Origin of the sequence: Catenuloplanes atrovinosus, from assembly GCF_031458235.1 — a bacterium.
GTDB classification, from domain to species: domain Bacteria; phylum Actinomycetota; class Actinomycetes; order Mycobacteriales; family Micromonosporaceae; genus Catenuloplanes; species Catenuloplanes atrovinosus.
Genome location: NZ_JAVDYB010000001.1, coordinates 6,593,800 through 6,651,470 on the forward strand (window position 1 = coordinate 6,593,800; position 57,671 = coordinate 6,651,470).

Here is a 57,671-nt window from a genome sequence, read left to right on the forward strand (position 1 = left end):
CCGTTGAGCGAGGTCGCCACCCGGCTCGGCCGGGTGGAGGAACAGCTGGCCGACTTCCACCGGCGCTCCGCGCACCGGGAGGGCGTCATCGACCGGCTGCACGAGGAGAACCAGCGGTTCCGCGAGGGCCTTCGGCGCGTGATCCTCGAACCGATCGTCACCGATCTGTTGCGGCTCTACGACTCCATGACCCGGGAGGCCGGGCGGCTCGCCGGCACGGACGCCGGCGTCGCCCGGATGCTGGAGGGCTACGCCGACGAGACCGAGATGACGATCGAACGCTGCGGATACCAGCTGTTCCGCGCCGTTCCGGGCGAGCCGTTCCAAGCCGGGCGCCACGGACCCGCCGGCACGGTGCCCACCACCGATCCGGTCTGCGACAACACGGTCGCGGAAGCGCTCGCGGCCGGCGTGCTGGAGACCGAGACCGGCCGGGTACGCCGTCCCGCTCGCGCCCGTTTCCACCGGTACGACGCCGGCCCCACCGGCCAGCAGCGCGCTGATCACCAGTCCCACGTCGGAAGCGAGTAGCGGACATGACCACGTTCGGCATCGACCTCGGCACCACCTACTCCTGCGTCGCCCGCATCGACGACACCGGACGACCGGAGATCATCAAGAACGCGGTCGGCGACGACACCACCCCGTCCGTCGTCTTCTTCGAGCAACCGGACCACGTGGTGGTCGGCAAGGACGCGAAGGACAACGCGAAGCTGCGTCCTGACCTGGTGGTGTCGCTGATCAAGCGTCAGATGGGCCGCCAGTTCGAGGTGACCGCGCACGGTACGGCGCACACGCCCGAGTCCGTCTCCGCACTGATTCTCCGCGAGTTGGCCCGCGCCGCGAGCGAGAGCTGCGGCGAGGAGGTCCGGGACGTGGTCATCACGGTGCCGGCCTACTTCGGCGTGGCCGAGCGTGACGCCACCCGCAAGGCCGGCGCGATCGCCGGCCTGAACGTGCTGAGCATCGTGGACGAGCCGGTCGCGGCCGCGCTCCACTACGACGCGGTCTCGTCCGGCGGCACTCGCACGCTCTTCGTCTACGACCTCGGCGGCGGCACGTTCGACACCACCGTCATCCGGGTCTCGCCGGAGGAGATCGTGGTCGTCTGCACCGACGGCGACCACCACCTCGGCGGCGCGGACTGGGACGACCGGCTCCGCGAATACCTGCTGGAGCAGTTCCTCGCCGAGCACCCCGGCTCCGCCGCGGGCGAGGACGAGGAGTTCCTCCAGGAACTCGCGAATCGGGCCGAGGACATCAAGCGCCAGCTGAGCAGCATGCAGTCGCGTCGGTGCAATCCCGTCTTCGGCGGCGAGACCGCCAAGATCGAGGTGACCCGGGAGAAGTTGGAGGAGATCACCTCCGAGCTGCTGGAGCGCACGTTCGAGATCACCCGGCGGACGATCGAGACGGCCCGCGCGAAGGGCGTCACCGAGTTCGACGACGTGCTCCTGGTCGGCGGCTCCAGCCGGATGCCGGCGGTCGCGGCGGGGCTGCGCAAGCTCGGGCTGGAGCCGCGGATGCACGACCCCGACCTCGCCGTCGCCAAGGGCGCCGCGCAGTACGCACTGATCGAATCGATCAAGGTGCAGCTGCCGGAGGAGGGCGAGGAGGCACCGGCCGCCGCGGTCGAATCGGTCGCCGACCGGCTCAACATCTCCGTGGAGAAGGTCCGCGCGCTGGCCGGCAAGCGGGTCGCCACGGTGGTGCCGCGCGCCTTCGGCGTCAAGGTGGTCAACATCGACGGCGACACCGAGACGCACAGCATCGTGCACGTGCTCCGCGCCAACACGCCGCTGCCGGCGCGGACCGAGCCCAGCCGGTTCATGACCGCTTACCAGAACCAGGTCGAGATCCTGGTGGAGATCTGGGAGCAGTCCGGCTCCGTCGAGTCCGACGAGGTCGAGGACAACGAGCACATCGCCGAGGGCCTGATCACCGGCCTGCCGCAGTTGCCGAAGGGTTCACCGATCGACATCACCTTCGGCATGGAGACCGACGGGCTGCTCAAGGTGCACGCCGTCGAACTCCAGACCGGCAAGGACCTGCACATCGAGGTGCAGATCAAGGGTGGGCTGTCGGACGAGCAGGTGGCCGAGGCCCGGACCTCCGTAGCCCGCTACAGCGTCTCCGCGTGAGAAACGGCGAACCATGTTCGACCAGGACGAATACCGCCGGACGGTGCTCGATCCGGCGCGCGCCGACCGGAACACGCCGCCGGCGGACCTCTTCCTCCGGTACGCGATGGCGGCCGACCGCCCGCCTCGTACCGAGCAGTTCACCGCACACGTCGAGGCGGTCGCGAAGTACTGGCAGTCGCTGACACAGCGGATCGCGTACCGCCGGCTGGCCGAGACGCTGCTGGTCGCGCACCGAACCCTGCGGCAGGCCGGCAAGCTCACGCTGGAGCACTTCGCGGCCGAACGCGACCGCTGGACCGCCGAGATCGGCCGCAAGCTGGAGGAGGCGGTCGACGACCTCGCCGCGGCCGGGCCGGTGGTCTTCGCCGAGCACGTCGCCGCGGTCGCCGCGAGGCTCGGCGGCGCAACCGCGGAGGCGGGCCTGCGGGACCACCTACGCCGCCGCCGGGTGCGCGTCGTCGACGAGTTGTGGCCGCTCCCGGCCGGGCCACACCCGAAGAGCCGCGACCTTCAGGCCGCCACGACGATGCTCGGGCTGAGGCTGTCGATCGACGCGGTCGCCGGTGAGGAGCGGGTACGGCAGGGCTTCACGCTCCGCCGGGGCCTGTGCGTCGGCGGAGCGCCGTTGACCGGCGCGCAGATCCGCGAGGCGAAGAGCAGAGCGGAACGCCGCGCGCAGGACGAGCGCAAGACCGCCACGGACAACGTGCTCACCATCCTCCAGAACGCGGAACAGGACGGGACGCTCGGCGCGCTCGTGCTGTGGGAGTTGCTGGAGGCGGTCCGGCCCGCGGCCGAGTTGCCCGGGGCGACGGTACGGCGGGTGGCCCGCGAGGCGGCCCAACTCGGCCTGGACCGCGACGAGGCGGACGAACTCGCGCTGGCCGTGCTGGCAGCGGGCCGGGACAGCGGCTCCCGGCGTGGCCCGGCCGCCGAGGTCGAGGCGCTGCTCGGCTCCGGAGCGCTGCGCGCCGCTCAGCGGCTGCTCACCTCGCTTCCCGCGGAGGCGGCCGGCGACCTGCCGGACCGGATACGGGAGGTGGCCGCCCGGGTCTCCGATCTGGCGGCCCGCGCCCATACCGAGGCCGCGGCCGGTCGCACCGAGCACGCCGCCGAGCTGCTCGTCGCCGCGACGCGCGAGGCGAGCGACGACACCGACCTGGCCGGCCGGCTGAGGGCGCTCGCTCCACCACCGCCGCCCTCGGTCCGGGCCGGTGCCGTCATGGATCGGGTCAGCGTCGGATGGGACCCGAGCCCGGCTCGTACCGGTGGCATCTCGTATCAGGTGGTCCGCACGCGCGGCCGGGCGGCGGGTGCCGCGGCCGACGGGGACGTGGTCGGGGGTACGGAGAGCAACGAGATCGTCGACCGGGCCCCGCCCGCCGGAGACGACCTCTGGTACACGGTCTTCGCCCGGCGCGCGGACGGCGCCTGGTCCGCCGGTGCCTCCACCGGGCCCGTCACGCTGCTGCCGGACGTCACCGCGCTCACCGCCACCGCCGGGGAGACCGACGTTCGGGTGACGTGGACGGTGCGGTCCGACGCCACCGGCGTCGCCGTGACGCGCCTGCCCGGCGGTGCGCGCGTCCCCGAGGTGGCCCGGACCGGGTTCGCCGAGAAGGGGCTGCCCTCCGGGCGGGAGTGCCGGTACCTGGTGCGCGTGGTCTACGCCGGGGCCGGCGGCACCCCGGTGACCTCGCCGGGCGTCACGGTCACCGTCACGCCGCAACCGCCTCCGGCCGAGGTGCGTGACCTGGCGGTCGTGCCGCTGCCCGGCCAGAGCGCCGATCGGCTGCGGCTGGCCTGGACGCGCCCGCCCGGGGGCGAGGTCGTGCTGAGGTCCGCGCCGCACCGGCCGCGCTGGCAGCCCGGAGCCGAGCTCGCCGCGACGGAGCTGAGCACGTACGGCGACGAGTTGACCGGGCACGTCGAGCTCGGGCCGGACGGGCGGGACGGGCTCACGGTACGCGCGCCGAGCGGGCGCGTCTTCGTGACCGCGTTCAGCACCGGCGCCGGGCGTGCGATCTGCGGGCCCACCATCGCGGTCACGAACACCGCGCCGGTCACGAACCTGCGCGCCCGCCGGGTCGGTCCCCGGGCGCGGCTGAGCTGGGAGTGGCCCGATGGCGTCGGGCTGGCCCGGGTGCGCTGGTGGCCGTCGGACGCGCCGGACCGGGTCAGAGAGTCGGACTGCTGGGCTCGCGCCTACCGCGACGACGGCGGATTCGAGATCGCCGTGGGCGTCGGCGCCGCGTTCGTCTCCGTCGCCACGGTCGGTCACGGGCCGGACGAGGAGAGCGTGGGCACGCCGGTCACCATCCGCGTGGCCGGCGTGGGAGTGCGCGTCACCTACCGGTTCGAGCAGCGCCGGCTGCCGCGCCGCACCCGCATCGTGCTCACCAGCGAACAGACCTGCGAACTGCCGGAGCTGATCGTGGTGCGCACCGAGGGCCGGGTGGCGCCGCTGCGCGCGGACCAGGGCACGACCGTCGCCCGGGTGCCGTCCCAGCGCCTCGAGCCGGGCCGCCCGCTCGCCATGGACGTGGCCGCGGGCGGCGGGCGGGGGCCGTACCGGCTGGGTTGTTTCATCGACGACCGCGGCGGCCCCGGGTCGGACGTGGTCCTGACCGGCACCCCGGGAGGGTACTGACCGATGGCGAAGGTGACCTGTCCTTACTGCTACGCCACCTATCCGGAGAAGGAGATCACGTTTCGCTGCGGCGGCCTCGCCGCGCCGGACGGCCGCCAGTGCCAGCCGCGTCGCGACCCGGTCCGGGAACGCCTCGGCGACGGCGCCTCGCTGCCGCCCGCGGTCGGCGGCAACGGCCGCAAGCTCACGGCGACCTGCCAGGAGTGCCGCAACGTCACCACGATCCAGATATGCCCCCGATGCCACGCCCAGCTGCCGGTGCACTACAGCAAGATCAATAACCGGATGGTGGCGATGATCGGCGCGAAGTTCAGCGGCAAGTCGGTCTACACCACCGTGCTGCTGCACGAGTTGCGGCACCGGGTCGGCCGGCGGTTCAACGCCGCGGTGATCGGTGCGGACGAGCGCACCCGCCGCGACTTCGGTGCCGAGGAGCGGACGCTCTACGCCGAGGGCGTGCTGCCGGCGACCACCGTGACCGGCGCCACCGGCGTCGGCCGGGAGCCGTTCGTGTTCAAGTTCTCGCTCGGCGAGCGCCGGCGCTTCCGCAACACGCTGCGGCACACGGTGCTCTCGTTCTTCGACACCGCCGGCGAGGACCTCGAGTCGGAGCAGGGCATCGCGCAGAACGTGCGATACCTCAGCAGCGCGGACGGCATCATCGTGCTGCTCGACCCGCTGACCATCCCCGGCGTGGTGGACAGCCTCGGCCTCCACCCGTCGGTACGCCCGCAGGGCACCCAGGCGGACAGCCCGATCAACATCCTGAGCCGGGTCACCGAGGTGTTGCAGAAGGTGCCGGGCGTCGGGCCGCATCGCATGATCAGCATCCCGGTCGCGATCGCGTTCTCCAAGGTGGACGCGCTCTGGGACGCGCTGCCCGCGGACAGCCCGCTGCGCCAGCCGTCGCCGGACACCCCGTACTTCGACGAGCGCGACAGCGCCGCCACGCACGCGTACGTCCAGGCCCTGCTCCACGAGTGGGAGGGCGGCCAGATCGACCAGCTCCTGGCCAAGCACTACCGCCGGTACCGGTACTTCGGCCTCTCCGCGCTCGGTGCCGTACCGCCCGCCAGGGCTCCGGGTGAGGCCCGGCAGAAGGTGGCGACCTCGGGCATCCAACCGCACCGCGTGGAGGACCCGTTCCTGTGGCTGCTGAGCCGGCTCAACGTCATCGAGACAGGAAAGGACTGAGATGGGCGTGCCGCAGATGTACTACACCTCCTGCGAGAACGGCCTGGCCGGCTACCCCGGCTTCCAGTTCAACGCCGCCACACCCGGCATCGGCGACGCGGTGCTGCGCCGCGTCGAACAGGACACCTCGTACGAGCCGCCACGCTCGCTCGGATACCAGCCCACCGAGGCCCAGATCGACGACTGCCCGGTGAACCTCTGCTATCTGCCCGGCGGCGGCGGTGAACCGGCGATCCTGGCCCGCACGGTATTCGTCGGCACGGACTACTCGCAGCGGTACGGCAACTACTTCACCCACGCGCTCGCCGTCCGGTCCACGGAACGAGACCTCGGGGGCGCACTGCCGATCGAGTTCTGGCGCGCCGCGTTCTGGGCCCGCGACGAGGCCGCCGGCACCGGCCTGCCCGAGCTGGACCCGGTGCCGACGGGCAGCTTCGGGCGCGCCGCCGCGGACGCGTTTCTGCACTCCAGCGGGCGGATGGGCTGGCTGCCCCGGTTGTTGACGGCGGTGGAGCGGGCGATCGTCGCCGGCGAGCGGTCCGTCGTGCTGGTGGCGCCGGACAGCGAGCAGGTGGCCCGATGGATCGCCACGGTCTGCCACCTGCTGCCGCCCTCGATGAGCCGGGAGCTGTCCTTCGCCACGTACAGCTACCGACCCGGCCGCAGCCGCCAGCACCTGGTGGGCACCGTGCCGGAGACCGAGTTCACCGTGGACGACAACACGCTGCGCGGCCACTTCCTGTTCGACGTCGTCGGCGGGCACGCCAGCGAGTTGCCCACGCACCCGCTGGCGGAGCTGCTGGCCGCCGCCGGGGCGGAGGGGGCACGTACCGTGTGGTCCCTGGCCGAGCCCTTCACCACCGGCGCCGAGCGGACCTTCGACGACTGGTACGCGCCCGCGGTCGCCGGCACGATCCGCGGCGGCCTGCCGGTCAGCGACGAGGATCTCCAGGCCGCCATCCGCCTGATCGAGAACGGCGGCGCCCGGCTCCGCCCCGACCTGGTCGCCGACCTCGCCGACCACTGCCTGGACCACGACGCGATCACGGTCGCCCACTGCCACGCGCTGGCCGAGGCGGCCTCGGCCGCGGGTGACGACGGCCTGCGCGCGGCGGCGGAGACCCGAGCGTTCGATGTGCTGGTCGCCGCGCCCGCCGGCGCCGGACCGGTACCGCGCCCGAGGACACCCGCCGGGCAGCGGCACGCGGCCCGCGTGCTGACCGCCGGGCTCGCCCGGGCCACCGACGGCCGCGCCGCCCTGCCGCTGCTCGCGGTGGCCGTCGACGCCCGGATCGACATCTCCGCCGGCGACCTGGAGCGGTATGCCCGCGAGCTGCTCGCCCCGATGGTTCTGTCGGACCCCGGCACCGACCCCGACGGCCGGCTCACCCGCCTGCTCCGCGATCTGCCGGACCTGCGCCGCGGTCTGTTCGGTGCGCTCGCCGACGCGCTTCCCGGCCGGGAGCCGGCGGTCGTGGCGGCCGCGGCCCGGTTGGTCTCCACCGCGCCCGACGAGGAGTTGCGCACCTATCCGAGGCTGCGCCGCGTGCTGCTGCTCGCCCGCTCCGCGGACGCACCGGAGACCCGCGTACCTACGCTGCTGCGGCTCTGCGAGACGGAGGTACCGGACGACGTGCTGCTGACCGCGCTGTGGCCGGACGGGTGGGGGCTGGGCGACGCGGCCGGCATCATCGCGGAGGCGCCGTCGGACGCGTGGGAGTCGGACGCGATGGTGGAACGCGTCGACCAGCTACTGCGCCGATCCGAGATGCCCGGGCCCGAGGAGTGGGCGGCGTACACCGCGGTCTGCCGGTTCGCCACCGGCGAGACCCTCTCCGGACGGCTGTCCATGGCCGCGGATCGGCTGGCCGTCTCGTACACCCGGGCCCGCCACCTGGCCAGGCGCGGCAGCCGGGAGCACGGCACGGAACTGGCGGGCGTGGTGCGGGCCGCGCTCCGCCTCCACGACGACGCCGATCCGATCACTCGCCGCTATCTGACGAACAACGTGTACACGATGCTTCTCCGGCTGGAGCCGAAGGCGCTGGCCGAGTTGCTGCCGCGGACCCCGGAGCCGATCCGTGACCGGTTCACCGACCGCGCCGCCACCATGCTGCGGGATCGGGCTCCGGACCAGTCCCTGGCCGCGGCGCTGTTCGAGGCGCGAATGCTGCTGGCCAAGCGGGAGCCGCGGATCACGGCCGAGATCGACCGGCTGCTGGCGGACACCGTGGCCCGCTGGCGCTCGCGAGACCTCGAAGGCCTGGAGAAATGGCTGGCCGGCGGGCCCAAGGGCGCCGTCGCCTACTACGCGGGCTGGCGGGAGGCGAACGTACGGCGCGGTATCGGGCGCCTCTTCCCCCGCTGGCGGCCCTGAAGCGATCCCCGCCCCGTCCCGAGGAGGCGCGCGTGTTCTACCTGGCATTCCTACTCATGTGGTACCTGTTCGTCGGGACCGTGTTCCTGTTCCTGAGCGTCCCCATCATTCTCGGCTCCAGCGCCGTCTTCCTGGTGCTCTACATGCGCGCCTACCTGCTGGCCAGCGGGCGCGCGCTCGGCGTGCTCGCCCCCGGCGGCGCGGTCCCGATCCCGCCGCCCAGCGTCAGCGGTCCCGGCGAGCCCGCCTACGTGCACTACCTGTCCGGGCCGGTAGGCCGCGACCTGATGCAGGTCGCGCGACTGTCCTGGCCGGAGATGCAGGCACAGGCGAAACGCGCGCGGAGCTGGCTGAAGGTCCGGTTCTTCGACTACGGCATGTCGAACTACCGCCGGGCGGTGGGTCTGGTGCTCGGCGCGGGCCTGGTCGCCGGTTCGCTGCTCACCGCCACCACCATGAGCCTGGTCGTGTTCGGCGAGCTGGTCGTCTGGGCGCTGCTCTTCGTCCTGGCCAAGGGCGTGCTCTACACGTTGCGCTGGACGGACACCGGCATGTCCCTGATTCGCGGCGTGCGGCTCTCCTGCCCGTCGTGCCATCACCGGGTGGTCTACCCGGCGTACGAGTGCCCCGGCTGCGGCGTCCGGCACCGCGACGTCCGCCCCGGCCGCTACGGCCTGTTGCGCCGCGTCTGCGCCTGCGGTCACCGCATGCCGACGCTGATCCTGCTGGGCAGCCACCGGATGACCGCGTACTGTCCGCACGCCGCCTGCGGCGCGCCGATGGCCGAGGGCGCCGGTACCGCGCGGGAGATCGTGCTGCCACTGCTCGGCGCCACCACCGCCGGTAAGACCCGGATGATGCTGGCGCTGGCGACCGCGCTCGTCGACACCCGGCCGCTGCCGGGCCTGACCGCGACCCCCGCCGACGAGCACACCCGCGGCCGCCTGACCCAGTTGCAGGAGTCGCTGCGCACCAAGGGCGATACGGACAAGACGCTCGCCAGCGACGCGATGCGGGCGATCTCGTTCAACCTCGACGGCGGCCGGGTACGGCGCCTGGTGCACGTCTACGACCCGCCGGGGGAGCGGCTCAACGACTCTGCCCGCCTGCACGAGTTGCGGTTCATGCGGATGGCGGACACGCTCATCCTCGTCGTGGACCCGCTCGCGATCCCGCTCGTGTGGGAGTCCCTCGACGCGGCCGCGCAAGCGCGCTACCGGCAATACCGGTCGTCCCGGCCGCCGGACTTCATCTTCTCCCAGGTGCTGCAGAACATCGAGCAGATGGGCGTGCAGCCGAGGAAGAAGGCCCTCGCGGTGGCGGTCACCAAGAGTGACCTCACCCACGGTCTCCCGGTCTGCGCCGGACTCGGCGAGAGCAGCGACGACGTCCGGGCGTGGCTGAACGACCGCGCCGGCATGGACAACATGGTGCGCGCGATCGACCAAGCCTTCGGCGAGGTGCGCTACTTCCACACCACGTCCCGGTTCACCGCGGCCGGCGCCGCCGACCGCAACGTACGCGACCTCCTGCTGTGGACCCTCGGCCGATATGGAGTCAACCGATGAACCAGCCCCCTTACCGGCGCTGGCGGCACGTGGTCTACGCCGCCGGTGTGACCGCCACCGGCCTGCTCACCGTCTCGATCCTGCTGACGCTGGCCGTCTGCGTGCTCGCCTGGTTCGGCGGCGTGGGCACGTCCGGCACTCCGTCGTCCGGGTACTGACGCCGTGCCCGGCAACCGCCGCAACGGGCTGGTCGCCGTGCCGGTGCGACCGCTCTCCGGCGACACGATCGACATCCGGATTCCCGGGCCGTCCCCGCACGAGCGGCCGTTCGCGGTCCTGCTGAATGATCTCGGCCGCGTCACGTCCGAGCTCGACCTGGTATTCCCGGGGATGCCCACGCACCCCTCCGGTGCGGTCCGCTCCGGCCCGGACTGGCTGCGGGTGACACCGCAGGCGGCCGGGCCCACCGTCCGCCGGATCGCGGTCGGCGTGCTGCGCGGCCCGGACGCCCCGGACCGCGCGCGGTGCGACGTGGACGGCGTCCCCACCACCGTGGCCGTGGCACCGAAGGCGCCCATCGTGGTGGTCTCGGAGCTGGTCCGCCGGGACGGCGGCTGGGTGCACCGGAGGGCCGGTTTCCCGATCGCGTCCGCGGCGCACTTCGCCGGCCGGTTCCGGGCCGAGCCGGGCGGCGCACTCCAGCGGCGGCTCGGCACCCATCTATCCGGCCTGGCACCGGCGGCGGCCACCGCGGCCGATCGCCGGCCGGCCCATGACCGCACCGAACCGGCCGTGCCCGCCGGGCTGATCGTCGGCAGCGTCTCGCTGGACCGCGGTGAGCAGGCATCCGTGGTCCGCCACGGCGAGCGGTTCCACGCCGCGCTGAAGTGGAGCCGCCGCAGCAAGGACCTCGATCTGTACGCGCTGTACGTGGACGCGGCCGGCCGCACCGGCGCCACCTACTACCGCCACCAGGGATCGCTCACCCGGCCGCCGTTCGTCTGCCTGACCTCGGGCGACCGGCGCGGCAAGGAGACGATCGAGGTGAGCCGCACCAGCGGACTCCGCTATCTGCTGATCTGCGCCTACTCGGCCGTGGAGAACGGCTACGGCTCGTTCGCCGGCTTCCACGCCTTCGCGGAGGTGGACAACGGCGACGGGTCGGTCATCCAGGTGCCGCTGCACCACCGCAACCGCTACTCGTACTGGGTGGCGATCGCGCTGGTCGACCTGGGCGCCGCGGACCGGATCTCGGTGCGGCACGTGGAGACGTACTCCGCCCCGGGCAGTGAGGCGCGGCCGGTCCTGCACCCGAACGGCACATTCCGGATGGACGCCGGACCGGTCGAGTTCAAGACCAGGCGGGCGTGGTGAGTACCGCCGTGGAGGAGACGCTACGGCGGTGCGGCGAGATCGCGCTCGCGGTCAGCGGCCACGGTGACCTGGACGCCGCCCTGGCGTGCTATCTCGGTCTGCCGCCGGATCTGCCCGGCCGGCCGCGGTTCGCGGCCGCCCTGGTCGCGGCGCTGGTGCGGGAGCCGACCGTCGCACCGGCCCGGATGCGGCAGCTCGAGGCGTTGCTGGCCGCCGCCGACGCGGACCCTCCGGCGGCCCCGTCCTGGCCGGCGGTGCGCGCCGTCGCCGGTGCCGTGTCACTGACGTACGCCGCCGCCGAGGGCCGCGTCGATCCGCGCGCCGCGCTGGCGGACGTCGAACGGCTGGCGGAGCAGGCGGGCGGGTCACCGCTCTTCGAGACGAGCCGGATGGGTTTGCGTTATGTGGCCGCGGCCGCGGACGGCGACGCCTCCGCGCACCGTCGCATGACGGACGAGCTCACCGCGCTCTGGAAGGCGTCCGGGGCGGCGGCCAAGGACGACGGCGGTGTCCTCGAGGTGCTCGACTCCGTCGCCGCCCTGCTGGAGACCCAGCGGCGCGGCGAGGTACCCGACGCACCGCTGAGCCGGCTACGCACCGCGGTGCAGCGGCTGCCGGAGGGCCATCCGATGCGGCAGGCCGCCACCGAGGCGTACGAGATGGCGTCCGCGCTGAGCGGCGGCGGCCCGATGCCGTCGATGGCCACTCACGAGGAGGACCTGCCGGACGCCGAGCGCGCGCTGCGCCACGGCTACGAGGCGATGAGACTGCTCGGCCGGGGCGACGAGACCGACCTCGGCAAGGTCGAGGCCGGCATAGAACACCTGCGGATGGCCGTCCGGTTGACTCCGGCCGGCCATTCCCGGCGCCCGTTCCACCTGGCCTCGATCGCGCTGGGCCTCTACCGCGGCTGCGAACTGCGCAACGATCCCACCGGGCTGGAAGAGGCGCGAGGGCTGCTGGAGGAGGCGCGAGACCTGGCCGGCGGTCCCGCGCACCCGCAGTGGTCCTGGATCAACGACATGCTGTCCGGCATCGAGCAGCGGCTCGGTGGCGCACAGCGCTCGCGGCGCACCGCGCTGGAAGGGCTGCGCGGGCATGCGTACCAGGTGCTGCTGCAAACGGATCTCACCTCCGCCACGTCCGCCGCGGCCGACGCCGCCCGGGACGCGGCGGACACCGCCCGCTGGTGCCTGCGCGACAACGCGCCGGCCGATGCGATCACCGCACTGGACGCCGGGCGCGGTCTGGCGCTGTTCGCCGCCACCGAACTCGGCACGATCCCGGACCGCATGCGCGCCGCCGGCCGGGACGACCTCGCCGACCGGTGGGATGCCGGCCTCGCCGCCGGCGAACCGGACCGGCTGCCGACCTCGCTCCGCCGAGAGGCCCTGGACGTGCTGGCCGCTCAGGACGTACCGGCGCTGCTCGACCCGCCGGACCTGGACGAGATCCGTGCCGCGCTGCGGACGCAGGACGCCGACGCGCTGGTCTACCTCATGCCCGGCGGCCAGGGCCTCCCCGGTCATGCGGTGATCGCGCCGGTCGACGGCCCGCCGGCCTTCCTGACCCTGCCCAACCTGCTACCGGCCGACGTGGACGTCGAGTCCTACCTGGCGCTGTCCGCCCGGGGCCCGCGCGACATGGACGCGGCCGACGACGAACGGTTCGCCGGCAGCCTGGACGCGCTCTGCCGGTGGGCGTGGCGGGCGGCGATGGGGCCGCTGGTCAACCGCTATCTACTGCCTCGCTTCTCCGGCCGGTCGCGCGGGCGCCCGCCGCGCGTGGTGCTGGTGCCGATCGGGGACCTCGCCCGCATCCCGTGGCAGGCGGCCCGGCGCCCGGACGGCACGTACGTCGTGCAGCTGATCGGGGTCTCCCAGGCGGTCTCCGCGCGGATGATGTGCCACACCGCCGCGCTTGCCCCGGTGACCCCCACGCCGACCGGCCTGTTCGTCGGCGACCCGGCCACCGGGGACCCGAGGGACGACCTTCCCGCGGCCCGCGCGGAGGCCTATGCGGTCCGGCGCGTGTTCTATTCCGGTGCCCGATACGTCGGCCGCCGCCCCGACGGCACGGTCAGCCCTTCCGGACCCGGCACCGCCGACCAGGTGCGCGGCTGGCTGCGCACCGGCGGTCCGGCGGCCGGCAGCACGCTCCATCTGGCCTGTCACGGCTTCACCTCGGCGACGCCCGGTGCTGAGCTGTCGTACCTGATGCTGGCCGGGGGCGACCGGCTGACCGCGCAGTCGCTGGGCGCGGTCATGTCCCGGGCACCCGACCGGGCCGTCGGGCTCGTGGTGCTGGCGGCGTGCCGCAGCGGCGTCGCCATCAGCGGGTACGACGAGGCGTACAGCCTCGGTACCGCGTTCCTGGCCGCGGGGGCCCGCTCGGTGCTCTCCACGCAGTGGAACATCCCGGACGGCGCCACGTCCGTGCTGATGTTCATGTTCCACCACTACCTGATGGCCGAGCGCCTGCCGGTCTGGGACGCGCTGCGCCGGGCCCAGCTGTGGATGCTCGACCCGGGCCGGATCGCGCCGGCCCGCATGCCCGACAGCCTGCGCGCCGAACTCGCCGGCGCCGACCCGGCCGACGTGGTGGCCTGGGCCGGCTTCCTCCACTGGGGACGGTGACGGTGAGCGACCACGACCTCGCACGTCTGCGCGCCGAACTCGACCGGCTGACCGGCCCGGCCCGCGCGCAGACGCTGCACGACCTGACCCGCGCGCACACCAACCGATTCTGGCGGGCCGGCCCCGGACGCGCGGACGCCCGCCCCGACCTGGACGCGGCGATCGCCGCGGCCACCGAGACGTACGGCTGGTTCCGTCCCGGCGACGCGCTGCGACCGCAGATCGCGTCCCAGCTCGGCTGGCTGCTGGCGACCCGCCACCTGGCCTACGGCACCCCCGCGGAGGATCGGGAGACCGGCATCGCGCGCCTCGTCGAGGCGCTCGAGTCACCGACGCTGCCGCCCATGATGCGCCAGCAGGCGCGCCTCTGGCTCGGCCAGCTCTACCTTCGGCGCACGCTCGGCGGCCTCGGCGACATCGGCGGCGCGATGATCGGTCTCGTCGGCCGTCCCGGCTCGGACCGCGCCGGCAACGCGCGGGCCGCCGCCGGCTGCTTCCGGCAGGTGCTCGCGGAGCCGGAGATGAGCGGAGAGATCACCGCCGCGGCGGAGTCGCTGCTCGGGATCGCGGAGTCCCTGCTGGCGCTGGGCGAGGGCCGGTTGCGTGGCCTCGGCGGCATCCGGAAGGCGGCCGCGGGCCTGCGGAGGCTGCACGAACAGAGCCAGGTCGCCACCCGGGGGCCGATCCTGTTCCAGGGTTCCCGGCTGGCGGCGATGGACCCGCTGGACCGGCCGGTGATGCTGGTCGGCTCCACCGAGCCGGATACGGCGGCGCCGCGCCGCCCCGCGGCACGCCCCGCCGCCGCGCCGGCCGACCCGCGCGCTGCGGTCCGGCAGCGCCTGTCCGCCGGCGACGACCCGTTCCCGGTGCTCGCCCCGATGCTGGACCGCGACGCGCCCCGGCCGGACGTGGGCCTCGCCGACGATCTGACGGCACTCGCCACGACAGCCCTGCACTCGGGAACGGCCGGCCCCGACGACCACCTGCTGCTGGCCGCGGCGCTGTGGCTGCGGGCCCGTGCCGACGAGGGCACCGCGGCGGACGAGGACACGGAGGCCGCGCTCGACAGCCTCAGCGCCGCCGCGGCCGGCATCGCCGGCCTGCCCGTACCGGCCGTCCCGGTGCTGTTCCGGATGCTGGTGCTGCTCGGTGACCGGGATCCGGCCGGGCACCTGCCCCGGGCACTCGCCCCGATCGTCTCGGCGCTGCGAGCGGTCGGGGCCGACGCGCTGGCCGTTCCGGAGGCGGGCGGGGTGCTGCTGCACGCGGCGGACGGGCGGGCGATGACGGCCGGGGTGCGCGCGCTTCCCCGACGGGTCCTGATGATCGGCGACACGCCACCCACCGGCGCGCTGAGCATGGTGTCCACGGTGGCAGGTCCGGCACAGGTGATCATGCTCGCCGGGCGGCCCCGGCGACGCCTCGACGAGCGCCCGGTGATCCTCGCCGGTCCCGCCGGCGATCCCGCGCTGCTGCGCGCGTTCTACCCGCACGCGACCGTGCTCGACGCGGGCGGTGACCGGCGTTCCTCGGCGGAGGCGTCGATGCTGCACGTCGGCGACGCGGCCGTGACCGTGCCGGACCGCACCGGCGCCGGTGGTGGGCTGGTCGTGCTGCCGCCCTCCGCCCGTTTCCCGGCGCTCGCGGACGCGTTCCTGGCCGCGGGCTTCTCCGGCGCGGTCGGCTGGCTGCGGCCGGTGCCGGACCGGGCCGCCGTCGCCGTGACCGCGGCACTGCACGCACACCTCACGCTGTGGGGGCGGGAACCGGCCGCGGCGGTGTTCGCGGTGCGCCGCTGGCTGCGAAGCCCGGAGCGGGCGGCCGTACCGCACCTTCCGGTCACGCTCGCCGCCGCGCTCGACGCCGCGGGACCGCGTGATCTCGCCGACTCGCTGGTCCACCGGGGCGTGTGAGGGCCGGTCAGCCCGGGATCACGGTCTCGATCGGCAGCACCAGCGCGGCCCAGTCGTACGCACGCCCCGGTTCCGCCTCGTCCATCTCGCGGTGCACCGCCCGCCGGCCGAGGCGGTCCAGCAGACCGTCCAGTCCGTTCACGTCCCGTGCCGCGGTCACATCCTCCCCGAGCGGCGGCATCGCGAACGCCGACGCACCGAACTGCTCCTCCGCCACGAGCAGCTTCAGCCAGTCCCGGCTGCGGCCGCCCGGAACCAGCGGTGCGGACCTCGGCAGCCCCACCCGGATCGGCCCGCCCCGAACCGCCCACGCGATCTCGCCCGGGTCGACGAAGTCGCCGGGAAACAGTCGCGCGTGGATCCGGTAGTTGCCGGAGAGGTTCAGCAGCACACAGTAGAGCCGTTTCCCGCGCCGGTTCCGCAACCGCACGTGGATCTGCGGTGCCACCCATGCCCCGTCACGCCGGGCGTACTCCAGCCGATAGCACCCTTCCCGTGCCAGGAGCGCCGGCGCGTCCGGATCAGGCCGGCGCCCCGGAACGGCCGCGACCAGCGACACCGAGACCGCACCGGCGAGCGTGCTGCCCGGATTGTCCAACGCCAGCACCTGACGCCACCCGGCCACGTGCTCCAGCCGCCGGACCATCCGGGTCGCGCCGTCGCCGTCGATGTCCCGGATCTCGTCGCCGATCGGCGCACCGTCCGGGCCGAGGAGCCGGGCGCGGCCCCGCCGGGTGGCCACCCGCAACTCGGGCACGGTGCCCGGGCCGGCCGGCCGCACGTGCGGGGACGGCCCGCCGCCCGGCCCGGCGGTGCCGATCGCGGCCGTCAGCCGCGCGCGGTACCGGCGTGGTCCTCCCCGCGCCCGCCGATCGCGACCACGGTGGCGGGCAGTTCCACCCGGGAGAGCACCACGTCGTACTGCCGCTCCCGGTCGGGCTCCCAGCCGAGCGGAACGACCAGGCTGCGTTCGGCGAGCACGCGCGCCACGCGCGCCTCCCGCGACGGGTCGCCGTGCACGGCGACGCGCAGCACGTCCGCGCCGTCCGGCACCGGCCGAAGACCGTGGCAGGCGCCCGCATCCAGCTCCCAGCCCTCGGCCGCGTATCGGATGATCATGCCGGTCCCCACGGAGGTGACCGCGCCGCCGAGGAACGGCGCGTCGGCGAGCCCGGGAAGATCGGGATAGAGCTGGGGGACCTGCCGGTACGCGTACAGTTCCACCTCGGCCCGCGCCGCGACCAGCAGTTGCCGGTACGTCGCGGTGCCGCCCAGCCGGTTCAGCGCGCGCAGCAGCGCCCAGCTGAACAGCCCGCGAGGCGCGCCGTCCAGCCACCGCTCCTCGGCCAGTTCGAAGCGGCGAGCGGCGGCCAGCGCCACGTGCTCCGCCGCGGACCGGCCCACCGCCGAGAACGGCCGCCCGCCCAACTCGGGCAGGAGGGTGCCGGGCAGGTCCCGGACGCTTCCGGCGGGAAGCGCGCGGACGCGTACCCCCGGTTCGGCCTTCTCCCGCGCACTCCGGGTGGCGCCGCCGCTGTGGCAACCGTCCAACACGACCGCCACGTGCGCGCCGCGCTCCGCCAGGTCGTCGAGCAGCAACGACAGTTCCTTGTCCAGCAGGTCCGGGACTCCGCCGGTACGGCTGTCCGCGCACACCAGCGTCTGCATGGTGGGCCCGGCCTCGACATGTCTCAGCTCGGGCGGCGCCTCGGCCTCCGAGCCGTGCCCGGAGAACCAGAACAGTGCGGTGTCGCCGGGCCCGGCACGGCCGAGGTGGTGCCGGAGCCCGTCGATGACTGCGGCCCGGGTGGCGTCGTCGTCGTACAGTTCGCGGATCTCCGGCCGGCGCCCGCCCGCGCGGCCGCGCAGCACCGCCGCCGCGGCCACCACGTCGTTGCGAGCGCCGGCGAGCCGCGCCCACCGGCCCATCCGGTAGGTATCGATGCCCACGAGCAACGCGTACAGCACGCTCATCGCGGCGCGCCGACGTGGACCCAGCAGTGTTCGAGGAAGTCCTTGTCCGGCAGGTCCACGACGGCGGGGCTGAAGTCGCCGGCTCCCGGCGGTTCCGCCGAGTGCGCTATCACGTCGCGGTAGAGCACGTCCGGCACACCGAGCACGAAATCCGCGGCCGGATGGTCACGGATCGCGTCGTGCAGCGGCCGGCTGTCCAGAATCCGGTGCACCGCGATCGGGGCCACGCCGACCCAGCCGTTCGCACCCGGCTCGACCAGCCCCCGGTGCAGCGCGACCCGGACCCTGATCCGCTCGGACGGCACCGTGCGCAGCCCACGCGCGAGCCCGCCGACGAGGCGGGGGATGACCACGGCCTCGTCGATGCCGAGCGGCAGGACGGTGAACTGCCCGTCGCCCTGCGGCTGCGGCTCGACCTCCGACTCCGCGATCCCGGCCGTCTCCCGCGCGCCGCGCAACACGTCGACCAGTTCCCGCTGAACACGCCGCGTCTGGTCGGTGCGCCGGGCGCTGTACCCGACGACGTCCGCCGCCATGCACAGCCGCACCGTACGCCGCCCGTTCATCGGCGGCGCACCGGTCCGCTCCGCGAACGGCACCGCGTCGCCGAGCACCCCGTCGAACCCGGCGTCCGTACGGATCTGCACGTCCAGCGTGCCGGAGACCTCGGCCAGGTCAGGCGGGATCTCCAGCAACGCATGCATCCCGTACGAGCGCGACGCCAGCCGCTCACCCCGGCCCGCGTGGTACGTCCAGCCGAAGTGCGGGGCGAGCAGCCCGGAGGCGAAGACCCGCGGTGCGCCGCGCCGTCTCATCAGCCGGTCCAGCCAGCCGCGCCGGTCCCGCGCCGCCTCCACCGTCCGGGACGCGAAGTCGGAGCTGGGCGCCACCTGCCGGCGGTCCTCCCAGAAAAGCCCGAGCGCGTCACCGTCCGCGTGCACGTCGACCGCGACGACCCGGGAATCCGACATGGCGACCGAGAAGCGCGCCATGGTGATCCGCGACCGTCCGGGCGGCTCCTCCAGGTCGAACGCCAGTAACATCCCCGCGTACCGGGTGCCGGTCGCCGCCGCCCGCCGCCGCAGATGAGCCGGCAGATCGCCCACCGGCACCGGATAGATCAGCGGACGTCCACATCGCACCCGGGACAGCCGCGCCCCCGCCCCGTTCCCCGGATCCCGCCCGGACGGCTCCCTGATCACCCGCTCCGCGATCACCCACTCCGCGCCGAGTGCCACCGGCTCCACGCCGTCACCTCCCCCTCCCCCGCCTCCGCGCCAGTCTGCTCCCCACCCCGCCATCACCAGCATCGGAACAACAGCCGACGCCGCCGCCCGTCCGGCCCACCCACTCCGGGCACGACTCACCCGCGGTGGTGAACAATCCCCTCATGACGACCGCGGAGTGGGCCACGCGCCCCGAGACCCCGGCCGACCGCGACGCCGTGCGCGCCGTGACGGTGGCGGCCTTCGACACGCCCGCCGAGGCGGACCTGGTCGACGCGCTGCGCGCCGATCCGGCGTGGATCGACGGCCTGTCCATCGTGGCGGTCACCCCGTCGGGCCTGGTCGCGGGCCACGCGCTGCTGACCCGCTGCCACATCGGCGACATCCCGGCGCTCTGCCTGGCTCCCTGCTCGGTGCTCCCGGCCCACCAGCGCACCGGCGCCGGGTCCGCCGCGATCCGCGCCGTGCTCGCCGCCGCGGCCGCGCGGGGCGAGGCCTTCGTCGTCGTGCTCGGCCACCCGGACTACTACCCCCGGTTCGGCTTCCGCCGCGCCTCCGAGGCCGGCATCCGCCTCCCCATCGAGGTACCCGACGAGGCCGCCATGGCGCTCACGCTGGACCCGGCGCGCCCGCTGCCGCCCGGCACCGTGCGCTACCCGGCCCCGTTCGGCATCTGACCGGGTCCGGCGGTCACGCCGGCTGGAGGACCGGGGTGCACGCGCAACTGACCAGCCGCGCGGGCAGTGCCCCGGCCGACGCCGCGGCCTCGACGTCGCTGAGCATGCGCTCCCGCCGCTCCGCACTGATCAGCTCGCCCCGCACGACCACCGCGTGTACGCGCCGCGTGTTGCGGATGTCCGCGAGCGGGTCGGCGTCGAGCACCGCGAGGTCCGCGACCGCGTTGCGCCGTACCGTGCCCACGTCCCGCAGCCCGAGGAAGCGGGCGGGCGCGCTGGTCGCCGCCTGCAGCGCCCGCATCGGGCTGAAGCCGGCCTGGACCAGGTTCTCCAGTTCGTCGTGCAGGCTGAATCCGGGGTAGACGTACGCCGTGCCGGTGTCCGTTCCGGCGAGCACCGGCACGCCCGCCCGGGCCGCCGCGGCGATCCAGCGCACCCGGGCCTGGAAGAGTTCCCGGTGCTCGGCCACGGCCTGCGGGGTACGCCCGGCCAGGTAGACCTGCTCCAACTGCCCCTGCCAGCCCGTGCGGGTGGCGGCGGGCAGGTAGCGCAGCCGGTCGTCGTGCAGCGCGACCGACTCGGGCAGGTCGAACACGCGGTGCTGGGTCAGCGTGGGCACCTGGTGCGACCCGTCCGCGGCGAGCCGGCCGAACACCTTTCGCGCCCGGGCCGGGTCGAACGTGCGGGCGGCCAGCACCTCCAGCGGGTGCGTCTGGTTGAACCAACTGTTGAACTCGCCGGCCCCGACCGTGATCCGCGCGAGCCGGCGGCGGATCTCCTCCTCCTGCGCGGAGGTGTCGAACCAACTCGTGTAGATGTGCTCGAAGCTGCGCTGACCCGCCGCGCTCGCCTCCGCCAGCGAAATCGCGTCCGGCGTGTGCCCCACGAACGTGACGCCCAGCCGGCGGCACTCGTCCGCGATCGCGTGATAGGCGGCCGGGGTCAGCCGCACGTAGACCTTGATGAAGTCGGCCCCGCCGGCGACCGCCGTGCGCACCGCCTCCCGGGCCTGCCGGGCGTCCGACACCTCGACGTACGGCGCCCCAAGGCCCGCGAGCAGCGAAGGGTTGCCGTCGATGATGCTGCTGGCGACCACGAACCGCGGCCCCTTCAGCGTTCCGGCGGCGATCCGGTCCCGCCAGTCGTACAGCGTCGCCTGACCGTTCATGTCGCGCACCGTGGTCACGCCGTTGGCGAGGAACAGCGGCAGGTCGATCTGCTCCTGACCGCTACCGTGCACATGGGAGTCGATGAACCCCGGCACGACGAACCTGCCGCGCCCGTCCACCACCTCCGCGTCCGCCGGCACCCGCACCCGCCGCGCGTCATCCACGACAGCGATCCGCCCGCCGCGCACCACCACCGTGACATCTCGCACCGGCCGTCCCCCGGCCCCGTCGATCACCGTGGTTCCGACGATCGCGACCGCCCCACCCGACGTCGCCCCCTGAGCCGAGGCCACCCCCGCACTCCCGAGCGCGATCCCGGCCCCGATTCCCACCCCGGCACCGAGAACCCGACGCCGCGACACCTGTGCTGCCATCACCAGTCTCCATCCGTGGACCCAACGAACACGGACGACCCTAAAACCTGACACTGACGTCAGAGGCAACCCCCGAGGCCACCGAGGCGGCGTCGCTGCCAGCCTGCCGAGCGCGGATGAACCGACGTCGCCCAACGGCAGCGGCACAGCGATCTACGCAGACTATGAGGGGCACCGCGTGCGGGCTCGATTCATCGAGCCGGCCCGGGTCGAGATCGTCGATGGCCCTCTCGCGGGCCAGTTCTTCAGGACACCGATCGGCGCCGCACGAGCCGTGATCCGGCATTACAACCCAGGTGTCAACGACAACCGCAACGGCTGGGGATTCTGGCAACTCGACGACGAGTCTGACCGGCGCCGATCGCTGCAGGCGATCCGGCCGGGCATCACCCGCACAGGCCGAGGTTCCCTGCGGGGCCAGCTCATCACCGCGGACGACTGGGCCGCCACCACCACACCGCGAACCGCGCCCACCGGAACGCGGGGGCATCCGGGGGCTCGGCCCCCGGAGCGGAATGCCGAAACGGCCCCCGGTTCGCGCTTTCCGCGAACAGGGGGCCGCAGCCGTGGAGGTGCTGTCCACTTACTCCAACGACACCGCGAACCGCAACCACCACACCGCGGGGCGTCCGGGGGCTCGGCCCCCGGAGCAGAATCCGAAACGGCCCCCGGTTCGCGCTTTCCGCGAACAGGGGGCCGCAGCCGTGGAGGTGCTGTCCACTTACTCCAACGACACCGCGAACCGCAACCACCACACCGCGGGGCGTCCGGGGGCTCGGCCCCCGGAGCAGAATCCGAAACGGCCCCCGGTTCGCGCTTTCCGCGAACAGGGGGCCGCAGCCGTGGAGGTGCTGTCTGCCTACTCCAACCTCGGCGGACAGGTGGCCAACGTGTAGCCCATCACCACCAGAATCGTCACTGCACTAAAGCAGGCATATCACTGCATAGAATATTAATCCCGTTCACCTACGCTCACGCGAATTTACAGCCCCTCGACCGCTATCTTTCAGCTCCAGCCCAGTTCCCACTAGAGACAACGAAATACCGGGACGAGAACTAGTCCTGAGACGTCCCTGAAGAATGAGTAGTCCTTCTCGGGGTGATTAGCCGATGCTACTTACGGAACACGGCCACATATCGCCCCGTCCGAAAGTATCGGAGGCCGTGTCCCAAGAGGCCCCGGCCGCACGCGACACCCACCCGTGCGGCCGGGCTGCCCAAACTCTGGTGGAGAGGCAGCGTCTGATGATGAAACACCCGGCTTGGTGCGCGCGAACCGAGGGTCCTGATGAAGTGCATGAGTCGGCCCCGCTGTTCGCGAGTGAGGAGGAGGACTTCATCGCGGTCAAGGTACAGAGAGTCCAGGCAGAGGAGGGTGACGATTTTCCACTGTTGGTGTTGACGATGCGGCAGGATGGGGAGGAGGCGCAGTACGCCCTGTCGCCTGAACAGGTTCGGAGAATGGCAGAGGTCTTCGACGAACTGCTAGGCCTGCAAAGCCGGCACTCATATCAATTGACCGGCAGCGGCGGATTCGAGCAGCACAGGGAAGGACGGATCGCGCGAAATCGGTGGAGGTCGGCTAGGTGAGAGGCCGGGCCTCGCGCCAGATCCGCTCGAAGGAGTCAAGGTAGGTCTGCGCCATACCTTCCCCGCCGGGGCGCCGTCGGAGGTGAAGGACCGCGGCATGGGAGGCCGGCTTTCCATAGATGTGCGGGTTAACCATTAGCTCGTCATCAGCGCGGAATACCGAGGCGTAGAGCGTTGTGTCATGCAGTCGTAGATCGAGAGGACGGGCCGTCGCCAGGTGGCGAAAGAGGAGGAGGGCGTTGTGGATGCGGGCCGCCATGAGGCCTCCGACGCCCTCCTCCGCGCCTCGCGCAGCAACCAAGGCGCCGTCCGGGTCGCCCAGCAGGAGACGTACACGGGTGCCGGCTTCGATCTTCTGCCGCAAGAGGGAAAGCACGCCGGCATCCTCGGCCAGGAAGAGAGCACTGTAAGCGAGCACACCGATCTCCGCGTGCGCGCGTCCGAAAAGTCGACGCCAGACGTCGGCGGGCACGGACGAGCGGTGAGGGTAGGTAACCAGCACCTCGGAAATGGCGTCCGTTGACTCTGGCGATGCGGCAGCAGGCCACAGGTCTCGTTCGGTCCAGCCGGTCAGTTGTACGAGGGCCGCGCGGTGACGGGGATACGGCACGCGGCCGTCGATCCAGCGGGCGACGGTCTTCGGATCGACCTCAAGGCGCGCGGCCACATCGGTCGTGTCCATGCCGATCCCGTGGAGTGCGCGTGCGAGCGGATGCCTCATTCCAGGCCCTCCTACGTCGGCTGCGATGAATTTTAGGCCAAGAAGTCCCAAGACGTCCCTCACGCTGGGGTACGGCTTTCGGGTATTCGACGAAAAACTCTGATCAATACGATCGATCGCAGAGAAGAGCGAAGATGAGTGATCAGCACGCGTTCCGTGGGGACGGGCCGGACGAGGTGGCGCAACGGGCAACGGACCGCCTTGCCACCTCACTGGAAGCGGTCGGCTTCGACGTCGGCGAGGACTTCCCGCAGCTCAGTTCCGTTTCAACGTTTGGCTACGGACCCCCGGTGCGCGTGGGCCGGATCTCGACCGAGACCGCATCCCGCCTGTGCGACGTGCTTGCGCGGGTGCCGCCGGCAGAGGAAGCCGCTACCGAGTAAGACCGGCACACCGCCTCTCGCATACCCTCGGCGCAGACAGTTTGCCGAGGGGGAGGCCGTGGCGCAGAGGTCGACCGCCTGGGGTGCGTACCGGCAGATCGCGGATGCGTTGAGAACGCGGATCGCGGCCGGCGAGTTCTCGCCGGGGCAGCCGTTTCCTGCCGAAAGTGTGCTGTCCATCGAGTACGGCGTAGCCCGCAACACGGTCCGGCGGGCGCTGTCCCTGCTCACCGAGGAAGGGCTTCTCACCCTCGCGTCCGGCAGGCGGCAGCTCGCGCGCGGCGGAGAAAATGGGATGCCGGAGCACCGGCGGATCGCAGATGACCTCAGTGCTCGGATCGCCGACGGGCGAATGCGCCCGGGTCAGGCCCTTCCCAGTGAGTCGGCGCTCAGCACAAGCTACGGTGTCGCCCGCGGCACCGTCCGGCACGCGCTGGCCTCGCTGGAAGGCGCCGGCCTCGTCGAGGCGAGGCGGGGTAAGGGATGGTTCGTCCGCGCGTCTCGGCCTGGCGGAGATTCACCATTAGCCTGAGGCGATGGACGCGGCATCGTGGGCACGTGAACTTGCGGAACAGTTGCTGGCTGACGTCCTTCCCCGCCGCTGGAACCACAGCCAGGGCGTCGGCCTCAAAGCTGAGTCGATCGCGCATGTCCTGGGCGACGACGCCGATACCCTGATCTGTGCTGCCTGGTTGCACGACATCGGTTACGCGCCCTCGCTGGTCGACAGCGGCTCACACGCACTGGACGGTGCCCGCTACCTCCGCGATGCGGCCGGTGCCGATGGGCGGATCTGCCGACTCGTCGCGCACCACTCCTGCGCGGCGATCGAGGCGCGCAACCGTGGCTTGCACGAGCAGCTTGAGGCGGAGTTCCCCTACCTGGACGCGCCGGTCACGGACGCCCTCACCTACTGCGACATGACCACCAGCCCGGACGGTGAGCCCACCGAGGTCCACAAGCGCTTGGACGAGATTCTCGTTCGCTACGAGCCGGGCAGCACGGTGCATGACTCCATCGCGGAGGCTACGCCGCGCATCGTCCAGGCCGTCGAGAAGACGCTACGGCTGCTCGATCGCTAGCTCTTCTGCGCGAGTGTTCCCTGTTCGTCCCGGGTCCAGCGACGCCCGGAGCTGTCCAGGAACTCGATCTGCACCGGCTCCGGGTCGACGTAGCCGCGCAACCAGTCCGCCGGGGCCGGCCGCCGGATGGTCTGGCCCGGCGGCACCAGGCCGACGAACTCCGCGTCGTTGCCCTCGGGAAGCGGCAGCTCCACGTCGTAGATGGGCATGTCGCTGGCGTTGTGGATGTGGAACGCGAGTTCCCGGGCGCCGTCCGCCTTCACGATCAGCTCGACCCACGCGCTGATCTTCGCCGCCTGTGCCCTGCGGTCGTCCTCGGCCCGACCGGCCTCCCGCCGATGCTCACGCCGGAACAGCACAAACCCGACGATGAACGCGCCGACCGTACCGACGGCCGAGAACGCATCGGCTCCGACGCCTATCCACTCGCTATCCAAGGTGCGGCACCCCGTTCCCGGACAGGAAGTGCATGATCCGGGTACGCATCGAGCGGTCCATGGTCAACGCCGGGATGTCCTCCGGCGCCATCCAGCGGACCTCGCGTGACTCGTCGCTGGTCTTCGGTTCGCCGCCGACCGGACGCGCGGTGAAGACGACGGAGAACTCCTGCCGCGCCTCGCCGTTGCTGGTGTAGAGGATGACGTGCCGCGGGTCGGTGTAGATGCCGACGAGACCGGTCACCTCGACCTGAATGCCGGTCTCCTCGAACGTCTCCCGCACCGCCGTCTCCGGCAGCGACTCCCCCAGATCCATTGCGCCGCCGGGCACCGCCCAGTTGTCGTTGTCCGTACGGTGGATGAGCAGGATTCGTCCGTGGTCGTCGGTCACGACGACGTTGGCGGATGGGACGAGGCTGTTGGCTTTCGGGGCCGAAGGGTCGTCGTAGTAGTCGATGCGGCGTCCCACGTCGTTCCTCAATCCATCGGCCTGGCGGTGTCCCAGACCTGCTCGAAGCTCTCCAGGTACGTGCTCACCATGCCGCCGCCGGCCACACGGCGCAGGTGCAAGACGGGTGCGTGGTAGGCGCCGAAGCCGTAGATGTGCGTGTTGACCATGAGTTGGTCGTCCGCGACGTAGATCGAGTTGTAGAGGACCGTTTCGTGCAGCCGAAACTCGATGCCGTCGATGTCGCGCAACGGCCGGTAGAGCACGATGGCGTTGCGGATCTTCGCGGCCATGCTGTCGTCCACGCCCTCGTCCGTGCCGCGCTGGGCCACGACTTCGCTACGGGGATCGCCGAGCAGGATGCGGACCCGCCCGCCGTTGTCGGCCTTCTTCCGGAAGACGCGCTGGATGCCGGTGTCCTCGGCGACGAACAGCCCGCTGAAGACCAGCACGCCGATCTCGCGTTCCGCGGAGTCGAAGAAGTTTCGCCACAGGTCGGACGGCACCGCCCAGCGGTGCGGATAGACGTTGATGATCTCGCTCTCCGACGCGTTGGCGACCTGGTCGCGCGTCAGTGCGTCCGGCCAGAGATAGGCCTCGTCGACACCCAGGTGGGCGGCCACCGCGTAGCGATGACGTCGATACGGCGTCCGGCCGGTGATCCACCGTTCCACGCTCTTCGGGTCCACGTCGAGCGCCTGCGCAAGATCCACGGGAGTGATTCCGCGTTCGAGCAGAGCGCTGCGTAACCGATCGTTCGGCATCGTTTCCCCGCAGTAGGACGTCCCGGCCGGAGCCAACCCTATGGGAGACATCTTCGACACGTCCAGCCATGACCTCATTACGTCCCGCTCCCTTCACGCATTCTCATCTCGTCGATGCAGCCGCACCGGCAAAGCACCGGCCCGCCACTTCCACCACCTCGCTTGACATCGGAGGCGGTGACTGAGCACCGTGAATATGAACATGTTGTACATGCTCATGTGTGACGGGTCGGGATACGAGAAGGGAGCACCACGATCCACATCCGCCGGAACCCTCACGACGGCCCGACCTGCATCTGCGGCGCCCGTCTCGCCCCGGAGAACTCGACCTTCTGCCGCAAGTGTTCCGCCCGATCCCGCTGGCGGCGGCGCCGCCTCACGGCACGACGTCACCGCCGTCCCGGCGGGACGCTCGGCCACCCCGACATCTGACGACTCGGCGAAAGGAGACTCTCTTGGTCATTTCCATATCCGCGACGCTCCTGCTCGGTACGGTCGTTTACCTGCTCTGGCGGTACGCCCGACTTCCCCTCTGGCAAGCCGCGACGTGCACCGCGCTTGGCTACTTCCTCGCGTCGTCGTCGCTCGGCCCGCAGATCGGCGACGCGTTCCTCACCGCCGCCCGTTTCATCGCCGGTCTGGACGTTTAGCCATGGCCGCTGACCTGGACGCCACTACGGAGGCCGTCAACATCCGCCTGCGAGCGGCGCTCGCCTCCAGCCCACCGCCGGCCTCGCTCGCAGCTCTGGCGGACATCCCGCTACTTCTCGCCGACGCGCACCGACTTTCGACGACGGCCCGGCTCGCGAGGCTGGAACTCGCCAACCTCCGCGCCGCCGCCCGTGCCACGCTCGCCGCCCACCACGACGGCGAGGCTGACCCGCTCGCCTACCTCCGCGACGAGTTGGACGCCACGGAGACCGGCCGATGAGGCGGGCGCACTCCCGGCGTTGGCGCCGCAGCCATTCGGACCCGATCGTCGTCTTCCCCGACCGCTCACCATTCATCGCGCTCGCACTGGCGGCGCTGGGCAAGGCGCTCTTCCGATACCGCTCAGAACTGGCACCTCTGGCGGTCATGGTGGGCCTTTACGTCACGGCGCTCGTTGCCCACCACCGCGATCCGGGCGTCTGGCCGTGGCTCCCCGCCATCACAGTCGTGACGGCGACTCTGTCGCTGTGGCATCCCCGCCGCCGATCCGAGGAGAAGGCTTACGCGTTCGCCGCCGTCATGGCGGCGGGCGCGTGGCTCACCACCGCCACCGCTTACGGACCCAACACCACTCCCCTACCGACACTCCTTCTTGTCGCCACGGCGGTCGGCGCCATCCCGTGGTGGACGCACCGACGGCGCCGCGCGCGAGTTCGCGTCGACCGCACGATCCGCGCCTGGCCCGGCATGTCGGAACGGGTAGGCCTGGCCGGCTCAAAGATTCAGTCCGCCGTGGTGGACGCGTGGGGTTGGCGCGCCAGCATGGTCCTCCGGCCCGGCCAGACCGTCGCGGACGCCGTCGCTCAGGTTCCCGCGATCGAGTCAGGGCTCGGCACCCGCCCCGGTGCCGTCCGCGTCGAGGCGGACCCGGCGCACGCCGGCCGGTTCGTCATGCGCGTCCTCGCCGCCGACCCGCACGCCACGGCGATTCTCTGGCCCGGCCCGCAGAGCACATCCGTAGCCGACCCGATCGACATCGGCGTCTTCGAGGACGCCGAACACGTCCGCATCTCCGTCCTGCGCCGCCACGTGCTGATCGGAGGTACCACCGACTCAGGCAAGAGCGGGGTCCTCAACGGTCTCCTCGGCAACCTCGCGGCCTGCCGGGACGTCGTCCTTTGGGGCATCGACCTCAAGGGCGGCATGGAACTCCGCCCGTGGGCTTCGTGCCTTGACCGGCTCGCCACCACCCCGGCGGAGGCGGCGGCGCTGCTGGAGGATGCCAACCGCATACTCGACGCCCGCGCGCACGCCCTCGGACGCGACGCCTCCCGCGTCTGGGAACCGACCGCGCAACGCCCGGCGCTGATCGTTGTCATCGACGAGTACGCCGAACTCACCGACACCGCACCGGCCGCCGTCGACCCGGCCGAATCGATCGCCCGACGGGGCCGTGCCCTCGCCGTCACCCTCCTGGTGGCGACCCAGCGACCGACGCAGAAGGCGATGGGCGGCGGCGCGCTGAGGTCGCAGATGGGCACGCGCATCTGCCTCCGCGTCCGCGAGCGCCGCGACGTCGATCTCATCCTCGACCGGGGCATGCTCGCGGCCGGCTGGCACGCCCACACGCTCGACGCACCCGGCAAGTTCTACGTCCTCGCGGACGGCCACACCCGTCCCCGGCGCGCCCGCGCCTACCTCGTCACCGACAACGACGTCCGGCGCACCGCAGCACAGCACGCGAACAGCCGGCCGTCCCTCGACGCGCTGTCGACGAACAGCGCGGACGAAGTCCTGGAAGGCACCGTGATCACGCCGGAGGAGACGCTGTGGCGGGCGCTCACCACCGCACCCGCCGCCGGCTGTTCGGTGCCCGACCTCATCCAACTCACCGGCATGAAGCGCACCTGGATCTACGACCGGCTCCACGCCTGGGCACGCACCGGCCGCGCAGTTCAGGTTTCTCGCGGACGGTGGCGTGCCAACAGGGATTGACCACGGACGTCCGTTCGCGCGCACGCGCGTCTGCGCAGATCAGCACGCGGACGGACATCCGGACGGACGAACACACGGACGACGAAGGGAGACGCCAACGAGCCTCGACAACGGCACCGCACGACGATGACGTCCCGTGCGAGACGCGTCGTCACCCGCCGCACCAGACGGACGAAGACCGTCGATGAAGAACTGCTGATCCGGGCGCTCGTCCTCATCGCCGAGGAGAGCGGCCGGCAGGACCGAGACCGGAAGCAGCAATGACGAAGGGATCAGACCATGGCGCGCAGCCATGACGACCGGCCGACGAGCAAGCGAGCATTCGCCTACCTGCGGGTCTCGTCGGCCGGCCAGGTCAACACCGACTACGACCCGGAGGGCATCTCCCTCCCTGCCCAGCGTGCCGCGATTCAGCGCCGCGCCGCCGAGTTGGACGCGGAGATCGTCGAGGAGTTCGTTGAGCCGGGCCGCTCCGCGACCACGACTGATGGGCGGCCGGTCTTCCGCGAGATGATGGCCCGGCTCAAAGCTGAGGCAGGCATCGACTACGTGATCGTCTACGCCCGCTCACGGCTCCACCGGAACAGCATCGACGCCGCGATCACCAAGCGCGATCTCCGTACCGCCGGGGCCGTTCTGGTCTCGGTCATGGACTACACCGAGGACACGGCGATCGGTGACCTGGTCGCCACCGTCCTCGACGCGGTCAACGAGTATCAGTCGCGGGCGTCCGGGGCAGATATCGCGTACAAGATGGGTCAGAAGATCGTCAAAGGCGGCTCGGTCGGGCGGGCACCAATCGGCTACCTCAACGTCCGCGAGATGTTCGAGGGTCGCGAGGTGCGCACGATCGCCGTTGACCCGGAGCGCGGCCCGCTGATCCGGATGGCATTCGAGCTGTACGCGACCGGCACCTACGGATTCCACGCGCTCATCGAGGCCCTCACCGACGCGGGTCTCCGGACGAAGCCGACCCGCCGCTACCCCACCGGCACGCCCATCTCGATCAACTCGATCGGCAACCTGCTCCGCGATCGCTACTACCTCGGCTACGTCACCTACCGAGGGCAGGAGTACCGCGGGCGCCACGAACCGCTCATCGATCCCGAGACGTTCGAGCGGGTCCAGCAGATGCTCGAAGCGCGGCGCGCGGGCGGTGTCCGGGAGCGGACGCACAACCACTACCTCAAGGGCACCGTCTGGTGTCACCGTTGCGAGAGCCGCCTCATGATCATGCGGGGTAAGAGCCACACCGGCGCGCACTACTTCTACTACTTTTGCCGGGGCCGTCAGCGCCATGTCTGCGATCTGCCGTACCTGCCGGTCGCCCGCGTCGAGGACGCTGTCCGGGACAACTACGCCGCGATCACACTGCCCACCGACCTGCGGCGGCGGATCGCCGAAAAGCTGGATCAGGTGGTCAATGACTCCGGCCGTGCGAAAGCGGAGCTACAGGCGCGGATCAAGGCCAGGCGGGACGAACTGAGCGCTCAGGAAGACCGGTTCCTCGATCTCGTGGGCGACCCCGACTGGCCGCAGGACAAGATCGGCGCCCGGCTCCGGAAGATCCGCGATGAACGCGACCGCCTCAACCGCCAGATCGAGGACGTACGAGACCCGAGCGCCGGGCACGAGACGCTACGCCACCTGATCGACCTGCTGTCCAACCCGATCGAGCTGTACCGCCTGGCCGACAAGCGCGCCCGCCGCACCCTCAACCAGGCGTTCTTCGCCAAGATCTTCCTCGACGCGGACGACGACGGTCCCTACGTCGCGGCAGACGCCCCGGACGACCTGATTGCGCCGCTCGTCGTCGTGGCCAGGAACGACAGCGGCGGCACCACCCGTGTGGGTGATGCCGCCGCTACTACGGCTCTGAACCTCCGTGCCGCCCTGGCGGGCGGTGGTTCAAGTAACGCCGCTCTCGTGGAGGTGCCGGGAATCGAACCCGGGTCCTTCGGTGAATCTACAGGGCTTCTCCGAGCGCAGCTTGCTGTGTCTCTACTCGGCCCCTCCGATCACGCAAGCGAGTCGGTGTGACGGGCCCAGTCGTGATTGGTCTCGCCGCACAAGCCTCACGACGGGGCTTGATTGGCCAGCCTTCTAGATGATGCCGGTGACTAGGCCGAAGGCGTGCCTAGACCGACAGAGCTGCTACTCGCCTCAGGCGGCGAGAGCGAGCTCAGAGCGCTTAGTGTCGGCGCTTATTGCTTCCAACGATCGATTTGTGAGACGACGTTGGCTTCCTCAGCTCGCTTCCCCTGCGTCAGCATCCGAAGTCGAAACCAGTCACCCCCTCGTAGGACGCCGCCCGGGTGGACGGCGCAACCCCACAAGATTAACGCGTCCCCACGCGAACGTCACACGAGATACCCCGTGGTGGGTCAGAAGCCAGCGCAGGGGGTGCCGTTGATCGTGCAGGAGGTGGGGTCGACCTGGGCGGCGGTGTTCTTCGTGGCCTGGAAGCCGGCCTGGACCTGGCCGTTGGGGGCGAGCGGGCCGCCGTCGAGGACGAGGGTGGTGCCGGAGACGGAGGCGGTCGCGTTCCAGAAGCCGGTGACGGCGATCTCGACGTCGGCGGGGTAGGTGAGGCGGACCTGCCACGGCGTGCCGGTGCCGGTGCGGTTGGCGACGAACAGGTTGGACACGAAGCCCTCGTTCCAGCTGCTGCCGAGCACGTACTGCGCGGCGAGGCCGGTGCTGGCGGGCGCGCGGGTGGCCGGCGGCGTGGTGGGGGCGGGCTGCGTGGTGGGGGGCGGCGGGTCGGAGCGCGGGCTGCCGGGGGCGGCGGGGGTCGGGGACTCCTCCTCGAACGGGTCCGCCGTGATGACGCCCTCGGGCGGGGCGGAGAGCGCCGCGGTGGGGATCACGATGAGCGACGGCCGGATGTCGTCGTCGGAGTCGCTGGTGAGAATCCACACGACGCTGCCGATGACGAGCGCGGCGATCACGCCGCCGGCGATGGCGAGCCGGGCCCGGGTGGGTGAGATGCCGAAGAAACCGCTGGTGGCGACACCCTCGGAGTGCTTGCCGGACACGGCTGGTCTTCCTCCCGCGGGCTCCGCGAAGACGCGAAGACTCGGCGCATCGGACGAAGAAGGCTACCCCGTCCGTACCGCGTCAGTCCATGCCCTTGCTGCGCCGCCCGAGCGCCTTGCTGATCTCCTTGGCCGCGTCCCGCTTGGCCAGGTCGTGCCGTTTGTCGTAGTCGCGCTTACCGCGCGCGAGCCCGATCTCGACCTTGGCCCAGCCGTCCGCGAAGTACACCTGGAGCGGCACCATGGTCAGGCCGTCCTCGCGGACCTTGCCGGACAGCTTGAGGATCTCGCCGCGCTTGAGCAGCAGCTTCCGCGTGCGCCGGGGCTCGTGGTTGGTCCAGGTGCCCTGCGTGTACTCCGGGATGTGCATCGCGTACAGCCAGATCTCGCCGTCCTTGACCTGTGCGAACGCGTCGACGAGTGACGCGCGCCCGGCCCGCAGCGACTTGACCTCGGTGCCGGTCAGCGCCATCCCGGCCTCGTAGGTGTCCAGAATCGTGTAGTCGTGGCGCGCCTTGCGGTTGGAGGCCACCACCTTGCGCCCCTTTTCGCGCGGCATCGTGCACAACTCCCTCATGGTCCGAACAACCTCGCAATGCTACAGCGCGCCCGGGCCGATCCCCCACCGACTAAAACCCAGAACGTTCCTTTCCCGCTTCCGGCGGGGTCGTTTTCCGCATGCTCCCGCGGGCACCGGTCGGCCGTGGCCGGCCTCCCTGCACGATCCGTCGTGGTCACCACGAACGCCGGGGCGGGCCGCCGGGACCGGGCTGGGAGTGGCAGCGAGGCCGGCCACGGCCGAGCGGTCTCCGGCGGGAGCGGCGGAACGGGACCACGGCGTGACCGGGACCGCGGTCTTCCGGTCGTTCAGCAGAGGCAGCTGGGCAGCCAGCTCAGCGGCTGTCGCGGGGCGCCGTCCACGCGGACCTCGAAGTGCAGGTGGTAGCCGGTGCTGGCGCCGGTGGTGCCGACGCGGCCGATGGTCTGGCCGCGGCGGACGTGCTGGCCGCGGTGGACGAGGATGCGCGACTGGTGGGCGTAGCAGGTGGTGACGCCGCGGCCGGCGACCTCGCCGTGCGCGACGCAGGTGAAGTTGCCGTAGCCGTTGGCCCAGCCGGCGCGGATGACGACGCCGTCGTCGGCGGCCCAGATGGGCTGGCCGCCGCCGGCCGCGATGTCGACGCCGGAGTGGAGTTGCCAGACCCGGTAGTACGGGTCGAAGCGCCAGCCGAAGTTGCTGGACTTCCAGCCGCGGACCGGCATGAGCAGGCGGGCGCCGGGTCGCATGCGGGTGACGGTCTGCCGGGCGCCGCGGCGGCGGGCCTCCCAGGCGCGGACCTCGGCCGCGATGCGCGACTCGGCCGTGCGGGCCTCGCGGTAGCGGGCGAGGCTGGCGGAGCGCTCCTGCTGGGCGACGCCGAGCGCGGCGCGGCGCTGGTCGGTGAGCGCCTGGACCGCGGCGACCGCGGCCTCGGCGACGCGCTCGGCCTCGCGGGCCTCGGCGAGCTTGGCCTGCGCGTCGGCGTGCGCGGCGTCGGCGGCCTCGCGGGCGGCGGTGGCCGCGTTCTGGGCGTCGCGGGCCGCGCCGCGGGCGTCGACGACGCGGCCGAGCGCGCCGTGCTGCGTGTCGAGCACGCGGTCGACGTAGCCGAGCCGGTCGGCGAACGTGGTGGGGTTGGCGTCGATGAGCACGTTCAGCGTGCCGATGTTGCCGCCCTTGAAGGACGCGGCCGCGAGGTCGCCGAGCCGGTCCCGGGCCTCGGCGACGCGGCGCTCCGCCTGCTCGTAGCGGCCGGTGGCGGCGGCCTGGGCGGCGCGCGCGGTGGCGGCCTTGCGCGCGGCGGTGTCCGCGGCGGCCTGGGCGGCGGCGACGTGGCCGCGGGCCTGTTCGGCGCGGGTCTGCGCGGGCGGGAGGCCGGCGGTGGCGGCGGCTAGGCTGCGGGCGGCGGCCCGGGCACGGTCGGTGGCGCCCTCCAGGATCGAGGCGGCCTTCGCGACCTCCTGCTCGATCCGGCGCTGGTCGTCGCGTGGGTCGGCGGCCGTGCGCGCGGACGCGGGTGCCGCTCCGGGCGCGAGGAACGCCAGGGTGAGCAGGACCGCGAGGGCGCTGCGATAGGACTTCACGGACATATCCCCCGATTCTCCGTGGTCCTCACCCTACATGTGGGAGAACCGGCAGATCGGCAGAAACGCGAATCGCCGCCCGCACCCGGGACGACCCGGGTACGGACGGCGATGCGGCGAGAATGGCCCGAGGGCGACTAGACCCGCAGGTAGAACCGGAGCGTGCTCCACGCGGTGACGGCGCTGACCAGCGCGCCCGCGCCGGCCATGAACGGCAGCATGAGCAGCACGTTGTCCCAGTTGAGCGGCGTGAGCAGCTCGGTCAGGTCGCGCAGCGCGCCGTCGATCAGGAAGATCTTGCCGAGCACCAGCGCGCCGAAGCCGAGCAGCGAGCCGAGCACGCCGGCCGCGACCGCCTCGAGCACGAACGGCGCCTGGATGAACCAGTTCGACGCGCCGACCAGCTTCATGACCGCGACCTCGCGCCGCTTGCTGTACGCCGCGACCTGGATGGTGTTACCCACGAGCAACAGCGCGGCGATGGCCATGATCGACGAGGCGATCAGGGACATGGTCTGCACCGAGTTGAGGATGCCGAAGACCTTCTCCAGCAGCGCGCGCTGGTCGAGGATCTCGTCGACGCCCTCGGCGGTGGCGTACTTCGCGGCGAAGTCCTCGTACTGCTCGGGGTTGTTGAGCTTGACCCGGAACGACTCGGGCAGCTGGTCGGCGCTGACGGAGTTCACGAGGTCGGGCGTGTCGCGCCACAGGGTCCGGAACTTCTCGAGCGCCTTGTCCTTGGTCTCCAACTGGTACGACTGGACCAGTTCGTCGGAGTTCAGCGCCGCGTCCAGACTCTGCCTCTGCTCATCGTTGACGTCGGACTTCAGGAACATCGCGACCTCGATGTTCGCGTAGTAGAAGTCCTTCATCTCGTTGGCCTGCAGGTAGAGCAGCGCGCTGGCGCCGAGCATGGTCAGCGAGACGGACATCGTGATGATCATGGCGATGGTCATCGTGACGTTGCGCCACAGTCCGACCAGCACTTCGGACAGGACATACTTGAGACGCATCGGTGAGGCTTCCTTCGTGAATCGTCTGCGGCCGGGTCAGGGTTCGGGGGATGGAGCCAGTCGATTACCGACTGCTATCAGCCGTACACACCGCGCGGCTGGTCACGGACGATCCGGCCGCTCTCGATCTCGATGACCCGTCGGCGCATCTGGTTCACGATGTTGGAGTCGTGAGTCACCATGACGACCGTGGTGCCGGTCCGGTTGATCCGGTCCAGCAGGCGCATGATCTCGATCGAGGTGTCCGGGTCCAGGTTTCCGGTGGGCTCGTCCGCCAGCAGGATCAGGGGGCGGTTGACGAAGGCGCGGGCCACGGCGACACGCTGCTGCTCACCGCCGGAGAGCTCGTGCGGGTAACGGTGCTCCTTGCCACCGAGACCGACGAGTTCCAGCACCTCGGGCACGACGCGGCGGGCGACCGCCTTGGTCTTGCCGATCACCTCGAGCGCGAAGGCGACGTTCTCGTAGGCCGTCCGGTTGGGCAGGAGCCGGAAGTCCTGGAACACGCAGCCGATCGAGCGCCGGAAGTGCGGGATCTTCCACGAGCGCATGGAGGTGACGTCCTTGGAGTTGACGATCACCTTGCCCTTGTTCGGGGCGACCTCGTGCAGCAGCAGCTTGATGATCGTGGACTTGCCGGAGCCGGACGGGCCGATGAAGAAGACGAACTCGCCCTTTTCGATCCCGACCGACACATCGTCCAGCGACGGCCGGGACGCCTTCGGATACGTCTTGGTCACGTTCTCAAGCTGAATCACGGGAGCAGAGTCTACGCGGTGTAACGAAAACTCCAAGTCCAGAGCCCGCCCGATCTGCCCTCGATGACCCGATAAAGGATCGTCCGATCGGGTGACTTTCGCGGGTCGATCCGCGACACGCCGGGACGGTTACGCCGCGTCGCCGCTCAACTGCTGCTGCTTACGCCACTTGATCCCGGCCTCGATGAACGCGTCCAGGTCGCCGTCGAAGACCGAGGTCGGATTGCCCGTCTCCTGCTCAGTTCGCAGATCCTTCACCATCTGATACGGGTGCAGCACGTACGACCGCATCTGGTCACCCCAGGAGCCGGCCGCGTCGGTCTTCAGGCCCTGCATCTTGGCCTGCTCCTCCTGGCGCTTGCGCTCCAGCAGGCGGGCCTGGAGCACGCGCAGCGCGGACGCCTTGTTCTGCAGCTGGGACTTCTCGTTCTGGCAGGTCACCACGATGCCGGTGGGAATGTGTGTGATTCGCACCGCAGAGTCCGTGGTGTTCACGCTCTGTCCGCCGGGACCTGACGAGCGGTACACGTCCACCCGCATCTCGTTCTCCGGGATGTCGATGTGGTCGGTCTGCTCCACGACCGGCATCACCTCGACGCCGGCGAAGCTGGTCTGCCGGCGGCCCTGGTTGTCGAACGGACTGATCCGCACCAGACGGTGGGTGCCCGACTCGACACTCAGCGTGCCGTACGCGTACGGCGCCTTGACCGTGAAGGTGGCGGACTTGAGGCCCGCCTCCTCCGCGTACGACGTCTCGTAGACCTCGGTCGGGTAGCCGTGCCGCTCCGCCCACCGCAGGTACATCCGCAGCAGCATCTCCGCGAAGTCGGCCGCGTCCACCCCGCCGGCGCCGGCACGCACCGCCACCAGCGCCTCACGGGCGTCGTACTCCCCGGACAGCAGCGTGCGCACCTCGAGTTCGTCCACCGCCTTGGTCAGCGCCTGGAGCTCCGTGCCCACCTCGCCCAGCGAGGACGCGTCGTCCTCCGCCTCGGACAGCTCGAGCAGCACGAAGGCGTCGTCGAGCCGGGCGCGGAGGCGCTCCAGCTTCTGGATCTCCCCGTTGACGTAGGAGAGCTTCGAGGTGACCTGCTGCGCGCGTGCCTGGTCGTCCCAGAGGTTCGGCTCGGCGGCCTGCTCCTCCAACTCCGCCTTCTCCCGGCGGAGCTTGTCGACGTCGAGGACGCCCTCGATGTTCCGCAGGGTGGCGTCGAGGTGCTTGAGCTGGTCGGAAAAGTCGGCTGCAGTCACAACACTCAAGAATACGGCGCGCCGCGCGAGATCGGACTCCCCCCGGGCCGATCCACGCCGGCCCCGGCCATCAGGCGCCCGGCGCGGTCTTCAGCCAGGTGAGCGCCGCCTTGTGATAGGCCACCGCGAACTCCAGCGCGGACGCCCCGAAGTTGTCCCCCGCCTTCTTAGCCTCCTTGGCCTGCTCGCGCGCGGATGCCAGAGCCGCCGTGTGGTACTCGTTGGCACCAGCGATCAAGGTGCTCATCTGGCCCTCACTGTGCTGCTCCCCGAACGCGACGCGGAGCGCGATCGGGTTGCGAATGGCATCGCGTCCCGGGGAGTCGGTCAGCCAACGGCTGAACGCGCGCTTTCCGGACGCCGTGATCGCGTAGGGCTGGCTCGAGCGGGGGCCCGGCTTACCCAGCCGGACATAACCCATCTCGGCGAGCGCCGGCAATTCCCGGTAAACCTGGCTTCGGGTCATGGACCAGAAGGGGCCAAGGCGGCGCTCCGCCTGACCCATGAGTTGCCCACCCGTCATCGGCCCCTCGTGGAGCAGCCCGAGGAGGGCAGCCGCGGTTGGGTTGATTCCTGTCTCGGCCATGCCCATTACGCTGCCACTTTGTAGCCCCGGCGTCCAGGATTTCGAGTTATCCGCGCCAAAGCGTCTCCACAGTGCACTGTCTTGCGCGGACTGTCCGGTGCGGACCGGCCACAAATAGTGATCAACTTCGGGAACTATTCGACCGGGAATGCCCTTTGTCCGGTTCGACGGACCGCAAAGGGTCTCACAAAAGCCGGGGTGCAATGCACCACTCCCGACTCAGCTTTGCAGACTCGGACGCCCGAATGCCGGGAAACGGGGGTCAAGACCCATAGCAAATCGGGGGTCAGGGGCCGGCCACGGTGGAGGTCCCGGACGGTACCCGGGGCACTGGCATACCGCTGGTGTCCCCTCCGGAGAGAAGTACCCCACTCACCACAGTGATCAACATAAGGAACGCGGCCACCACACAAACCGCGATCAACCGGCGTCGCCGCGAACGACCGTCCGATCCGATCCGCGCGCCCGCCATCACCCCGATCTCCGGCATGTGCAGCCGCCCCGCCGCCGCCCTCGGCCACGGCCCGCCCGCGCTGTACGCCGCACCGAGCGCGGCCGCCGCCGGATGGCTCGGCGGCGCGGACGTGGGCGGCGCGGAGATCGGCGGCACGGACATCGGCGCCACCGAGATCGGCGGCGCGGAGACCGGCCCCTGGAACTCCATCACCGGCAGCGCCACCATCCGGCCCGCGTACGCCGGCGACACCGGCGCCACCTCCAGCGGCACCCAGCGCACGTGCGCCTGCCCGCGGCTGCGACCGTTCGGCCGCGGCCACCAGGTCACGTCGCCCTCGGCCAGCGCGGGCAGCGGCGGCAGCCCGGCCACCGAGGACTCCACCCGGCGCAGCCGCTGGCCGATCGCGCGCGCGTCCGGCCGGCGCGCCGGGTCCGGCTCCATGCAGTGCTCGATCACCGGCCACACCTGCGCGGGCAGCCCGGCCGGCGGCACCACCGTGCACTGCCGGTGCCGCGCGAGCACGTCCAGCGGGGTGCCGCCCTTGAACGGGCTGCGGCCGCAGAGCAGCTCGAACAGGACCACGCCCATCGCGTACACGTCCGAGGCCGGGCTCGGTGAAGCGCCCTCCACCACCTCGGGCGACACGTACTCCGGGGTGGCGTGGGTGGCGCGCGCCTCATCGGTGCGGTGCAGCCGCCGGGCCACGCCGAAGTCGACCAGCCGGACCGGGCCGCCGTCCGCGGGCACCACCAGGTTGCCCGGCTTCACGTCGCCGTGCACGATGCCGCGCTCGTGGAGGTACGCCAGCGAGTTCGCCAACTGGGCGATCAGGTTGACCGCGACGGCGGGCGGCACCGGGCCGTCCCGCCGCAGCCTCCGGCGCAGGTCCTCGCCGTCGATCAGCTCCATCACGAAGACGTGCTGATCCGCCTCCCGGCCGAACTCGATCGGCCGCACGATGCACGGGTGGGACAGCTCGGCGAGGATCTCCGCCTCGTCCACGAAGTTGCGCACCAGGTCGGGCTGGGACAGCGCCTCCGGGCGCAGCAGCTTGACCGCCACCGCGCGCCCGGTGCCCGTGTCCAGGCCGGACCAGACCGTGCCGATCGCCCCCCTGGCGATCTCGGCATCGAGCCGGTAGCGGCCGTTGAGCAGACCCGTCATCGTGGTCCTCCTCCCGGGCCCCCCGCCCGGCTGCGTGTCTGATGCTACGGCCGGGAAACCGGATTCCGGAGCCCTGCGCCGCCGAGCCGACACCGGATCGAGGGCTGCGACCAGGGCGAACATCAACTGATCATCGATAAACAACCATGTCGGGGGACATCGCATTGACCGGGTGGAGCCGATAGGGAACATTTGGCTGCCGTGGCGTCTCCACTCGTACGATGGCTCGCAGGTCGCAGCCCTGATCAGCTCGCCCGGATTCTGCTGCACCGGCCGGAGAGCGTCCACGCGGGGACCGGCTCCCGGCCCGCCGCGCCACCGTCCGACCTGTCCGCGCTCGCCGAGCGGCTGCAGCGCCCGGCCGCGCTCCACGCCGCGCTGCGCGCCCAGCCGCTGCCCAGCCACGAGCTGCTCGGGCTGCTCACCCACCTCGGCCGCCGGCACCGCCCGGTGCCCCGCGCCACGCTCGCCCACCAGCTCGGACTGACCGCCGACGACCCCGGCCTGACCGCCGCGCTGGACCGGCTGGCCGCCGCCGCGCTGGCCTGGCCGGACCACGAGGACGGGCTGCACATCCCGACCGAGCTGGCCCGCGCGTTCCCGCACCCGCTCGGGCTCGGCGCGGACGCGGCCCGGCTCTACCGGGAGACCCCCGCGGACCGGCTGCGCCAGATCGCGGTCGCGCTGGGCCGGCCGGATCCGGGGCCGCGCCGCGACGACGCGTACGCCGCGGTCCGCGCCGCGCTGGCGGACGCGCCCGCGGTCCGGGACCTGGCCGACACCGCGCCGCCCGAGGTCCGCGACCTGCTGCACGCGATGGCCGCCGGGCTCCCGGTCGCCACGCCCGACCCGGCGCGATCCGGCGCCCAGGACTGGGCGGTCAGCCGTGGGCTGCTCGCGTTCAGCGGCTGGCGTCTGGAGATGCCGGCCGAGGTGGCGACGGCGCTGCGCGGGCCCGGGTGGACACCGCCGTTCACGCCGGACCCGCCGCTGCCGAAGCCGGTGCCGGTCACGGCGGACGCGGTCGCCCGCGAGTCGGCCGCGGCCGCGCACGCCGCGGTCCAGCACGTCACCGCGCTGCTCGACGCGATCTCGGCCACGCCCGCGGCGGCGCTCAAGACCGGCGGGGTCGGCTCCCGCGAGCTCACCCGGCTCGGCAAGGCCATCGGCGTACCGGCGGCGGAGGCCCGGTTCTGGCTCGTGCTCGCGCACGCGGCCGGGCTGGTCGACGCGGTCTACGACCGATCCGTCGGGTACGGCATGGACCCCACCCGGTACGCGGTCACCGGCGAGCACGCCCGGTGGCAGCGGCTGAGCCCGGCGCGCCGGCTGACCGCGCTGCTGCGCCGCTGGCCCACGCTGGCCCCGGCCGCGCTGGCCACGCACCGCGGCGGTTTCGGCCCGGCCGGTGCCGCGCTCGCGCCGCACCCGCTCGACGCGGTCGCGCCGCGCCTGAAGACCGGCCTGCTCGACCTGCTCGCCGCGCTGCCGGACGGTGCCGGCCTGCCCGCGCCGTTCGCGGCCGGGCCCGCGGTGGGCTGGCACCGGCCGCTCGACACGCCGGTCACCGGCGACCGCGACGAGCTGGTGGTGCAGCTCTGGGAGGAGGCGCGCCTGTGCGGCGTCATCGCACACGGCACGCTGACCCCGCTCGGCCGCGCGCTGCTGGCCGACGACCGTAGCGGCCTCGATCGGGTCGCGGACGGGCTGCTGCCGGACGCGGTGGCCACCGCGCTGTTCCAGAACGACCTCACCGTGGTGGTGCCCGGCATCCCGGCCGCCGACCTCGCCACGCTGCTCGACGCGTGCGCCGATCGGGAATCCCGCGGCGGTGCGGGCACCTGGCGGTTCAGCGCCGCGTCGGTCCGGCGCGCGCTCGACGACGGGCACCGGGCCGAGGATCTCCGCGCCGCGCTCGCGGCCGTCGGCACGCTGCCGCAGGCGCTGGACTACCTGATCGCGGACGTCGCCCGCCGCCACGGTCACGTGCGCGTCCGCCCGGCCGGCTGCGTGCTGCACACCGAGGACCCGGCGCTGATCGCGGAGATCCTCTCCACCCGCGGGCTCGCCGCGCTCGGCCTCACCACGGTCGCGCCGACCGTCCTGGTCAGCCCCGCGGGGGTGACGGAGACGCTGGCGGCGCTGCGCGCGGCGGGATTCGCACCGGCCGGTGAAGACGCCGACGGCGGGCCACTCGTCCGGCAGCGCCCGCCCGCTGCCACCGCCGCCCCGGAGGCGGATGCCGGTCCGGACACGGATGCCGGCCCGCCGGCCGCACGGGAACTCACCCCGGCCGACGCGCTGCACCTCGCCAAGCTGCTGCTGACCGCCGCCAGGCCGGCGGATCCGGTGGAGGAGGCCCGGCAGCGGATCGCCGCGCTGCGCCCGCGGAACCGGGCGGCCGACGAGGACATCACGCTCCACGCGGAACGCCTCGACGACGCCGCCCGCGCCACGCTCGCCGCCTGCGTCCGCGAACGCCGCACCGTCCACGTCGAGTACGTCAACGCGGGCGGCCGCCGCTACACGCGCCTGGTCGAACCGCTCGCGGTCGACGGCGAGTTCCTGGTCGGCCAGGTGCCGCCGCTGGCGGAGGAGGTGTCGTTCGCGCTCGGCCGCATCGTCTCGGTCACCCCGGCCTGACGACGGCGGCGGGTGGGTGTCAGGCGGGACGCGTACCCTGAGTCCGCCGGTTGGCAGCATGCGGCCCGTGCGCCGGGCCAGGCGAGGAAGACAGAGGATGACCAAGCAGCCCCCCACCCCCACGAGCACGAAGCGGTTCGCCGTACCGCTGGAGCCGGTCTTCGCCGTCGTCGCCCTCGGCTGGCTGGGCGTGATGCTGCGGTCGGCGCAGGTCTCGGTGTCGACCGCGCCGGAGGGCGCGCTGGCCGTCTACCTCGCGGCCTACTCGCTGCCCGGGCTGATCTCCGCGAGCCTGGTGGCGGGCGCCGCGACCGGGCTGGCAATCGTGACCACGATCGGGCCGGTGCGGCGCGCGGGCGCGACCGTGCGATTCGCGGTGGCGATCGCGGCCGGGCTGCTGGTCGGCGCGGTCGCGGCGCTGGTGGTGCTGAACAGCTACGGGCGCGGTGACGCGATCACGATCCTGGCGGCGACGTTCGCGGCCTCGGCGACCGCCGGTGGCGCGCTCGCCGGCATCCGGCACGTGGCGCTGGCCGGCGCGGTCGTCAACGCGTCGCTGGGCGTGTTCCTGATCGGCTTCGTGCTCAACCTGTTCCAGGATCCGCTGCTGGACCTGTTCGGCGCGGGCGACACGCAGGCCTCACAGGCGGGCGCGCTGAGCTGGTTCTCGCTGACCGCGTCGCTGGTGAGCGCGCTGGTCGCGGGCGTCACCGCCTACCTGACGCTGACCAGCCGGCAGGGTGACGACCGGCCGAAGTGGGTGGTCTACCTGGCCGGCGGCGCGGGCGCGGGCGCGGTGCTGCTGGTGTCCGAGGCGATCGCGCGGACCGGCGGCGGCCAGCTGCTGGACCTGGCCGGGCAGCTCAGCGAGGCGGACCGGGCCGCGCAGGAGATCCTGGCGAACTCCCGTTTCAACAACGGCCTGATCGTGCTCTTCGTCGGCGCGATCACCGCCATGATCCTGCTCGGCCGCACGCTGAAGCCGATCGAGGACGAGTGAGCGGGCCCTAGCCTAGAGCTGGTCGAGTTCGGTCGCGTCGTACCACTCCAGTTCGTGGTCCTCGGCGCCGTCCACGGTGAACTGCGCGTCCTCGTCGCCGTCGAGCGCGCCCGGGACCGCGTCCGCCGCGGCCGCGACGTCCGGCGCCGCGGCCGCGGAGTCGACGTGGACCGCCGCGACCGCGCCGAGCGGCAGCGGCCGGGCGAGCGTCATGATGGACGAGCCGAGTTGGTCGTCGCCGCGGGTCAGCGCGGAGGCGGGGAGGTCGGCGGAGACCACCACGCGGCGGCGCGGGGCGTCCGGGTCGCGGTGCAGCAGCACGAGCGCGGACTGGGCGGCGCGGGTGAACGCCACGTACTCCAGCTCCTCCTCGTCGCCCTCCGCGTACCACTCGCGCAGCCGGGGCGTGACCGCGTGCACCGGGTCGCCGGGCGCGCCCAGCTCGCCCTTCTCCCGGAGCGCGGCGAGCAGCGGGAGCGTGGCCGGGACGTACACCCGAACGTTCTGATCCGACACCGCCGTGGTCTCCCCGCATCCGTTCCCGAGCCTGCGGTCCCATTAGACCGCACGGGTCAGCAGGCGCAGGCCGCACCCTTCGCCGGCGCGGTCAGCGGGTCCGGATCGCGGGTGAGCGGACCGGCCGGCGTCCGCACCGTGAACCCCTCGCGGATCCAGTACTCGATGCCGCCGATCATCTCCTTGACCCGGTAGCCGAGCTGCGCGAACGCGAGCGCGGCGCGGGTGGCGCCGTCGCAGCCCGGTCCCCAGCAGTAGGCCACGACCGGGGTCGCGGGGTCGATCAGCGCGGGCGCGCGGGCGGCGATCTCGCGGCGCGGCAGGTGCAGCGCGCCGGGGACGTGCGCCTGCGTCCACGCCTCCTCGGAGCGGGTGTCGACGAGCACGAAGCCGGGCGCGCCCGACTCCAGTGCCGCGTGCGTGTCGGAGACGTCGATCTGCATGTCGAGCCGGGCGGAGAACCAGGCAACCCCTTCATTCCACATGCCTCGACGGTACGGACCCGCGGGCCTCTTCTTAAGGGACTTCGCCCGGCAGGCAACCGCTGCGGCCGTGGAAGCACCGCTATAGTGCGCGGATGGCCGCTGTTTCCCCGGAGCTTGACCAGACCGACTGGCGGATTCTCGCCGAGCTGCAACGCGACGGCCGGATCAGCTTCGCGGAGCTGGCCCGCACGGTCTCGATGTCGGCCAGCGCGGTCACCGAGCGGGTGCGCCGGCTGGAGGAGGCCGGTGTGATCTCCGGCTACCGGGCGGTGGTGACTCCGGAGCGGGTCGGGCTGCACATCATGGCGTTCGTCCGGCTGCGCTACCCGACCGGGAACTACCGGCCGTTCCACGAGCTGGTGGCGCGTACCCCGGAGATCATGGAGGCCCATCACGTGACCGGCGAGGACTGCTTCGTGCTGAAGGTGCTGGCCGGGTCGATGCGGCACCTGGAGGAGGTCACCGGGCGGATCAGCGCGCTCGGCGGCGTGACCACCAGCGTGGTCTACTCCAGCCACCTGGAGGCGCGCGCGATCTCGGCGCCGTCGATGTCAGACTAGGGGGGTGCCGCCGGTGGAGCCGAGGTTTCTGCTGCTGTCCGACGTCGCCGCCGAGCTGAACGTGTCGGACTCGCAGGTCTACCACATGGTCCGCAGCGGCGAGCTGCCCGCGATCAAGATCGGTGGCCGGGGACAGTGGCGCGTGGAGCGCGCGCGGCTGGAGGAGTACATCGCGGCGAAGTACGCCGAGACCGCGGCGTGGGTGGCGAAGAATCCGCTGGTCGACCGCGAAGACGAGGCCTGACCGGCCGGCACGAGCGGTCACGCTCGCGGATCACCCATCGAAGTCGATCGTTGACGTGGCGCTGTCGTCTGCCTTTCAATGGAAGCCGTCGAAGGCAAACGAAGGTAAACGAAGGCATCGGGAGCGTCCTCATGGTCACGCGACTCGTCGATCCCCGCGGCACCCGCCCCGCCATCCGCGTCAGCCGCATCCCCCCGGTCGATCCCCCGTTCGACGACGAGCCGCTCGCCTGGTCCGACGCCGACCAGCTGACGCTCCCCTGGCGTCCCCGCGAGCCGCCGGTGCCGGACGCGCCCGCGTCCCTGGCCGGTCTCCGGTCGCTGTCCGACCTGGCCGCGCTGGCCGGGCTGGGCGCGCCCGGCCGCACGCCGCCGCCGATCCCGGCCGACGCACTGGCCGGCGCCTCCGGCGAGGCGCGCGGCGCCGCGCACCGGTTCCTCACCCGGGCGCTGGAGATCCTCAACGGATACCGCCCCGTCGGTCACCTGCGCGCGTCGTCCGCACTGCTGGCCACGCCCACCATCCTGCGCGGCGCGGACACCGCGCTGCGCACCATCGCCCGCCTCCGCCGCGCCGCCGGGCTGCCGCCGGTGGCGGGCCGGCGGCCGCTCGCCGCCGAGGCCCGGGTGCGGCCCCGGCGGCTGCGCGTCTGCGAGCCCCGCCCGGGCGTGGCCGAGGCGTCCGCGGTGCTCACCACGGCCGGGCGCACCTGGGCCCTGGCCTACCGGCTGGAGCTGCTGCACGGCCGGTGGCTCGCCACCGCGTTCACGGTCGTCTGACCCCGCCCGAGCGGAAGGCGCTCACAGTTGACGAAGAATCACCGGATACTTGATCTTCTCGTCCGCGGCCAGCAGCAGCGCCTTGCTGATGATCTCGGAGAGCCGGCTGTCGCCCTCGAACGGCAGGAGCAGGTCGGGTTCCGCCGACTCCGGGATGATGCACAGGCAACGGTCCTCCGGCGCGATCAGGATGTTCCCCGAGCTGTGGTGGATGCCGGTACGTGTGCGGGTCGCCGCGCACCTCCAGGAACTTCTCGGTCGGCGTGCACCGGCCGGCGATCGCCAGCCGCGGCGAGCAGGCGCTCGACCACACCGGCCGGCGCCCAGCCGCACGCCACGGCCGAGTGCCTCCGGAAAGCGGAGTCCGCGGCGGGTCCCGGAACGACACCGCCGGCCCGGCCGTGCGGCCGAGCCGGCGGAGAGCGGCGGCGGACGATCAGTCGTTGCCCGGCGCGCCGTGGCAGCGCTTGTACTTCTTGCCGGAGCCGCAGGGGCACGGCGCGTTGCGGGACGGGCCGTTGGAGGCGGCGGCCTGGCCGCTGCCGGTCACCGGCGCGCGACGGGCGGCCGCGCGCGGCGACGGGGTGCCGCCGACCGGGGTGTCGCCGCCGAGAGCCGGGGCCTGGCGCTGCATCTCGACCGCGCCCGAGCCGGCGGCGCCGTCGATGGTGGGCGCGGAGTACTGCAGGGGCTGGCGCTGGGCGCGCCCGCCGCCGAGACCCTTGGCGCGGACCTCCACCTGCGTCTCCGGCTCGGCAGCAGCCGGCGCGGCATCCGCGGCCGGAGTGCCGCCACCGAGGCGGGGCAGTGCCTGCGCCTTGCTGGCGTCGACCGTCGGGGTCTCCTCGACCTGGACCTCCAGGTTGAAGAGGAAGCCGACCGCCTCCTCCTTGATGCCGTCCATCATCTGCTGGAACATGTCGAAGCCCTCGCGCTGGTACTCCACCAGCGGGTCGCGCTGCGCGTAGGCGCGCAGGCCGACACCCTCCTGGAGGTAGTCCATCTCGTAGAGGTGCTCGCGCCACTTGCGGTCGATGACCGCGAGCAGCACCTGACGCTCCAGCTCGCGCAGCGCCTCCGCCCCGAGCTCCTGCTCGCGGCGGTCGTAGGCGTCGTGCACGTCCTCCTTGAGCTGGGCCAGCAGGAACTCCGGGTCGATGTGGTTGATCTCGCCGCCGGCCTCCTCGGCCAGGTCCTCGATGGTGCGGCCGACCGGGTAGAGCTGCTTGAGGCTGGTCCAGAGCTGCTCGAGGTCCCAGTCCTCGGCGTACCCCTCGCCGGTGGCGCCGCGCACGTACGCCTCGATGGTGTCGTCGAGCATGTGGCGGACCTGGTCGTGCAGGTCCTCACCGTTCAGGACGCGCTTGCGCTCGGCGTAGATCACCTGGCGCTGCTTGTTCATGACCTCGTCGTACTTGAGGACGTTCTTGCGGATCTCCGCATTCTGGCCCTCGATCTGGGTCTGCGCGCTCTTGATCTGGCGGCTGACCATCTTCGACTCGATCGGGACGTCCTCGGGGATGTTGAGGCGGTCCATCACGGCCTCGACCGCGCCGGCCCGGAAGCGGCGCATCAGGTCGTCCTGCAGCGACAGGTAGAACCGGGACTCGCCCGGGTCGCCCTGACGGCCGGCGCGACCGCGCAGCTGGTTGTCGATCCGGCGGGAGTCGTGGCGCTCGGTGCCGAGCACGTAGAGCCCGCCGGCGGCGACGACCTCCTCGGCCTCGGCGTCGCACTGCTGCTTCCAGCGCGGGAGGATCTCCTCCAGCGCCTTCTCGTACTCCTCCGGGTGCTCGACCGGGTCGATGCCGCGCTGGCGCAGCTCCGCGGTCGCGAGGTGCTCCGGGTTGCCGCCGAGCAGGATGTCGGTGCCGCGGCCGGCCATGTTGGTGGCGACCGTGACGCCGCCCTTGCGGCCGGCCTGCGCGATGATCTCCGCCTCCTGGGCGTGGAACTTCGCGTTCAGCACGTGGTGCGGGATGCCGCGGCGGCGCAGGAGCTGCGAGAGGATCTCCGAGTTCTCCACGGAGACGGTGCCGACCAGGACGGGCTGACCGTTCGCGTGGCGCTCGGCGATGTCCTCGACGACCGCGTGGAACTTCGCCTTCTCGGTCTTGTAGATGACGTCCGGGTGGTCCTCGCGGATCATCGGGCGGTTCGTCGGGATGGTGACCACACCGACGTTGTAGACCTTGTTGAACTCCGCGGCCTCGGTCTGCGCCGTACCGGTCATGCCGGACAGCTTGTTGTAGAGGCGGAAGTAGTTCTGCAGGGTGACCGTGGCGAGCGTCTGGTTCTCCTGCTTGATCTCGACGCCCTCCTTCGCCTCGATCGCCTGGTGCATGCCCTCGTTGTAGCGGCGACCGTGCAGGACGCGACCGGTGAACTCGTCGACGATCAGGACCTCACCGTCGTTGACGATGTAGTCCTTGTCCTTCTTGTAGAGCTCCTTGGCCTTGATCGCGTTGTTCAGGTAGCCGACCAGCGGCGTGTTCACCGACTCGTAGAGGTTGTCGATGCCGAGCTGGTCCTCGACCCGGGAGACACCGCGCTCGGTGATCGCGACGGTGCGCTTGGCCTCGTCGACCTCGTAGTCGCCCTCGCCGTCCTTGCCGCGCTGAAGGCGCTTGACCACGCGGGCGAACTCGCCGTACCACCGGGCGGAGTGCTCGGCCGGGCCGGAGATGATCAGCGGGGTCCGGGCCTCGTCGATCAGGATCGAGTCGACCTCGTCCACGATCGCGAAGTTGTGGCCGCGCTGCACCAGCTCGGCGGCCGACCACGCCATGTTGTCGCGCAGGTAGTCGAAGCCGAACTCGTTGTTCGTCCCGTAGGTGATGTCGCACTCGTACGCCGCGCGGTGCTCGGCGGCCGGCCGGTTCGGCAGGACGACGCCGACGGTGAGGCCGAGGAACCGGTGAATCCGGCCCATGGTCTCGGCGTCGCGCTGGGCGAGGTAGTCGTTCGTGGTGATGATGTGCACGCCGTCCCCGGACAGCGCGTTCAGGTACGCCGGCATCACACAGGTCAGGGTCTTGCCCTCACCGGTGCGCATCTCGGCGATGTTCCCGAAGTGCAGCGCGGCGCCGCCCATCAGCTGGACGTCGTACGGCCGCTGGCCGAGCACGCGTTTCGCGGCTTCGCGGACCGTGGCGAACGCCTCGGGGAGCAGGTCGTCGAGCGACTCACCCTCGGCCAGCCGCTCACGGTATTGGTCGGTCAGGTCGCGGAGCTCGTCATCCGTGAGGTCAGTGTATTGATCCTCGATCGAATTGACGGCGTCCGCGATGGCCTTGAGCCGCCGCACCATCCGGCCTTCGCCGGCGCGGAGGACTCTTTCCAGAATCGACACGGGTCAACGCTCCCTACACAGTCTGCCGAACCATCGTAGGGCGCCGAGGGCCGGAAGCGACCACCGCGGCTCCCGATAGTCGCTCGAAACGGACAAAAATCCGCTGTGAGTTCGCTGAGGGCAGATTATCGGCCGCGTCCCGTACCCGGGAAAGGCGGTTGGGGATCTCGGACCCATGGGTGAGGATGGCCGGATGGAACCCGTGGAGATCATTTCCGACGGTTTGCGCCTGCGCGTCTGGGAACCCGGCGACGTGGACCGGCTCAACCGGGAGGTCGCGCACCCCGACGTGCAGCGGTGGACGGCGCTGCCCACCGACCCGGCCGAGACCGCCGAGTTCGCACTGCACCGCGCGCCCGCGCTGCGCGAGGCCGGCACGGCGCTGCATCTCGGCGTCTTCGACGCGGCGGACGGCCGGCTGCTCGGTGCCACGGCCCTGCACAAGATCAACCTCTCCGACGGGTACGCCGAGCTGGGCTACTGGGTCGCGGCCGGCGCGCGCGGCGCCCGCGTGGCCGAGCGGGCCGCCCGGGCACTGCTGAACTGGGGTTTCACCGAGCTCGGCCTCGGCCTGGTGGGCTGGCGCGCGCGGGTCGGCAACCACGCCTCCCGGATCACGGCGCTCCGCCTGGGGTTCACCATGGAGGGCACCGGCCGCGCCACCCGCACCGCCCCGGACGGCACCCGCTCCGCGCGCTGGACCGCGTCGCTGCTGCCCGCGGACCTCACCGCGGCCGGGCGGCCCGACTCCCCCGCGGTCGCGCTCGAGGCCCGCCGCGCCCGCGTCTTCGGCGGCCCGCGCCCGGTGCTGACCGCTCCGGGCGGCGTGCGGCTGCGCGCGGCGGAGGAGCGTGACCTGCCGGCGACCGTGGAGACCTGCCGCGACCCGGAGACGCTGCGCTGGACCACGGTGCCGGAGAACTACACGCTCGCGGACGCGGCCTCGTACTCGCTCGGCTACCAGCCGGCGCAGTGGACGGCCGGGACCGCCGCGATGTTCGTGTTCACCGGGCCGGACGACGAGTACGCCGGGAACATGGACCTGCGGCTGACCCGGCCCGCCGACCCACTCTTCGCGGACGTCGGGTTCTCCGCCGCGCCCCGGGCCCGCGGTCGCGGATACACCACGGCCGCGCTGCGTACCGTCTGTGCCTGGGGCTTCGAAGCGCTCGGCCTGGAGCGCATCGAGTGGCTGGCGCACGTCGGCAACGACGCGTCGCGGCGGGTGGCGGAGAAGGCCGGGTTCACCGTCGAGGGCGTGCGCCGGTCCGGGCTCGCGCACCGCGGCGAGCGCCGCGACGTGTGGGCGGCCGGCCTGGTCCCCGCGGATCTGCAAGGGAGATGAGCCGCATGGATCGGACCACCGTCGAGGACCAGGGGGTACGGCTGCGCCCGCTGCGCCGGTCCGACACGGCCGACGTGGTCGCGGCCTGCTCGGACCCGCTCACCCAGCGCTTCCTGCCGCTGTTGCCCCGGCCGTACACGGAGTCGGACGCGATCTGGTGGATCGAGGAGGGCGCGGAGGCGGAGTGGCGCCAGGGCGGCGGCGTCTGGGCGATCGCCGATCCGGCCACCGACCGGCTCGCCGGCACCATCGGGCTGCACCGGGTGGTCCGCGAGCGCGCGCAGGCCGAGGTCGGCTACTGGGTGTCGCCGTGGGCTCGCAACCGCGGCGTCGCCAGGGCCGCGACCGTGGCGCTGAGCGCGCACGCGTTCGCGCACGGCTTCGCCCGGCTGGAGCTGCTCACCGAGCTGGAGAACATCGCCAGCCAGCGCGTGGCGCTCGCGGCCGGCTTCCAGCGCGAGGGCGTCCGCCGCGGCCTGGCACCGGACGGCGTGGGTGGCCGGACCGACCTGGTCGCGTTCGCCCGGCTCGACGGCGATCCGGCCGGCCCGGTCGCGCGGTGGCTGCCGGACCTGCCCGGCGGCGAGCTGAGCGACGGCGTGGTCACGCTGCGGCCGCTGCTCCCCGGCGACGAGGACTTCCTGTATACGCTGCTCAACCAGCCGGACGTGGTCGCCACCAGCGTGCCCGCGGTCGCGCCGGACCGGCGCGAGATCGCGCTGCGGTGCGCCCGGTCGCAGGCGCACTGGCTGGCCGGGGACCGGGCCGACCTGGTCATCGTGGACACCGCGACCGGCCGCCCGACCGGCGACATCGGGCTCTACTACCAGGAGCGGAACACCGGACAGGCCATGATCGGGTACGCGATGCTGCCGGAGTGGCGCGGGCGCGGCTTCCCCACCCGGGCGGTGCAGCTGCTGGCGCTCTGGGCGTTCGCCGAGACCTCCATCGCGCGGCTGGTGGCCGGCACCAGCCCGCAGAACGCGGGCTCGCAGCGGGTGCTGGAGAAGGCCGGCTTCCAGCGCGAGGGCTACCACCGCTCCCGGCTGCCCGCCGCTAACGGCCGTCGCATCGACGACGTGCTCTTCGCGATGGTCGCGTCCGACCTGATCAGCCGCACCGCGCGGCCGGAGCGGTGAGGGACGGGGTGCCCGCCGTGCGGGCACCTCGTCCGCGCGGACGTCAGGCTTCCAGGGACAGGACGCCGTAGTCGTAGCCGCGGCGCCGGTAGACGACGCTCGGGCGGCCGGTCTCCTTGTCCATGAAGAGGTAGAAGTCGTGGCCGACCAGCTCCATCTGGAAGAGCGCGTCGTCCACGGACATCGGGATGGAGGAGTGCTCCTTCTCCCGGACGATGTGCCACGGCTGGTCGTCGTGGTCCGGCTCCTGCTCCCGCTCCTGGACCATGGTGGCGGTCCCGCCACCCAGGGGGGCGAAGCCCTCGGCCGGCAGCCCCGCGGTCGCGGCCGCGACCGAGACGGGGGTCCGGCGGCCGCGGTGCACGCGGCGACGGTCGGCGGAGCGGCGGAGACGGGTGTCCAGCTTGGTGATGGCGCTGTCCAGGGCGCTGTAGAAGTCGGCGGCACATGCCTCGGCGCGGATCACCGGGCCGCGGGACACGACCGTGATCTCGACTCGCTGGCAGTGATCGGATTGGCGCGGATTGCGCTCGTGAAACAGCTCGACGTCGACGCGGATGAGCTTCTGGTCGTAGCGCTCGATCTTTTCGAGCTTCTCGGCGACGTGCACCCGGTAGTGGTCCGGCACCTCAACGTTGCGACCCTTGACGACAATGTCCACGCGTGACCTCCCCATGATCGATTCTGAGAGACCACCGGGCACCCCGGCGGCCACAGATCTGGGCTTGAACTGGTCTGACGAGGCGGAGGACGGTCAGGCGCGGTCCGCGTGCATGCCGGCGCGCGCTGGGGAAACGATCTCGACCGACCTCCGAAAACGCGGCGTAGCCTCCTCTCGGCGGGCAGTGCTGGCCAGCGCGGCCAGCGGGGTGCGAAGCACCCACACAGCGGCGATAGATCTTGAGGGTCATACCCCCGCTATAGAAACGCTAACCCGTGTTCGGGCCCGCGTCACGCTCCGTTCCCAAGACCGTGTCGAGAAGATTCGCTCACCGGGCACGTTCGGGGGACAAAGGCTGCCGTCTCAACGTTGCCGCGAGCACGGCGGCGCCGGTCACCGCCACGCCGGCGGCGCGCAGCCGGTCCGCGATGACGGCCAGCGTGGCGCCGGTGGTGACGATGTCGTCGAGCAGGATCGCCGGGCCGGGCGTGTCGCGCAGCCGGGCCGCCTCCCGCGCCCGCACCCGGAACTTGGCCGCGGCCTCGGTCATCCGCCCGGCCGCGGAGAGCTCGGTCGAGTCGGCGCGGGAGCGGGCGGTCAGCGGGCGGGCCAGCGTGGTGCGCACGCCCGCCTCGCGCAGCCGGGACGCGGCCCAGCCGGCCAGCGCGGCGAGGTGGTCGCCCTGCCGCTCCCGCACGGCCCGCGGCGTGGACGGGACCGGCACCAGCACCACGGCGGGCGCGGGCGCGGCGGCGGCCACCACGTCGCCGAGCAGCATGCCCAGCGGCCGGGCCAGCGCGCGGCGGCCACGCTCCTTGTAGTCGAGCAGCGCGCCGCGCAGCACTCCCGCGTACGGCCCGAGCGCGGCACAGGGCGGGAAGCCGGGCGGTGCCGGGTCCGGCCGGGTGGCGAACGGCGTGAGCGTGCGCAGCGCGGCCTCGCACTCGGGGCAGACCGCGCGGCGCAGCGCGCGGCCGGAGGCGCCGCAGCCCGCGCACGCGGACGGCAGGATCAGATCGGTCAGCGTCGCCCAGAGGCCCGCGCCCATGCTCGTACCCCTCCGGTGGTCGTGGTGTTCCGAAGGATAGACCCCCGTCACTGCGCCGAGGGGGCGCGTCTCACTCCTGGAAGAACGGCGCGCTGATCGTGCCGGAGACCGCGTCCGACGGCAGCTCCCCCAGCCGCACCGCGTCGATCCGGGTGGAGCTGAACAGCAGGCTGTAGGCGATGTTGTTGGACACGTAGAGCGCCTCGCTGCCGCCGCCGCCCGGCCGGCTCGGGTTCACCGGGTACGCGGCCAGGTAGGTGACCTGCGCGGTGCCCAGCGCGGTCGCCCGGTCCTGCGCGAACACGCCGTCCACGGTGACCTCCACGATCGCGCCCTGCCGCGCCTTCTGGCCGGCCAGGATCAGCCGGTCCTCGCGGGCGAAGTCCACCGCCGAGATGCTCTGCAGCGACGTGGGCACCTCGCGGACCGAGGCGGAGATCTTCACGTTGGTGTCCGTGCGGATCAGCGCGGCCACGAACACCCGGCCGCCGGAGACCAGGGCGATCCGCTGGCCGTCGTAGGACACCGCCATGTCGGTGATCTCCGGGCCGGGAAGGTTGGGCACCGCGATCGGCGTGAGGCTGGTCGCCTGCGTGCCGAACTGCTGCAACCGGCCGTTCACCACGATCAGGCCGACCAGGCTGTCCGGCGCCTGATCCGCGGTCGCGCCGGGCGCCCAGAGCCACACCGGGCGGCCGGCCTCGGCGTCGCCGAGCGGCGTCCGCAACGGCGGCTTGCCGAGCACCTCGGGCGCCACCACCAGCTCCAGGCCCGCGCCGGTGCCCCGGTCGCGCACCCAGGCGCCGACCGTGCGCTGGCCGAACCGGGAGAACGACGCGTACCGGACGCCGGTGTTGGTCTCCGGCGTCACCAGCGGCACCGCGGCGGCCGGCGCCGGGCTGCTGCCGCCGCCCATCCGCACGATCCGGCCGTCGTAGATCGCGAACCGGCCCGGCTCCGGGACCAGTTGGGACGACGGGTTAGCGGCCAGCACCGCGGCGTCGCCGGCGAACGTGGCGCGCGCCTGGCCCTCCACCTTGACCTGAATGCCTCCGCCCGCGTACGCGCGCAGCGTCCAGTAGAGCTGGGCGCCGAGCCGCCGGATCGCGTCGTCGTCCAGCGCGCCGGCCTCCGCGCTCAGGTTGACCTCCAGCGGGTCGCCCGCCGCGGCCTTGGGCACGTTGCCCTTCTGCTTCACGTTCGCCGGGAGCCCGTCGACCGCCTGGCCGATCAGCGCGGACGGGCCGCCGATCAGCCACTCCAGCAGCTCGGTGGGGCGGCGGTCGGAGGTGATGCTCAGCGGCAGCCAGCGCAGGTCCGGGACGAGCGCGGTCCGCTCCTTGTTCCAGAAGTAGACCGGCGTGTTCGTGTACCGGGCCTCCAGTTCCTCGTCCGGCAGCAGGAGCAGCGGCGGCGCGGTGAACACCCAGTAGCCGTCCTGGCCGGCCACCTGGCCGACGGTGAACGTGTACTCCGTCTCGTCGTTGGTCGGCGGCTCCACCGCGCCGTTCGCGGCGAGCACGCCCAGGTGCTGCACGCGCACCACGGCCGTGGAGGACGACTCCGAATCGGTGATCACGGCCGGCTCGATCAGCCGGACGATGTTGATCTCGTTCGACGGCTTCCACGCGGCGCTCTGGGTCGGCGCCAGGAACGACCGGACCCGGTCCACGGCCTGCTCCGGATCGCCGGCGGCGGCGGACAGGAACGACGCCAGCAGCGCCTCGGGCGAGCTCACGTTCGCCGTCTGCCGGTCGACCGGCAGGATCGGGTTGCCGCCGCCCGGCGCGTCCGGCGACGGCATCTCGCCGTGCACCTGCACGTCGGTCGAGCCGGGGATGCCGCAGCCGGTCAGCCCGGCCGCCAGCAGCAGCGCCGTGACGGCCGCGGCGAACCTCCACCGAGCGCTCACGACGGCGCCTCCTCAGTGACCCGGCGCAGCTCGCTCACGGCCAGCGGCGAGTCCGACGCGCGTGGCGGCAGGTCGTCCGGGACCAGGCGCAGCGGCGCGGCGGTGAGCCGGTCACCGGCCCGGCACGGCAGCGTCAGGCGGAACTGCGCGCCCGCGCCCGGCGCGCCCCACGCCTCCAGCCAGCCGCCGTGCAGCCGCGCGTCCTCCAGGCTGATCGACAGGCCGAGCCCGGTGCCGCCGGTCTGCCGCGCCCGGGACGGGTCGGCCCGCCAGAACCGGTTGAAGACCAGCTTCTCCTCGCCCGGCTTCAGGCCCACGCCGTGGTCCCGGACCGTGATCGACACCGCGGTCTCGTCCGCGCGCATGCGTACCCGCACCGGTTTGCCCTCGCCGTGCTCGATCGCGTTGCCGACCAGGTTGCGCAGGATCCGCTCGACGCGGCGCGGGTCGACCTCCGCGACCATGGCGGCCTCCGGCAGCTCCACCTCCAGCGGTACGCCGACGCGCTCGGCCAGCCCGGCCAGCCGCTCGGTCACCCGCTCCACGATCGGCACCAGGTCGGTCGGCTCCGCGTCCAGCATCGCGAACCCGGCGTCGAACCGGCTGATCTCCAGCAGGTCGGTCAGCAGGTTCTCGAACCGGTCCAGCTCGTTCTGCAGCAGCTCCGCGCTGCGCGCGACCGCGGGATCGAACTCGTCGCGCTCCGCGAAGATCAGGTCGGCGGCCATCCGTACCGTGGTCAGGGGTGTCCGCAGTTCGTGCGAGACGTCCGAGGTGAAGCGGCGCTGCAGCCGGGACATCTCCTCCAGCCGCACGATCTGGCGCTGCAGGTTGGCCGCCATCTGGTTGAACGAGGCGCCGAGCAGCGCGAGATCGTCCTCGCCGTTGACCGCCATCCGCTGGTCGAGCAGGCCGGCGGAGAGCCGCTGCGCGGTGCGGGCCGCGACCCGGACCGGCGTCACCACCAGGCGGGTGACCAGCGCGGTCAGGATCACCAGCAGCACCACCAGCGCGGCGCCGGTGACCAGCACGGTGGTGCGGATCTCGTTCGCCGCCTGGTCCTCCGCGGTCAGCGGCACCACGTAGTACAGCTCGAGCTGGCCGAAGCTGGTCAGCACCGGCGTGCCGTAGACCAGGTACTTCTGCGGCTCGCCGCCGCCCAGCGACGCGGTGCGGATCTGCGAGGACGGGCCCTCGGTCGCCACGCTGGTCTCCAGGTCCCGCGTGATCACCTGGGAGACGTCGTCGACCTGCGGCGCGGTGACCGGTTGCAGGCCGGACAGCTTGTACGCCCGCAGCGACCAGACCCGGCCGCTGACCTGGCTCGCCTCGCCGCCGACCAGGTAGCCGACCGTGCTCGACATGGTGCTCTGCAGCTCCGGGTCGAACCACTGGTTGTGCACGCCGAGCTGCGAGTCGGCCCAGATCTCGCCGGCCCGCAGCTGCGCCTCCGCGTTCGCCGTGGCCTGGTCGAGCAGGATCGTGCTGGCCCGGTTCGCCACGACGAAGGCGAACACGCCGACCAGCACGCTCGACGCGATCAGCGTGATGGCGACCATGCGCAGTTGCAGCGAGCGGCGCCAGGCCTGGCGGGCCACGGCCGCGACCCGGCCGGCGCGCCACGCCACCGCGTGCCACCAGCCGCCGGCCACCCGGCCGGCCGGGGAGTCGCGCAGCCGGATCAGGGCAGCGGTCAGCGCGGCGGCCGCGCGGGACGCGGCGAGCCGTCGGATCAGCGTGAGCGGAGAGGTACGGGTCACAACGCCGTACAGGCTAGCCGTTCCCCGCCTTGTAGCCCACGCCGCGCACGGTCAAGATGATCTCCGGCCGCTCCGGGTCCGGCTCGATCTTGGCGCGCAGGCGCTGTACGTGCACGTTGACCAGGCGTGTGTCGGCCGCGTGCCGGTAGCCCCACACCTGCTCCAGCAGCACCTCGCGGGTGAAGACCTGGCGCGGCTTGCGGGCCAGCGCCACCAGCAGGTCGAACTCCAGCGGCGTGAGCTTGACCTCCTCGCCGTCGCGGCTGACCGTGTGCGCGGGCACGTCGATCGTGATCTGGTTCGTCGGGGGGCCGATCGTCAGCAGCTCCGGCGCCGCGTCCTCGCCCCGGCGCAGCCGCGCCCGCATGCGCGCGACCAGTTCCTTCGGCTTGAACGGCTTCACCACGTAGTCGTCGGCGCCGGACTCCAGGCCGAGCACCACGTCGACGGTGTCGCTCTTCGCGGTCAGCATCACGATCGGCAGGCCGGACTCCGAGCGGATCGACCGGCACACGTCGATCCCGCTCATGCCGGGCAACATCAGGTCGA

The 57,671-nt window shown here is 72.3% G+C and carries 49 protein-coding genes, 1 other RNA gene and 3 pseudogenes (2 of these 53 only partly in view); 26 read left to right on the forward strand and 27 right to left on the reverse strand.

Going from position 1 to position 57,671, the window contains the following annotated elements:
* The 10 genes in view from J2S41_RS29360 to J2S41_RS29405 are tightly spaced (at most 32 nt apart) and all read left to right on the forward strand, a layout consistent with a single transcriptional unit that may run on beyond the window.
* On the forward strand, positions 1 to 531 hold the 3' portion of the coding sequence (locus tag J2S41_RS29360) for a nucleotide exchange factor GrpE (protein WP_310372455.1). Its footprint begins 48 nt before the window's first position; the window shows 531 of its 579 coding nt (coding positions 49-579); its start codon lies off the left edge, out of view; its stop codon occupies positions 529 to 531.
* A gap of 5 nt (positions 532 to 536) precedes the next feature.
* Entirely contained in the window at positions 537 to 2,141 is a 1,605-nt protein-coding gene (locus tag J2S41_RS29365) for an Hsp70 family protein (protein ID WP_310372457.1), read from the forward strand.
* A 13-nt stretch (positions 2,142 to 2,154) separates the two neighbouring features.
* Positions 2,155 to 4,794 carry a fibronectin type III domain-containing protein gene (locus J2S41_RS29370; RefSeq protein WP_310372459.1) on the forward strand — a complete coding sequence of 880 codons (2,640 nt, stop codon included), beginning with the start codon at positions 2,155 to 2,157 and terminating at the stop codon, positions 4,792 to 4,794.
* Positions 4,795 to 4,797: 3 nt separating this feature from the next.
* Positions 4,798 to 5,988 (forward strand): hypothetical protein, encoded by a 1,191-nt coding sequence (locus tag J2S41_RS29375; protein WP_310372461.1) that lies wholly within the window; start codon positions 4,798 to 4,800, stop codon positions 5,986 to 5,988.
* A 1-nt stretch (position 5,989) separates the two neighbouring features.
* Positions 5,990 to 8,365, forward strand: a complete 2,376-nt coding sequence (locus tag J2S41_RS29380; RefSeq protein WP_310372463.1) for a GTPase-associated protein 1-related protein — start codon at positions 5,990 to 5,992, stop codon at positions 8,363 to 8,365.
* Positions 8,366 to 8,397: 32 nt separating this feature from the next.
* Positions 8,398 to 9,933 carry a TRAFAC clade GTPase domain-containing protein gene (locus J2S41_RS29385; RefSeq protein ID WP_310372465.1) on the forward strand — a complete coding sequence of 512 codons (1,536 nt, stop codon included), beginning with the start codon at positions 8,398 to 8,400 and terminating at the stop codon, positions 9,931 to 9,933.
* Entirely contained in the window at positions 9,930 to 10,091 is a 162-nt protein-coding gene (locus tag J2S41_RS29390; protein ID WP_310372467.1) for a hypothetical protein, read from the forward strand. The genes J2S41_RS29385 and J2S41_RS29390 overlap by 4 nt, the downstream gene beginning before the upstream one ends.
* 4 nt (positions 10,092 to 10,095) lie before the next feature.
* A complete protein-coding gene (locus J2S41_RS29395) occupies positions 10,096 to 11,247 on the forward strand; it encodes a TerD family protein (RefSeq protein WP_310372469.1) in 1,152 nt (383 codons plus the stop codon).
* Positions 11,241 to 13,883 carry a CHAT domain-containing protein gene (locus tag J2S41_RS29400; protein ID WP_310372470.1) on the forward strand — a complete coding sequence of 881 codons (2,643 nt, stop codon included), beginning with the start codon at positions 11,241 to 11,243 and terminating at the stop codon, positions 13,881 to 13,883. Before J2S41_RS29395 ends, J2S41_RS29400 begins: the two co-directional genes overlap by 7 nt.
* Before the next feature lie 2 nt (positions 13,884 to 13,885).
* The gene (locus J2S41_RS29405) at positions 13,886 to 15,796 is read left to right on the forward strand and encodes a CHAT domain-containing protein (protein WP_310372472.1); all 1,911 of its coding nucleotides are present in this window, start codon (positions 13,886 to 13,888) and stop codon (positions 15,794 to 15,796) included.
* A gap of 7 nt (positions 15,797 to 15,803) precedes the next feature.
* Here the strand turns inward: J2S41_RS29405 and J2S41_RS29410 are convergent, their stop codons facing one another.
* The 3 genes from J2S41_RS29410 to J2S41_RS29420 all read right to left on the reverse strand — a co-directional run bounded on the left by J2S41_RS29410 (position 15,804) and on the right by J2S41_RS29420 (position 19,017).
* Positions 15,804 to 16,538 carry a hypothetical protein gene (locus J2S41_RS29410; RefSeq protein WP_310372474.1) on the reverse strand — a complete coding sequence of 245 codons (735 nt, stop codon included), beginning with the start codon at positions 16,536 to 16,538 and terminating at the stop codon, positions 15,804 to 15,806.
* Positions 16,539 to 16,624: 86 nt separating this feature from the next.
* Positions 16,625 to 17,770: a caspase family protein gene (locus J2S41_RS29415; protein WP_310372476.1), complete on the reverse strand. Its 1,146-nt coding sequence runs from the start codon at positions 17,768 to 17,770 to the stop codon at positions 16,625 to 16,627.
* On the reverse strand, positions 17,767 to 19,017 hold the full coding sequence (locus J2S41_RS29420) for a hypothetical protein (RefSeq protein ID WP_310372478.1): 1,251 nt from the start codon (positions 19,015 to 19,017) through the stop codon (positions 17,767 to 17,769). Before J2S41_RS29420 ends, J2S41_RS29415 begins: the two co-directional genes overlap by 4 nt.
* Positions 19,018 to 19,160: 143 nt before the next feature.
* Between J2S41_RS29420 and J2S41_RS29425 the strand changes: the two genes are divergently transcribed.
* A complete protein-coding gene (locus J2S41_RS29425; protein ID WP_310372480.1) occupies positions 19,161 to 19,673 on the forward strand; it encodes a GNAT family N-acetyltransferase in 513 nt (170 codons plus the stop codon).
* 13 nt (positions 19,674 to 19,686) lie between these two features.
* Here J2S41_RS29425 and J2S41_RS29430 read toward each other — a convergent pair whose 3' ends face one another.
* Complete coding sequence (locus J2S41_RS29430) at positions 19,687 to 21,051, reverse strand: amidohydrolase family protein (protein ID WP_310372482.1); 1,365 nt, start codon at positions 21,049 to 21,051, stop codon at positions 19,687 to 19,689.
* Between the two features lie 731 nt (positions 21,052 to 21,782).
* On the opposite strand from J2S41_RS29430, the gene J2S41_RS29435 reads away from it, so the two are divergent.
* Complete coding sequence (locus J2S41_RS29435) at positions 21,783 to 22,112, forward strand: hypothetical protein (RefSeq protein WP_310372484.1); 330 nt, start codon at positions 21,783 to 21,785, stop codon at positions 22,110 to 22,112.
* A 686-nt stretch (positions 22,113 to 22,798) separates the two neighbouring features.
* On the opposite strand, the gene J2S41_RS29440 is transcribed toward J2S41_RS29435, so the two are convergent.
* Positions 22,799 to 23,488 carry an XRE family transcriptional regulator gene (locus J2S41_RS29440; RefSeq protein ID WP_310372486.1) on the reverse strand — a complete coding sequence of 230 codons (690 nt, stop codon included), beginning with the start codon at positions 23,486 to 23,488 and terminating at the stop codon, positions 22,799 to 22,801.
* A gap of 173 nt (positions 23,489 to 23,661) precedes the next feature.
* Here J2S41_RS29440 and J2S41_RS29445 point away from each other — a divergent pair, with 173 nt between their 5' ends.
* From J2S41_RS29445 to J2S41_RS29455, 3 genes are read left to right on the forward strand one after another with little or no spacing between them, the layout of a single operon-like run.
* Entirely contained in the window at positions 23,662 to 23,910 is a 249-nt protein-coding gene (locus J2S41_RS29445) for a hypothetical protein (protein ID WP_310372488.1), read from the forward strand.
* A gap of 58 nt (positions 23,911 to 23,968) precedes the next feature.
* The gene (locus J2S41_RS29450; protein ID WP_310372489.1) at positions 23,969 to 24,442 is read left to right on the forward strand and encodes a GntR family transcriptional regulator; all 474 of its coding nucleotides are present in this window, start codon (positions 23,969 to 23,971) and stop codon (positions 24,440 to 24,442) included.
* Positions 24,443 to 24,446: 4 nt separating this feature from the next.
* A complete protein-coding gene (locus tag J2S41_RS29455) occupies positions 24,447 to 24,992 on the forward strand; it encodes an HD domain-containing protein (RefSeq protein WP_310372491.1) in 546 nt (181 codons plus the stop codon).
* Here J2S41_RS29455 and J2S41_RS29460 read toward each other — a convergent pair.
* The 3 genes from J2S41_RS29460 to J2S41_RS29470 all read right to left on the reverse strand — a co-directional run bounded on the left by J2S41_RS29460 (position 24,989) and on the right by J2S41_RS29470 (position 26,590).
* Positions 24,989 to 25,351: a hypothetical protein gene (locus tag J2S41_RS29460; RefSeq protein WP_310372493.1), complete on the reverse strand. Its 363-nt coding sequence runs from the start codon at positions 25,349 to 25,351 to the stop codon at positions 24,989 to 24,991. The genes J2S41_RS29455 and J2S41_RS29460 overlap by 4 nt on opposite strands.
* A gap of 70 nt (positions 25,352 to 25,421) precedes the next feature.
* Positions 25,422 to 25,898 (reverse strand): NUDIX domain-containing protein, encoded by a 477-nt coding sequence (locus tag J2S41_RS29465; RefSeq protein WP_310372496.1) that lies wholly within the window; start codon positions 25,896 to 25,898, stop codon positions 25,422 to 25,424.
* Between the two features lie 8 nt (positions 25,899 to 25,906).
* Positions 25,907 to 26,590, reverse strand: a complete 684-nt coding sequence (locus J2S41_RS29470) for a DUF5919 domain-containing protein (RefSeq protein ID WP_310372497.1) — start codon at positions 26,588 to 26,590, stop codon at positions 25,907 to 25,909.
* A 506-nt stretch (positions 26,591 to 27,096) separates the two neighbouring features.
* On the opposite strand from J2S41_RS29470, the gene J2S41_RS29475 reads away from it, so the two are divergent.
* The 4 genes and pseudogenes from J2S41_RS29475 to J2S41_RS39950 all read left to right on the forward strand — a co-directional run.
* Entirely contained in the window at positions 27,097 to 27,291 is a 195-nt protein-coding gene (locus J2S41_RS29475; RefSeq protein WP_310372498.1) for a hypothetical protein, read from the forward strand.
* 2 nt (positions 27,292 to 27,293) lie between these two features.
* Complete coding sequence (locus J2S41_RS29480; protein ID WP_310372500.1) at positions 27,294 to 27,572, forward strand: hypothetical protein; 279 nt, start codon at positions 27,294 to 27,296, stop codon at positions 27,570 to 27,572.
* On the forward strand, positions 27,569 to 29,287 hold the full coding sequence (locus J2S41_RS29485; RefSeq protein WP_310372502.1) for an FtsK/SpoIIIE domain-containing protein: 1,719 nt from the start codon (positions 27,569 to 27,571) through the stop codon (positions 29,285 to 29,287). Before J2S41_RS29480 ends, J2S41_RS29485 begins: the two co-directional genes overlap by 4 nt.
* A gap of 279 nt (positions 29,288 to 29,566) precedes the next feature.
* Positions 29,567 to 30,580, forward strand: a pseudogene (locus J2S41_RS39950) (recombinase family protein); the annotation flags it as partial.
* Between the two features lie 631 nt (positions 30,581 to 31,211).
* On the opposite strand, the gene ssrA reads toward J2S41_RS39950, so the two are convergent.
* From ssrA to J2S41_RS29535, 9 genes are all read right to left on the reverse strand, one after another.
* Positions 31,212 to 31,584: a transfer-messenger RNA gene (gene ssrA / locus J2S41_RS29495) on the reverse strand.
* Between the two features lie 87 nt (positions 31,585 to 31,671).
* The gene (locus tag J2S41_RS29500; protein WP_310372506.1) at positions 31,672 to 32,325 is read right to left on the reverse strand and encodes a cellulose binding domain-containing protein; all 654 of its coding nucleotides are present in this window, start codon (positions 32,323 to 32,325) and stop codon (positions 31,672 to 31,674) included.
* 82 nt (positions 32,326 to 32,407) lie between these two features.
* Positions 32,408 to 32,884, reverse strand: coding sequence for an SsrA-binding protein SmpB (gene smpB / locus J2S41_RS29505; protein ID WP_310372509.1), 477 nt, complete (start codon positions 32,882 to 32,884; stop codon positions 32,408 to 32,410).
* A gap of 308 nt (positions 32,885 to 33,192) precedes the next feature.
* On the reverse strand, positions 33,193 to 34,455 hold the full coding sequence (locus tag J2S41_RS29510) for a M23 family metallopeptidase (RefSeq protein WP_445343936.1): 1,263 nt from the start codon (positions 34,453 to 34,455) through the stop codon (positions 33,193 to 33,195).
* Positions 34,456 to 34,586: 131 nt separating this feature from the next.
* Positions 34,587 to 35,462 (reverse strand): permease-like cell division protein FtsX, encoded by an 876-nt coding sequence (gene ftsX, locus J2S41_RS29515; protein WP_310372513.1) that lies wholly within the window; start codon positions 35,460 to 35,462, stop codon positions 34,587 to 34,589.
* A 77-nt stretch (positions 35,463 to 35,539) separates the two neighbouring features.
* On the reverse strand, positions 35,540 to 36,220 hold the full coding sequence (gene ftsE, locus J2S41_RS29520) for a cell division ATP-binding protein FtsE (RefSeq protein WP_033339704.1): 681 nt from the start codon (positions 36,218 to 36,220) through the stop codon (positions 35,540 to 35,542).
* 129 nt (positions 36,221 to 36,349) lie between these two features.
* Positions 36,350 to 37,471, reverse strand: a complete 1,122-nt coding sequence (prfB, locus tag J2S41_RS29525) for a peptide chain release factor 2 (protein WP_310372515.1) — start codon at positions 37,469 to 37,471, stop codon at positions 36,350 to 36,352.
* Between the two features lie 70 nt (positions 37,472 to 37,541).
* The gene (locus J2S41_RS29530) at positions 37,542 to 38,057 is read right to left on the reverse strand and encodes a PadR family transcriptional regulator (protein WP_310372517.1); all 516 of its coding nucleotides are present in this window, start codon (positions 38,055 to 38,057) and stop codon (positions 37,542 to 37,544) included.
* A gap of 286 nt (positions 38,058 to 38,343) precedes the next feature.
* Complete coding sequence (locus J2S41_RS29535; RefSeq protein ID WP_310372519.1) at positions 38,344 to 39,678, reverse strand: serine/threonine-protein kinase; 1,335 nt, start codon at positions 39,676 to 39,678, stop codon at positions 38,344 to 38,346.
* Positions 39,679 to 39,879: 201 nt separating this feature from the next.
* Here J2S41_RS29535 and J2S41_RS29540 point away from each other — a divergent pair, with 201 nt between their 5' ends.
* Positions 39,880 to 42,321 (forward strand): helicase-associated domain-containing protein, encoded by a 2,442-nt coding sequence (locus tag J2S41_RS29540; protein WP_310372521.1) that lies wholly within the window; start codon positions 39,880 to 39,882, stop codon positions 42,319 to 42,321.
* A gap of 97 nt (positions 42,322 to 42,418) precedes the next feature.
* Positions 42,419 to 43,321, forward strand: coding sequence for a hypothetical protein (locus J2S41_RS29545; protein WP_310372522.1), 903 nt, complete (start codon positions 42,419 to 42,421; stop codon positions 43,319 to 43,321).
* Positions 43,322 to 43,333: 12 nt separating this feature from the next.
* Here J2S41_RS29545 and J2S41_RS29550 read toward each other — a convergent pair whose 3' ends face one another.
* Together J2S41_RS29550 and J2S41_RS29555 are read right to left on the reverse strand one after the other, a co-directional pair.
* Positions 43,334 to 43,837 carry a DUF6912 family protein gene (locus J2S41_RS29550; RefSeq protein WP_310372524.1) on the reverse strand — a complete coding sequence of 168 codons (504 nt, stop codon included), beginning with the start codon at positions 43,835 to 43,837 and terminating at the stop codon, positions 43,334 to 43,336.
* A gap of 56 nt (positions 43,838 to 43,893) precedes the next feature.
* The gene (locus tag J2S41_RS29555; protein ID WP_310372526.1) at positions 43,894 to 44,322 is read right to left on the reverse strand and encodes a rhodanese-like domain-containing protein; all 429 of its coding nucleotides are present in this window, start codon (positions 44,320 to 44,322) and stop codon (positions 43,894 to 43,896) included.
* A 92-nt stretch (positions 44,323 to 44,414) separates the two neighbouring features.
* On the opposite strand from J2S41_RS29555, the gene J2S41_RS29560 reads away from it, so the two are divergent.
* From J2S41_RS29560 to J2S41_RS29570, 3 genes are all read left to right on the forward strand, one after another.
* The gene (locus J2S41_RS29560) at positions 44,415 to 44,882 is read left to right on the forward strand and encodes an Lrp/AsnC family transcriptional regulator (RefSeq protein ID WP_310372528.1); all 468 of its coding nucleotides are present in this window, start codon (positions 44,415 to 44,417) and stop codon (positions 44,880 to 44,882) included.
* A gap of 13 nt (positions 44,883 to 44,895) precedes the next feature.
* A complete protein-coding gene (locus tag J2S41_RS29565) occupies positions 44,896 to 45,126 on the forward strand; it encodes a helix-turn-helix transcriptional regulator (RefSeq protein ID WP_310372530.1) in 231 nt (76 codons plus the stop codon).
* 131 nt (positions 45,127 to 45,257) lie between these two features.
* A complete protein-coding gene (locus tag J2S41_RS29570) occupies positions 45,258 to 45,905 on the forward strand; it encodes an Rv3235 family protein (RefSeq protein ID WP_310372532.1) in 648 nt (215 codons plus the stop codon).
* Positions 45,906 to 45,926: 21 nt separating this feature from the next.
* Here J2S41_RS29570 and J2S41_RS29575 read toward each other — a convergent pair whose 3' ends face one another.
* From J2S41_RS29575 to secA, 3 genes and pseudogenes are all read right to left on the reverse strand, one after another.
* A complete protein-coding gene (locus J2S41_RS29575; protein ID WP_310372534.1) occupies positions 45,927 to 46,238 on the reverse strand; it encodes a DUF7737 domain-containing protein in 312 nt (103 codons plus the stop codon).
* Positions 46,239 to 46,341: 103 nt separating this feature from the next.
* A pseudogene (locus J2S41_RS40010) lies at positions 46,342 to 46,446 on the reverse strand (SEC-C metal-binding domain-containing protein); the annotation flags it as partial.
* Between the two features lie 62 nt (positions 46,447 to 46,508).
* Positions 46,509 to 49,257: pseudogene (gene secA / locus J2S41_RS29580) on the reverse strand (preprotein translocase subunit SecA); the annotation flags it as partial.
* Positions 49,258 to 49,450: 193 nt separating this feature from the next.
* Between secA and J2S41_RS29585 the strand changes: the two are divergent.
* Positions 49,451 to 50,602, forward strand: a complete 1,152-nt coding sequence (locus tag J2S41_RS29585) for a GNAT family N-acetyltransferase (RefSeq protein ID WP_310372538.1) — start codon at positions 49,451 to 49,453, stop codon at positions 50,600 to 50,602.
* Positions 50,603 to 50,607: 5 nt separating this feature from the next.
* Positions 50,608 to 51,741, forward strand: a complete 1,134-nt coding sequence (locus J2S41_RS29590; protein ID WP_310372540.1) for a GNAT family N-acetyltransferase — start codon at positions 50,608 to 50,610, stop codon at positions 51,739 to 51,741.
* 43 nt (positions 51,742 to 51,784) lie between these two features.
* Here J2S41_RS29590 and hpf read toward each other — a convergent pair whose 3' ends face one another.
* The 5 genes from hpf to mtrA all read right to left on the reverse strand — a co-directional run.
* Positions 51,785 to 52,402 (reverse strand): ribosome hibernation-promoting factor, HPF/YfiA family, encoded by a 618-nt coding sequence (hpf, locus tag J2S41_RS29595; RefSeq protein WP_310372542.1) that lies wholly within the window; start codon positions 52,400 to 52,402, stop codon positions 51,785 to 51,787.
* A gap of 328 nt (positions 52,403 to 52,730) precedes the next feature.
* Positions 52,731 to 53,450 carry a ComF family protein gene (locus tag J2S41_RS29600; RefSeq protein WP_310372544.1) on the reverse strand — a complete coding sequence of 240 codons (720 nt, stop codon included), beginning with the start codon at positions 53,448 to 53,450 and terminating at the stop codon, positions 52,731 to 52,733.
* A gap of 70 nt (positions 53,451 to 53,520) precedes the next feature.
* Positions 53,521 to 55,362: an LpqB family beta-propeller domain-containing protein gene (locus J2S41_RS29605; protein ID WP_310372546.1), complete on the reverse strand. Its 1,842-nt coding sequence runs from the start codon at positions 55,360 to 55,362 to the stop codon at positions 53,521 to 53,523.
* Complete coding sequence (gene mtrB / locus J2S41_RS29610; RefSeq protein ID WP_374728278.1) at positions 55,359 to 56,921, reverse strand: MtrAB system histidine kinase MtrB; 1,563 nt, start codon at positions 56,919 to 56,921, stop codon at positions 55,359 to 55,361. Before mtrB ends, J2S41_RS29605 begins: the two co-directional genes overlap by 4 nt.
* A gap of 214 nt (positions 56,922 to 57,135) precedes the next feature.
* Positions 57,136 to 57,671, reverse strand: partial view of an MtrAB system response regulator MtrA gene (gene mtrA / locus J2S41_RS29615; RefSeq protein ID WP_033339693.1) — the 3' portion only. Its footprint extends 154 nt past the window's final position; only the last 536 of its 690 coding nucleotides appear in the window; its start codon lies beyond the right edge, outside the window; the stop codon is at positions 57,136 to 57,138.

Excerpts from the sequence above, each read along its gene's own strand:
- J2S41_RS29365 (WP_310372457.1), top strand. The coding sequence starts at position 537 with ATGACCACGTTCGGCATCGACCTCGGCACCACCTACTCCTGCGTCGCC.
- J2S41_RS29370 (WP_310372459.1), top strand. The coding sequence starts at position 2,155 with ATGTTCGACCAGGACGAATACCGCCGGACGGTGCTCGATCCGGCGCGC.
- J2S41_RS29375 (WP_310372461.1), top strand. The coding sequence starts at position 4,798 with ATGGCGAAGGTGACCTGTCCTTACTGCTACGCCACCTATCCGGAGAAG.
- J2S41_RS29380 (WP_310372463.1), top strand. The coding sequence starts at position 5,990 with ATGGGCGTGCCGCAGATGTACTACACCTCCTGCGAGAACGGCCTGGCC.
- J2S41_RS29390 (WP_310372467.1), top strand. The coding sequence starts at position 9,930 with ATGAACCAGCCCCCTTACCGGCGCTGGCGGCACGTGGTCTACGCCGCC.
- J2S41_RS29415 (WP_310372476.1), bottom strand. The coding sequence starts at position 17,770 with ATGAGCGTGCTGTACGCGTTGCTCGTGGGCATCGATACCTACCGGATG.
- J2S41_RS29425 (WP_310372480.1), top strand. The coding sequence starts at position 19,161 with ATGACGACCGCGGAGTGGGCCACGCGCCCCGAGACCCCGGCCGACCGC.
- J2S41_RS29440 (WP_310372486.1), bottom strand. The coding sequence starts at position 23,488 with ATGGACACGACCGATGTGGCCGCGCGCCTTGAGGTCGATCCGAAGACC.
- J2S41_RS29445 (WP_310372488.1), top strand. The coding sequence starts at position 23,662 with ATGAGTGATCAGCACGCGTTCCGTGGGGACGGGCCGGACGAGGTGGCG.
- J2S41_RS29455 (WP_310372491.1), top strand. The coding sequence starts at position 24,447 with ATGGACGCGGCATCGTGGGCACGTGAACTTGCGGAACAGTTGCTGGCT.
- J2S41_RS29480 (WP_310372500.1), top strand. The coding sequence starts at position 27,294 with ATGGCCGCTGACCTGGACGCCACTACGGAGGCCGTCAACATCCGCCTG.
- J2S41_RS29485 (WP_310372502.1), top strand. The coding sequence starts at position 27,569 with ATGAGGCGGGCGCACTCCCGGCGTTGGCGCCGCAGCCATTCGGACCCG.
- smpB (WP_310372509.1), bottom strand. The coding sequence starts at position 32,884 with ATGCCGCGCGAAAAGGGGCGCAAGGTGGTGGCCTCCAACCGCAAGGCG.
- J2S41_RS29510 (WP_445343936.1), bottom strand. The coding sequence starts at position 34,455 with ATGTCCGTGAAGTCCTATCGCAGCGCCCTCGCGGTCCTGCTCACCCTG.
- ftsX (WP_310372513.1), bottom strand. The coding sequence starts at position 35,462 with ATGCGTCTCAAGTATGTCCTGTCCGAAGTGCTGGTCGGACTGTGGCGC.
- J2S41_RS29530 (WP_310372517.1), bottom strand. The coding sequence starts at position 38,057 with ATGGCCGAGACAGGAATCAACCCAACCGCGGCTGCCCTCCTCGGGCTG.
- J2S41_RS29535 (WP_310372519.1), bottom strand. The coding sequence starts at position 39,678 with ATGACGGGTCTGCTCAACGGCCGCTACCGGCTCGATGCCGAGATCGCC.
- J2S41_RS29545 (WP_310372522.1), top strand. The coding sequence starts at position 42,419 with ATGACCAAGCAGCCCCCCACCCCCACGAGCACGAAGCGGTTCGCCGTA.
- J2S41_RS29555 (WP_310372526.1), bottom strand. The coding sequence starts at position 44,322 with ATGTGGAATGAAGGGGTTGCCTGGTTCTCCGCCCGGCTCGACATGCAG.
- J2S41_RS29560 (WP_310372528.1), top strand. The coding sequence starts at position 44,415 with ATGGCCGCTGTTTCCCCGGAGCTTGACCAGACCGACTGGCGGATTCTC.
- J2S41_RS29570 (WP_310372532.1), top strand. The coding sequence starts at position 45,258 with ATGGTCACGCGACTCGTCGATCCCCGCGGCACCCGCCCCGCCATCCGC.
- J2S41_RS29585 (WP_310372538.1), top strand. The coding sequence starts at position 49,451 with ATGGAACCCGTGGAGATCATTTCCGACGGTTTGCGCCTGCGCGTCTGG.
- J2S41_RS29590 (WP_310372540.1), top strand. The coding sequence starts at position 50,608 with ATGGATCGGACCACCGTCGAGGACCAGGGGGTACGGCTGCGCCCGCTG.
- J2S41_RS29600 (WP_310372544.1), bottom strand. The coding sequence starts at position 53,450 with ATGGGCGCGGGCCTCTGGGCGACGCTGACCGATCTGATCCTGCCGTCC.
- mtrB (WP_374728278.1), bottom strand. The coding sequence starts at position 56,921 with ATGGTCGCCATCACGCTGATCGCGTCGAGCGTGCTGGTCGGCGTGTTC.